The sequence below is a fragment of the Anaerosphaera multitolerans genome, from assembly GCF_004006535.1.
In the GTDB taxonomy this organism is placed as follows: domain Bacteria; phylum Bacillota; class Clostridia; order Tissierellales; family Peptoniphilaceae; genus Anaerosphaera; species Anaerosphaera multitolerans.
Window position 1 is genome coordinate 173,014 of sequence record NZ_RLIH01000003.1, and the last position, 57,671, is coordinate 230,684.

At 32.0% G+C, this 57,671-nt stretch carries 55 protein-coding genes and 3 tRNA genes (2 of these 58 only partly in view); 14 read left to right on the top strand and 44 right to left on the bottom strand.

Annotated features, from left to right (window positions below; all coding sequences use genetic code 11):
- The 11 genes from EF514_RS03375 to hrcA all read right to left on the bottom strand — a co-directional run.
- A protein-coding gene (locus tag EF514_RS03375; RefSeq protein ID WP_127723837.1) for an NfeD family protein crosses the window boundary here: on the bottom strand, positions 1–710 show its 5' portion. Its footprint begins 580 nt before the window's first position; only the first 710 of its 1,290 coding nucleotides appear in the window; its start codon is at positions 708–710; its stop codon lies off the left edge, out of view.
- Positions 711–741: 31 nt separating this feature from the next.
- Positions 742–1,197: a GatB/YqeY domain-containing protein gene (locus EF514_RS03380; RefSeq protein ID WP_127723839.1), complete on the bottom strand. Its 456-nt coding sequence runs from the start codon at positions 1,195–1,197 to the stop codon at positions 742–744.
- Between the two features lie 14 nt (positions 1,198–1,211).
- Complete coding sequence (gene rpsU, locus EF514_RS03385; RefSeq protein ID WP_127723841.1) at positions 1,212–1,394, bottom strand: 30S ribosomal protein S21; 183 nt, start codon at positions 1,392–1,394, stop codon at positions 1,212–1,214.
- Between the two features lie 91 nt (positions 1,395–1,485).
- Positions 1,486–1,824: a histidine triad nucleotide-binding protein gene (locus EF514_RS03390; RefSeq protein WP_127723843.1), complete on the bottom strand. Its 339-nt coding sequence runs from the start codon at positions 1,822–1,824 to the stop codon at positions 1,486–1,488.
- A gap of 1 nt (position 1,825) precedes the next feature.
- Positions 1,826–3,133, bottom strand: a complete 1,308-nt coding sequence (gene mtaB / locus EF514_RS03395) for a tRNA (N(6)-L-threonylcarbamoyladenosine(37)-C(2))-methylthiotransferase MtaB (protein WP_127723845.1) — start codon at positions 3,131–3,133, stop codon at positions 1,826–1,828.
- Positions 3,134–3,136: 3 nt separating this feature from the next.
- On the bottom strand, positions 3,137–3,850 hold the full coding sequence (locus EF514_RS03400) for an RsmE family RNA methyltransferase (protein WP_127723847.1): 714 nt from the start codon (positions 3,848–3,850) through the stop codon (positions 3,137–3,139).
- Positions 3,850–4,755, bottom strand: a complete 906-nt coding sequence (prmA, locus tag EF514_RS03405; RefSeq protein ID WP_127723849.1) for a 50S ribosomal protein L11 methyltransferase — start codon at positions 4,753–4,755, stop codon at positions 3,850–3,852. The genes EF514_RS03400 and prmA overlap by 1 nt, the downstream gene beginning before the upstream one ends.
- A gap of 40 nt (positions 4,756–4,795) precedes the next feature.
- Complete coding sequence (gene dnaJ, locus EF514_RS03410) at positions 4,796–5,920, bottom strand: molecular chaperone DnaJ (RefSeq protein ID WP_127723851.1); 1,125 nt, start codon at positions 5,918–5,920, stop codon at positions 4,796–4,798.
- 95 nt (positions 5,921–6,015) lie between these two features.
- Positions 6,016–7,827, bottom strand: coding sequence for a molecular chaperone DnaK (dnaK, locus tag EF514_RS03415; protein ID WP_127723853.1), 1,812 nt, complete (start codon positions 7,825–7,827; stop codon positions 6,016–6,018).
- A 41-nt stretch (positions 7,828–7,868) separates the two neighbouring features.
- On the bottom strand, positions 7,869–8,414 hold the full coding sequence (grpE, locus tag EF514_RS03420) for a nucleotide exchange factor GrpE (protein ID WP_127723855.1): 546 nt from the start codon (positions 8,412–8,414) through the stop codon (positions 7,869–7,871).
- Between the two features lie 4 nt (positions 8,415–8,418).
- Entirely contained in the window at positions 8,419–9,450 is a 1,032-nt protein-coding gene (gene hrcA, locus EF514_RS03425; protein WP_127723857.1) for a heat-inducible transcriptional repressor HrcA, read from the bottom strand.
- 202 nt (positions 9,451–9,652) lie between these two features.
- Here hrcA and lepB (EF514_RS03430) point away from each other — a divergent pair, with 202 nt between their 5' ends.
- The 5 genes from lepB (EF514_RS03430) (at position 9,653) to rpsT (ending at position 14,034) form a co-directional block, all read left to right on the top strand.
- Positions 9,653–10,153 carry a signal peptidase I gene (gene lepB, locus EF514_RS03430; protein WP_127723859.1) on the top strand — a complete coding sequence of 167 codons (501 nt, stop codon included), beginning with the start codon at positions 9,653–9,655 and terminating at the stop codon, positions 10,151–10,153.
- 16 nt (positions 10,154–10,169) lie between these two features.
- Positions 10,170–10,730: a signal peptidase I gene (lepB, locus tag EF514_RS03435; RefSeq protein ID WP_240648995.1), complete on the top strand. Its 561-nt coding sequence runs from the start codon at positions 10,170–10,172 to the stop codon at positions 10,728–10,730.
- On the top strand, positions 10,723–12,531 hold the full coding sequence (lepA, locus tag EF514_RS03440) for a translation elongation factor 4 (RefSeq protein ID WP_127723861.1): 1,809 nt from the start codon (positions 10,723–10,725) through the stop codon (positions 12,529–12,531). Before lepB (EF514_RS03435) ends, lepA begins: the two co-directional genes overlap by 8 nt.
- Complete coding sequence (gene hemW, locus EF514_RS03445) at positions 12,518–13,693, top strand: radical SAM family heme chaperone HemW (protein ID WP_240648996.1); 1,176 nt, start codon at positions 12,518–12,520, stop codon at positions 13,691–13,693. Before lepA ends, hemW begins: the two co-directional genes overlap by 14 nt.
- Positions 13,694–13,770: 77 nt before the next feature.
- Positions 13,771–14,034, top strand: coding sequence for a 30S ribosomal protein S20 (gene rpsT / locus EF514_RS03450; protein WP_127723863.1), 264 nt, complete (start codon positions 13,771–13,773; stop codon positions 14,032–14,034).
- Positions 14,035–14,063: 29 nt separating this feature from the next.
- Here the strand turns inward: rpsT and holA are convergent, their stop codons facing one another.
- From holA to EF514_RS03510, 12 genes are all read right to left on the bottom strand, one after another.
- Positions 14,064–15,068, bottom strand: coding sequence for a DNA polymerase III subunit delta (gene holA / locus EF514_RS03455; RefSeq protein ID WP_127723865.1), 1,005 nt, complete (start codon positions 15,066–15,068; stop codon positions 14,064–14,066).
- Positions 15,046–17,334 (bottom strand): DNA internalization-related competence protein ComEC/Rec2, encoded by a 2,289-nt coding sequence (locus tag EF514_RS03460; protein ID WP_127723867.1) that lies wholly within the window; start codon positions 17,332–17,334, stop codon positions 15,046–15,048. Before EF514_RS03460 ends, holA begins: the two co-directional genes overlap by 23 nt.
- A 254-nt stretch (positions 17,335–17,588) precedes the next feature.
- Positions 17,589–18,437, bottom strand: coding sequence for a homoserine kinase (gene thrB, locus EF514_RS03465; protein ID WP_127723869.1), 849 nt, complete (start codon positions 18,435–18,437; stop codon positions 17,589–17,591).
- A complete protein-coding gene (gene thrC, locus EF514_RS03470) occupies positions 18,437–19,885 on the bottom strand; it encodes a threonine synthase (protein ID WP_127723871.1) in 1,449 nt (482 codons plus the stop codon). The genes thrB and thrC overlap by 1 nt, the downstream gene beginning before the upstream one ends.
- 2 nt (positions 19,886–19,887) lie before the next feature.
- On the bottom strand, positions 19,888–21,150 hold the full coding sequence (locus tag EF514_RS03475) for a glutamate-5-semialdehyde dehydrogenase (protein ID WP_127723873.1): 1,263 nt from the start codon (positions 21,148–21,150) through the stop codon (positions 19,888–19,890).
- Positions 21,122–21,913, bottom strand: coding sequence for a glutamate 5-kinase (gene proB / locus EF514_RS03480; RefSeq protein WP_127723875.1), 792 nt, complete (start codon positions 21,911–21,913; stop codon positions 21,122–21,124). Before proB ends, EF514_RS03475 begins: the two co-directional genes overlap by 29 nt.
- A 66-nt stretch (positions 21,914–21,979) precedes the next feature.
- Positions 21,980–23,482, bottom strand: coding sequence for an HAL/PAL/TAL family ammonia-lyase (locus EF514_RS03485; RefSeq protein ID WP_127723877.1), 1,503 nt, complete (start codon positions 23,480–23,482; stop codon positions 21,980–21,982).
- A 109-nt stretch (positions 23,483–23,591) separates the two neighbouring features.
- Positions 23,592–25,151 (bottom strand): BCCT family transporter, encoded by a 1,560-nt coding sequence (locus EF514_RS03490; RefSeq protein ID WP_127723880.1) that lies wholly within the window; start codon positions 25,149–25,151, stop codon positions 23,592–23,594.
- A 12-nt stretch (positions 25,152–25,163) separates the two neighbouring features.
- Positions 25,164–26,660 (bottom strand): HAL/PAL/TAL family ammonia-lyase, encoded by a 1,497-nt coding sequence (locus EF514_RS03495; RefSeq protein ID WP_127723882.1) that lies wholly within the window; start codon positions 26,658–26,660, stop codon positions 25,164–25,166.
- 1 nt (position 26,661) lies between these two features.
- Complete coding sequence (locus tag EF514_RS03500; RefSeq protein WP_127723884.1) at positions 26,662–28,926, bottom strand: xanthine dehydrogenase family protein molybdopterin-binding subunit; 2,265 nt, start codon at positions 28,924–28,926, stop codon at positions 26,662–26,664.
- The gene (locus tag EF514_RS03505; RefSeq protein ID WP_127723886.1) at positions 28,923–29,762 is read right to left on the bottom strand and encodes an FAD binding domain-containing protein; all 840 of its coding nucleotides are present in this window, start codon (positions 29,760–29,762) and stop codon (positions 28,923–28,925) included. The genes EF514_RS03500 and EF514_RS03505 overlap by 4 nt, the downstream gene beginning before the upstream one ends.
- The gene (locus EF514_RS03510; RefSeq protein ID WP_127723888.1) at positions 29,762–30,223 is read right to left on the bottom strand and encodes a (2Fe-2S)-binding protein; all 462 of its coding nucleotides are present in this window, start codon (positions 30,221–30,223) and stop codon (positions 29,762–29,764) included. Before EF514_RS03510 ends, EF514_RS03505 begins: the two co-directional genes overlap by 1 nt.
- Positions 30,224–30,560: 337 nt before the next feature.
- On the opposite strand from EF514_RS03510, the gene EF514_RS03515 reads away from it, so the two are divergent.
- A complete protein-coding gene (locus tag EF514_RS03515; RefSeq protein ID WP_127723890.1) occupies positions 30,561–32,903 on the top strand; it encodes a bifunctional dihydroorotate dehydrogenase B NAD binding subunit/NADPH-dependent glutamate synthase in 2,343 nt (780 codons plus the stop codon).
- 62 nt (positions 32,904–32,965) lie between these two features.
- On the opposite strand, the gene EF514_RS03520 is transcribed toward EF514_RS03515, so the two are convergent.
- The gene (locus tag EF514_RS03520) at positions 32,966–33,802 is read right to left on the bottom strand and encodes a DsbA family protein (RefSeq protein WP_164845532.1); all 837 of its coding nucleotides are present in this window, start codon (positions 33,800–33,802) and stop codon (positions 32,966–32,968) included.
- Positions 33,803–34,028: 226 nt separating this feature from the next.
- Between EF514_RS03520 and nrdD the strand changes: the two genes are divergently transcribed.
- The gene (gene nrdD, locus EF514_RS03525) at positions 34,029–36,152 is read left to right on the top strand and encodes an anaerobic ribonucleoside-triphosphate reductase (RefSeq protein ID WP_127723894.1); all 2,124 of its coding nucleotides are present in this window, start codon (positions 34,029–34,031) and stop codon (positions 36,150–36,152) included.
- On the top strand, positions 36,152–36,643 hold the full coding sequence (nrdG, locus tag EF514_RS03530; protein WP_127723896.1) for an anaerobic ribonucleoside-triphosphate reductase activating protein: 492 nt from the start codon (positions 36,152–36,154) through the stop codon (positions 36,641–36,643). Before nrdD ends, nrdG begins: the two co-directional genes overlap by 1 nt.
- A gap of 34 nt (positions 36,644–36,677) precedes the next feature.
- Here the strand turns inward: nrdG and EF514_RS03535 are convergent, their stop codons facing one another.
- Together EF514_RS03535 and EF514_RS03540 are read right to left on the bottom strand one after the other, a co-directional pair.
- Positions 36,678–37,211: a pyridoxamine 5'-phosphate oxidase family protein gene (locus tag EF514_RS03535; RefSeq protein ID WP_127723898.1), complete on the bottom strand. Its 534-nt coding sequence runs from the start codon at positions 37,209–37,211 to the stop codon at positions 36,678–36,680.
- 11 nt (positions 37,212–37,222) lie between these two features.
- Complete coding sequence (locus tag EF514_RS03540; RefSeq protein WP_127723900.1) at positions 37,223–38,614, bottom strand: aminopeptidase; 1,392 nt, start codon at positions 38,612–38,614, stop codon at positions 37,223–37,225.
- 276 nt (positions 38,615–38,890) lie between these two features.
- On the opposite strand from EF514_RS03540, the gene EF514_RS03545 reads away from it, so the two are divergent.
- Entirely contained in the window at positions 38,891–40,252 is a 1,362-nt protein-coding gene (locus EF514_RS03545) for an MATE family efflux transporter (RefSeq protein ID WP_127723902.1), read from the top strand.
- Between the two features lie 59 nt (positions 40,253–40,311).
- Here EF514_RS03545 and EF514_RS03550 read toward each other — a convergent pair whose 3' ends face one another.
- The 6 genes from EF514_RS03550 to EF514_RS03575 form a co-directional block, all read right to left on the bottom strand.
- On the bottom strand, positions 40,312–40,974 hold the full coding sequence (locus EF514_RS03550) for a DNA alkylation repair protein (protein ID WP_127723904.1): 663 nt from the start codon (positions 40,972–40,974) through the stop codon (positions 40,312–40,314).
- Complete coding sequence (locus tag EF514_RS03555) at positions 40,964–41,224, bottom strand: PF20097 family protein (protein WP_127723906.1); 261 nt, start codon at positions 41,222–41,224, stop codon at positions 40,964–40,966. The genes EF514_RS03550 and EF514_RS03555 overlap by 11 nt, the downstream gene beginning before the upstream one ends.
- 129 nt (positions 41,225–41,353) lie before the next feature.
- On the bottom strand, positions 41,354–41,593 hold the full coding sequence (locus tag EF514_RS03560) for a PF20097 family protein (protein WP_127723908.1): 240 nt from the start codon (positions 41,591–41,593) through the stop codon (positions 41,354–41,356).
- A gap of 4 nt (positions 41,594–41,597) precedes the next feature.
- Positions 41,598–42,845, bottom strand: a complete 1,248-nt coding sequence (locus EF514_RS03565) for a dihydroorotase (RefSeq protein ID WP_127723910.1) — start codon at positions 42,843–42,845, stop codon at positions 41,598–41,600.
- A gap of 61 nt (positions 42,846–42,906) precedes the next feature.
- Positions 42,907–43,506, bottom strand: coding sequence for a peptidylprolyl isomerase (locus tag EF514_RS03570; protein ID WP_127723912.1), 600 nt, complete (start codon positions 43,504–43,506; stop codon positions 42,907–42,909).
- 22 nt (positions 43,507–43,528) lie between these two features.
- The gene (locus EF514_RS03575; RefSeq protein ID WP_127723914.1) at positions 43,529–44,239 is read right to left on the bottom strand and encodes a DUF1361 domain-containing protein; all 711 of its coding nucleotides are present in this window, start codon (positions 44,237–44,239) and stop codon (positions 43,529–43,531) included.
- A 466-nt stretch (positions 44,240–44,705) separates the two neighbouring features.
- Between EF514_RS03575 and EF514_RS03580 the strand changes: the two genes are divergently transcribed.
- The gene (locus EF514_RS03580) at positions 44,706–45,185 is read left to right on the top strand and encodes a hypothetical protein (RefSeq protein ID WP_127723916.1); all 480 of its coding nucleotides are present in this window, start codon (positions 44,706–44,708) and stop codon (positions 45,183–45,185) included.
- A gap of 201 nt (positions 45,186–45,386) precedes the next feature.
- Positions 45,387–45,584, top strand: coding sequence for a tyrosine-type recombinase/integrase (locus tag EF514_RS11025; RefSeq protein ID WP_127723968.1), 198 nt, complete (start codon positions 45,387–45,389; stop codon positions 45,582–45,584).
- A 65-nt stretch (positions 45,585–45,649) separates the two neighbouring features.
- Here EF514_RS11025 and map read toward each other — a convergent pair whose 3' ends face one another.
- Both map and EF514_RS03595 read right to left on the bottom strand, forming a co-directional pair.
- Positions 45,650–46,405, bottom strand: a complete 756-nt coding sequence (map, locus tag EF514_RS03590) for a type I methionyl aminopeptidase (protein WP_127723918.1) — start codon at positions 46,403–46,405, stop codon at positions 45,650–45,652.
- On the bottom strand, positions 46,392–47,306 hold the full coding sequence (locus tag EF514_RS03595) for a tetratricopeptide repeat protein (protein ID WP_127723920.1): 915 nt from the start codon (positions 47,304–47,306) through the stop codon (positions 46,392–46,394). Before EF514_RS03595 ends, map begins: the two co-directional genes overlap by 14 nt.
- Before the next feature lie 128 nt (positions 47,307–47,434).
- Between EF514_RS03595 and mnmL the strand changes: the two genes are divergently transcribed.
- Positions 47,435–48,340: a tRNA modification radical SAM protein MnmL/YtqA gene (gene mnmL, locus EF514_RS03600; protein WP_127723922.1), complete on the top strand. Its 906-nt coding sequence runs from the start codon at positions 47,435–47,437 to the stop codon at positions 48,338–48,340.
- Here mnmL and EF514_RS03605 read toward each other — a convergent pair.
- The 3 genes from EF514_RS03605 to EF514_RS03615 form a co-directional block, all read right to left on the bottom strand.
- A complete protein-coding gene (locus EF514_RS03605) occupies positions 48,337–50,643 on the bottom strand; it encodes a heavy metal translocating P-type ATPase (RefSeq protein WP_127723924.1) in 2,307 nt (768 codons plus the stop codon). The two genes, mnmL and EF514_RS03605, sit on opposite strands and share 4 nt — an antisense overlap.
- Before the next feature lie 122 nt (positions 50,644–50,765).
- Positions 50,766–51,560, bottom strand: a complete 795-nt coding sequence (locus EF514_RS03610; protein WP_127723926.1) for a nitroreductase family protein — start codon at positions 51,558–51,560, stop codon at positions 50,766–50,768.
- Positions 51,554–52,009 carry a phosphatase PAP2 family protein gene (locus EF514_RS03615; RefSeq protein ID WP_240648997.1) on the bottom strand — a complete coding sequence of 152 codons (456 nt, stop codon included), beginning with the start codon at positions 52,007–52,009 and terminating at the stop codon, positions 51,554–51,556. Before EF514_RS03615 ends, EF514_RS03610 begins: the two co-directional genes overlap by 7 nt.
- A 256-nt stretch (positions 52,010–52,265) precedes the next feature.
- Between EF514_RS03615 and EF514_RS03620 the strand changes: the two genes are divergently transcribed.
- A complete protein-coding gene (locus tag EF514_RS03620) occupies positions 52,266–54,086 on the top strand; it encodes an ATP-dependent helicase (protein WP_127723930.1) in 1,821 nt (606 codons plus the stop codon).
- Positions 54,087–54,101: 15 nt separating this feature from the next.
- Here the strand turns inward: EF514_RS03620 and EF514_RS03625 are convergent, their stop codons facing one another.
- Entirely contained in the window at positions 54,102–54,599 is a 498-nt protein-coding gene (locus EF514_RS03625; protein ID WP_127723932.1) for a GNAT family N-acetyltransferase, read from the bottom strand.
- Between the two features lie 74 nt (positions 54,600–54,673).
- Here EF514_RS03625 and sfsA point away from each other — a divergent pair, with 74 nt between their 5' ends.
- Entirely contained in the window at positions 54,674–55,384 is a 711-nt protein-coding gene (gene sfsA, locus EF514_RS03630) for a DNA/RNA nuclease SfsA (protein ID WP_127723934.1), read from the top strand.
- Here the strand turns inward: sfsA and EF514_RS03635 are convergent.
- The 6 genes from EF514_RS03635 to cysK form a co-directional block, all read right to left on the bottom strand.
- Positions 55,370–55,831 carry a macro domain-containing protein gene (locus EF514_RS03635; RefSeq protein WP_127723936.1) on the bottom strand — a complete coding sequence of 154 codons (462 nt, stop codon included), beginning with the start codon at positions 55,829–55,831 and terminating at the stop codon, positions 55,370–55,372. The two genes, sfsA and EF514_RS03635, sit on opposite strands and share 15 nt — an antisense overlap.
- Positions 55,832–55,929: 98 nt before the next feature.
- Positions 55,930–56,005 (bottom strand) — tRNA-Phe (locus EF514_RS03640).
- Between the two features lie 5 nt (positions 56,006–56,010).
- Positions 56,011–56,087 (bottom strand) — tRNA-Ile (locus EF514_RS03645).
- Positions 56,088–56,094: 7 nt separating this feature from the next.
- A tRNA-Ser gene (locus tag EF514_RS03650) sits at positions 56,095–56,185 on the bottom strand.
- A 95-nt stretch (positions 56,186–56,280) separates the two neighbouring features.
- The gene (gene epsC / locus EF514_RS03655; RefSeq protein ID WP_127723938.1) at positions 56,281–56,811 is read right to left on the bottom strand and encodes a serine O-acetyltransferase EpsC; all 531 of its coding nucleotides are present in this window, start codon (positions 56,809–56,811) and stop codon (positions 56,281–56,283) included.
- Positions 56,812–56,823: 12 nt separating this feature from the next.
- Positions 56,824–57,671 carry the 3' portion of a cysteine synthase A gene (cysK, locus tag EF514_RS03660; RefSeq protein ID WP_127723940.1) on the bottom strand. It continues 67 nt past the right edge of the window, so the window shows 848 of its 915 coding nt (coding positions 68–915); the start codon falls outside the window, past its right edge; the stop codon is at positions 56,824–56,826.

Genomic DNA, 57,671 nt, shown 5'->3' on the forward strand with positions numbered 1-57,671 from the left:
AAACCTACCATTCCTACAATAAGTAGAATTGTTGAAACAGTTGGATTTGAGATTAAATTTACAAATTTTAAAGTTGCGTCCATTTTACTAACTTCATAATCTAAAGTTCCCAAATCTAATTCCTTTAATATGGAAATATAATCCTCATATACTCCGTCGGAAATACCGAATTCCAAACTCTCTTTAGAAGTTAAATTTACCAATTTACCCTTTGGCGAAACATCTGGTATTTCAATATCTTTATCTGCCATTGCCTCAATAATTTTACTATCTCTATCTCTAGCCTGAGCTGTATCTCTTAACATACCTCTCCAAAAGGAAAGATTTTTCTCAGTATTCGGTATGGGTTCTGCTGATCCAATAGTCGCAGTCTTTGACATATATACCTTTTCACAGGCAATGGTAATTAACACCCCCGCAGACTCTGCCTTATTATTTACAAAAGCAACTGTGGGAATTTCTGTTTCCATTATGCTACTTTTTATTTTTTCTGCAGCTAAAATCGCACCCCCATAGGTATCTATTTCAAAAATTATAACAGGAGCATCTCTCTTTTCCGCTTCCCTTATACTCTGTTGTACAAATATTACCGTTGAGTTGTTAATTTCACCTTTAATAGGTACTATTTCTGCCTTAGGAGAACTTGCATATACCTGAAAATTTGAGAAAATCATTAAAAATAAAATCAACAACGAAAGTTTCTTTTTCATAATTTTTCTCCTATAATAAATAAAACCTGGGTTAATCCCCAGGTTTAGTTAACAAATTTTGAGCAATTTTACTGACCATTTTCCCATCTGCCCTACCTTTAATTTTTGGCATTATATTTTTCATTAATAATCCCATTTCTTTTGGGGAACTAATATTGCATTCTTCCATGGTTACTTTTACAATTTCAGTAAGTTCTTCCTCTGTTAATTGTTCAGGTAAATAGTCAAGTAGTATTTCTATCTCAGAATTGGCTTGATCAATTAAGTCTTGGCGGTTTCCTTTTTGAAATTCCTCAATAGATGACTTTTTTTCTTTAACTTGTTTTGTTAGAATTTCAAGTACCTGCTCATCAGTAAGCTCTACACGCTCATCGACTTCTTTCTGCTTAATTGCAGCACGTACCATTGTTATAGTATCTTTTCGAAGCTTATCCTTGTTTTTCATTGAAGTCTTTAAATCTTCCATAAGTTTATCCTTTAAAGACATACTTCACACCTCTTTTAATATCTTGAATGTTTTTTTCTACGTGCTTCCTCAGATTTTTTCTTTCTCTTTACACTTGGTTTTTCGTAATGTTCTCTCTTTCTTGCCTCTTTTAATACTCCACTATTGGCACACTGTCTCTTAAATCTTTTAAGAGCATTATCAAGAGATTCATTTTCTCCAACTCTAATTTCTGACAATTACTTCCCCTCCCCTCGTAGAAAAGAGTAACCCAAAGGCTAATTCTTAATAATTATACCTTAAAAAGAGTAATTGTTCAATAGATTTTTATCAACCCGGTGGCCAGGTAAGTGGTCTTTTGCCAAGAACGTGGAAATGAAGGTGATTTACTGTCTGTCCTCCATCTTCCTTACAATTGTTTACAATTCTATATCCCTTTTCCAAACCCAGTTCCTTGGCTAAATTCTTAGCTACTAAAAAGATATGACCAACTAATTCCTTATCCTCTTCTACTAAATCATCAGTTGATTCAATATGCTTCTTTGGAACAATTAAAAAATGTACAGGTGCCTGTTTATCAATATCATTAAAAACGTAGACCAAATCATCTTCATAAACTTTATCTGAAGGTATTTCTCCTTTTATAATATTACAAAATAGACAATCCATATTAACCTCCCTCTAAATTAACCTTAATGGGCTCAACACTTGTATCTACTATTTTAACACGTTTTATCCGATTTTTTAAATCCTTTTCAGAATTTGTAACACACCTAATATAATTTGTAGTATAACCTAGATAACTGTCGCCTTTCATTTTTTCTTCAAATAGTACCGATTGTACTTTATCCTTGTTCTTTTCTGCAAAATTTCTCATTAAATCTTCATTTAATGTTATTAACTTTTCACTTCGCTTATTTTTTATATTTCCATCTATTTGATTTTTCATAACAGCCGCAACGGTTCCGCTTCTCTTGGAATATTTAAATACATGTATTCTGGAAAACTCAACTTTTTTTATTAAATCATAGCTTTCCATAAACTCCTCTTCAGTCTCCCCCGGAAAACCCACTATTACATCTGTAGTAAGTCCCGCAAAAGGCATATAGCTTTTTATTAACTGTGTAGTATTAAAATACTCTTCCCTAGTGTACTTTCTATTCATATCTTTTAATACTTTATTGGAACCGCTTTGAAGAGATAGATGGAAATGATCGCACAGTTTTCCCGTTGCAACAGCTCTCTTCATAAAATCCTCAGTAATGGTTTTCGGTTCTATGGAAGATAATCTAATTCTTTCAATGCCCCTAACGTCAGAAATAGCTTCAATTAAATCTATAAGTCTAATATTTCCCAAATCATACCCATAAGAACCCACATGTATTCCCGTTATTACGATTTCTCTATATCCTGAATTTGAAAGTACCTTAGCTTCCTCAACACAATCTTCAAGTTCCCTTGATCTGATATTCCCGCGTGCATAGGGAATAATGCAATAGGTACAATATCTATTGCAACCGTCTTGTACTTTCATATAGGATCTAGTCATATCCTTTTCAGAGGTTATATTAATATTTTGAAACTCTTTGTCATTTTTTAATGATCTTACTATATTTATCTGTTTTTTCTCTTTTTCAAACTCCTCACAAAGCTCAACTATTTTACTCCGTTCAGTAGTTCCTATTACTATATCCACACCATCTATAGAACTTACTTCTTCCGGTGCAGTTTGTGAATAACATCCCACTACTACTACTGTAGAGTCGGGATTTTCTCTTTTAGCCCTTCTAATAAATTGTCGGGATTTTCTATCTGATAAATTTGTAACTGTACAAGTATTTACTATATAAATATCTGAAACTTCTCTTTCAAAGTCTACATTTAAGTACCCTTTTTCTTCAAAAAGTTCAGCCATCGCATCTGATTCGTACTTATTTACTTTACAGCCCAAAGTCAGTATTGAAAAGGTCTTTTGCATCTTCTACCTACTTTCTAAATAGTAAATTATAGAAAAGCTTGAACATACTGCCGCTGTCTCAGCTCTTAAAATTCTATTACCCAAAGTAATAATATTTGCACCTATCTCTCTGAGAAAATTTATTTCACTTTCTTCAAAACCGCCCTCCGGTCCAATTACTAAGGCAATATTATTGGAAAGAGACTTTAAATCAAAAAGAGTAGTCCCTAATTGATTTTCATAGGGGACAATTATATCCATATCTCCTGATAGATCTTTTAACTCTTCTAGTTTTAAAGGATGTGTAACTTCAGGAATATAATCTCTCTTAGATTGCTTAGCAGCAGACTCCACTACTTTTTGCCAACGCTGGACCTTTTTTTCCTCTTTGCCGCTAATGTTGGAAATAGTTCTTTTTAATTTCAAAGGATGAATTTTACTAACTCCCGCCTCTGTCGCTTGTTTTAAAGCTTGATCCATTTTATCTCCCTTTAAAATCCCCTGAAATAAAGTTAAATTTACTTTGCTTTCATTTTTTAAGCCCACAGCTCTAATTTTTTTTAAAATAATATTGTTACCTTCTATTCTCTCAAAGGCACTTTCAAATATTCCGTTATCAGCGCAAACTTCTACAATTTCACTTTCTTTTATTCTAAGCACCTTTGAAAAGTGATGCGAATTTTCCTCTGAAAGTTCAATTTCATTTTCAAATACTTTATTTTCAAAAAATCTATACATTATTTAACTCTACCTACTATTGATGCCCATCCATTTTCTTCCTTAACTTCTAAAACTTCAAATCCCGAACTTAGAAGAGCATCTTTAACTAAATTAATTTTTTCAATTATTATACCTGAAGAAATAAATATTCCTCTATTATTTAAACTGCTTTTTAAGTCCAGAATCATATCCGATATTATTTCAGCTATAATATTTGACACTATTACATCAGCTTTACCTTCTACTACATCAAGTAAATTACCCTTGTATATAGTCATTTTATCCAACACATTGTTTAAATAAGCGTTATTCTTAGTAGCCTCTATTGCCTTTGGGTCTATATCAACTGCTGTAACTTTTTCAGCCCCTAATTTCAATGCTGCAATACCTAAAATACCGCTTCCACATCCAATGTCAAATACTATATCTAAAGGTTTTAAATATTTCTCTAAAGCTTCAATACAAAGTGAAGTTGTTTCATGGGTTCCGGTTCCAAAGGCCATCCCGGGATCAATTTCAACTACAATTCTATTTTTGTTTTCATAGTTTTCCCATGTGGGCTTTATAGTTATTTTACTTCCTATTTCAACAGGATGGTAGTATTGCTTCCAGTTATTTGCCCAATCACTATCATCAGTTTCACTTATAGTTACATCAATGTTTTTCTCTTCTAATTTGGTCTTAATCTTTTTAACTATTTCTACTTCATCTTTAGAAAAATAACATTTTATTATAAGTATGCCTTTTTTTAAGGAAAAAACTTCTTCACCAACAAAGTCCCAGTTTTTTTCATCTTGACTTAGTTCTTCAAAAGTTTTTGCTGTACTCTCCTCAAAGGTATATACTTCACACTCATATAGGACATCTACAACTTCTTCCCTCATACTGTCGAAAGTATTTACTACAAGTTCTATATATTTCATAGTTCCCCCATTTTAAAATAGACAAAATAAAACATTTTGTCTATTCAAATAACTCTTTAAATTTATTAAAAAATCCTTTTTTCTCTTCTTTCCCATTTTCACTTTTTTCTCTAAGAGTTTCAAGTAACTCCCTTTGTTCATCATTGATTTTCTTAGGAACTATTATATCAACGGTAAAGTATAAGTCTCCTTTACCTTCTTTGTTTATACGGCTAACACCTTCATTTTTTAATTTAAAGGTAGTTCCACCTTGAGTACCTTTCGGAATTTCATAGTCAACTAAGTTAGTTAAAGTTGGAACTTTTATAGTTCCTCCAAGTACGGCATCCATATAAGTTATAGGAATTTCCAAATGTAAGTCGCTTCCCGATCTTTTAAATACGGAGTCTTCTTTCACTGAAACGTATATGAATAAATCTCCACTCGGTCCTCCATTTTCTCCAGAATGTCCTTCGCCCTTCATGGAGATAATAGTATTGTTATCTACACCTGCCGGGATTTTAACATTTATCTTTTTATTTACTACCTCTTTTCCTATTCCATGGCATTTATGGCAAGGTTCATCTAATATTTCCCCTGTGCCGTCACATTTATCACAGCTTACCACTCTTATAAAACTTCCAAAGGGAGAATTAGACTGTACTTTAACTTGACCTGAACCTCTACACTTATCACAAGTGTGTTTATCGGTTCCCGGTTCCGCACCTGTGCCGTCACATCTACTACATACTTCCTGTCTCCTTACATTTACTACCCTTTCAACACCGAAGACAGCTTCTCTAAAATCTAAAGTAATATCATATCTGATATCCTGTCCTTTAGTTGGAGATACGTTCTTACTACCGGAATAGGAATCTCTAAATCCTCCTCCGAACATATCAAATATGTCACCAAATATATCCCCGAAACCTCCGAAGCCTCCAAAATCTCCTTCACTAAAGTTTCCGTTTATACCGTCTTCTCCGTAAAGATCATAGGTCTTTCGCTTTTGCTCATCAGATAAAATCTCATAAGCTACATTTATTTCCTTAAGCCTTTTCTCAGCTTCTTCATCACCATTGTTTAAATCAGGATGGTACTTTTTAGCAAGTTTTTTATAAGATTTTCTTATTTCTTCATAACTTGCATCTCTACTTACCTCTAAAACATCATAAAAATCTTTCAATATATCACCTGCCAATTTCTAATATATTTTACCTGCTTTTCTAAAAAAAATAAAGCTAAATCGCAAAAAGATTTAGCTTTATTAAAATGTTATGATTATTCGTCTTCATCAACAACTTCGTAATCAGCATCTACTACGTCTTCTTCAGTAGCTCCTTGTCCCTGTTCGCCTTGAGCTTGTTTGTAAACTTCTTCAGAAACTGCATAGAAAGCCTGAGTTAACTCTTCTGTCTTAGCCTTAATTTCATCTACATCCTCAGAATCCTTAACTGATTTTAAACCTTCCAATGCTTTTTCAATTTTTTCTTTATCTTCGGCTTTTATCTTATCCTTTGCTTCATCTAAAGTAGACTCTGCTTGATAGATTATAGAATCGGCATTATTTCTAGCTTCAATTAAGTCTTTTTTCTTTGCATCTTCTTGAGCATACATTTCTGCTTCTTTTACTTTCTTTTCAATTTCTTCATCTGTCAAATTGGAAGAAGAAGTAATTGTAATATTTTGTTCTTTTCCTGTTCCTAAATCCTTTGCAGATACGTTTACTATACCGTTGGCATCTATATCAAAAGTAACTTCAATTTGAGGCGTACCTCTTCTCGCCGGTAAAATACCATCAAGTTGGAACCTTCCAAGAGTTACGTTGTCTGCTGCCATTTGTCTTTCACCTTGAAGCACGTGAATATCCACTGAAGTTTGATTATCTGTAGCTGTAGTAAAAGTTTGTGATTTCTTAGTTGGAATAGTTGTATTTCTCTCTATTAATCTTGTAGTAACTCCTCCCATAGTCTCAATACCTAAGGACAATGGAGTAACGTCAAGTAATAGTAAATCTTTTACATCGCCAGATAGAACTCCACCCTGAATAGCTGCTCCAAGAGCAACACTTTCATCAGGATTTATATCTTTTTGCGGTTCTTTACCAACTAGTTTTTTAATACTTGCTTGAACTGCAGGTATTCTTGTAGAACCACCTACTAGCAATACTTTATCTATATCCTTAGCTGATAAACCGGCGTCTTTTAAAGCATCTAAAACAGGTTGTTCAGTCTTTTTAACTAAATCCTTAGTCAACTCATCAAACTTAGCTCTTGTTAGGTCCATATTTAAGTGAAGTGGTCCTTCAGCAGTAGCAATAATGAAAGGAAGGTTTATATTTGTTGACATTGTAGAAGAAAGTTCTTTCTTTGCTTTTTCCGCAGCTTCCTTTAATCTTTGAAGACTCATTTTATCAGCCTTTAAATCCACTCCATGTTCTTTTTTAAACTGCTCGGAAATAAAATCTATTATTTTGTTATCAAAGTCATCTCCACCAAGTCTATTGTTACCTCTAGTTGAATGTACTTCAAAAACTCCATCGGAAAGTTCCAATATTGATACGTCAAAAGTACCTCCACCAAGGTCAAATACCATTACAGTTTGATCTTCCGTCTGTTTATCTTCTCCATAAGCTAAAGCTGCAGCTGTAGGCTCATTTACTATTCTCTTTACATCTAAGCCCGCTATTAAACCTGCATCCTTAGTAGCTTGTCTTTGAGAGTCTGTAAAATATGCTGGCACTGTTATAACAGCTTCCGTAATTTTCTCTCCAAGATAACTTTCCGCATCTGACTTTAATTTTTGTAAAATCATTGCAGAAATTTCTTGAGGTGTATAAGTCTTTCCATCTATTGTAACTTTATAATCAGAACCCATCTCTCTTTTAATTGATTGAATGGTTCTGTCCGGATTAGTAATTGCTTGACGTTTTGCAGTTTCACCAACTAATCTTTCTCCGTCCTTTGTAAATGCAACTATTGAAGGTGTCGTTCTATTTCCCTCTATATTAGGGATTATTATAGAATCCCCGCCTTCCATAACTGCAACAGCAGAGTTTGTAGTTCCTAAATCAATTCCTATTATTTTTCCCATATTATAATTTCCTCCTTAAGAGATTTTTAATCAATAATTAATTATTGAGATACCTTAACCATTGAAGGTCTAAGCACTCTTTCACCTAATTTATAACCTTTTTGTAACACTTCTATTACCATGCCTTCCTTTACACCTTCTTTAGGCTCCACTAGTACTGCATGGTGTATATTTGGATTGAATTCAGCATTAAGGGCTTCAATTTCCTCTACGTCATTTTTTTCAAGTAATTCTAAAAGTTGAACATAAATCATCTCCACTCCTTCTGAAAAACTATTCTTTTCAGTATTTGCATCTAATGCTCTTTCAAAGTTATCTATTATTGGAAGTAAACCTAAAATTATTTTTTCTATTCCCAATTCTACATAATCTTTTTTTTCACTTTCCGTTCTTCTTTTAAAATTAATAAAATCCGCTTGAAGTCTAACAAATTTATCTTTAATTAAATCTAACTCACTGTCTTTCTCATTATTTTCTGCTTCTTTTGCTTCCGCTTCCTGAGATAGACTTTCTTTTTCTTCAACTGTTTTTTCTTCTATTACTTCTTCCGTCTTCTCTTCAATTAGATCTCTTTCTTCATTATTCACACAATCACCTCACAATTTCATCTAATGCAAAGGACAAATTATCTCTAAATTCTCTAACCGTATTAATAAATTTCCCATAGTCCATTCTCGTCGGACCTATTATCCCAATTTGCCCTATCTGTTTGTTCTTCGGATTAAAAGAAGCTTTAATAAGAGAATTGGCTTTCATAAGCTCCATATTGTTTTCACTCCCTATTATTACTTCAACATCTGTTGAATTAGAAGAATCATTTATAAATTTTAAAAAAGAGTTTTTATCCTCCATAAAAGAAATAAATTCCCTCGCCTTATCTATATTAAAAAATTCTTCAAAATTTAAAAGATTAGTAATCCCATCAAAGTAATAATCTACTGAGCTGACCTTTTCATTAAAAGTACTGGCCCTTTTTATTACGTCAGAAATAAAATCACTATACTTTATAATGGAACCCTTTAAAACCACTTTCAACCCATAGATTTCCTGAAAATCAATTCCGCTTAAAGACTCATTTAACATATCACAAATGGCTTTAAGTTCATGATCAGGTATTGGATTTTCAACATTTATTATTTGTTTCTCAACAACTCCTCTGTTTCCAATAATTAAAAGTAAAATAGTATAATTGTCAATGTTTAATAGATGAATAAACTTAATCATCGTGTCCGGCTTCTCTAGGGATAAAATAAAGGCCGCACACTTAGTTTCCTCAGCTAAAAGCGAAACAGTGTTTTCATATAAATCATCAAAACCCGTAACACTTTCAAACATCTTATTTATTAAATCTACATTTATTTCTATTCCACTTTCATTTAAAAAATCCTCTTGTAGTCTATCTACAAAATATCTATAAGCTTTATCAGATGGAACTCTACCTGCTGATGTGTGAGGTTTACTTAAATAACCTAATTCTTCTAAATCAGCCATTTCATTCCTTATAGTCGCAGAGCTAATTCCCATTTTCAAATCCTTAGACAAAGTCCTAGATCCAACGGGATTAGGAATGTTTATATAGGAATTTATAACGGCATTTAGAATTTCCATTTTTCTTTCATCCATAGCAATCACCTTTTGTTAGCACTCTTTTATCTTGAGTGCTAAAGCTTATGTATACATAATACTACCTTAGTCAAAGATTGTCAATAGATTTTGGTTTTTTTATTTATCTCCCTAAAAATAGAGATTTCACCATATTCAAACAGGTTTAAAATAATATCAAACTGTGTTAAAATAAAGTTTAGCGAAATTTAGGAGGTATGTTTTGAAATATGATAAAATTACCAGCTTAAAGATTATACTTATTGTATTAATCTTAACTCTTTTTATTAGAAATTTTTTATTTAATGTAACTATAGTTAACGGTTCTTCAATGGAACCCACTTTATCCAACAAAAGTTTAGTGTTCTCCATAGTTCCGAAGAAACACTTTATCAAACGCGGAGACATTGTTATTTTAAAGGCACCCGATAAAAAATATAAGAAATATATAAAAAGAGTCATTGGACTTCCTAATGATGAAGTCCAAATAAAAAACGGCAAGGTTTATATTAATGGTGATCTTTATGAAGAAAACTATATCTCAACTGACTATACAGAGGCTATTAACGGAACATATACCATTCTTAAAGAAAATGAATACTTTGTATTGGGAGATAATAGAGAGCCCGGTAAATCTGAAGATTCAAGGTATTTCGGTCCTATAGATAAAAGAAACATAAAGTCAGTGATTATTTTTAGGATATATCCTTTTAGAAAGTTTTAAATATGAGGTGATTAATTTGGAAGATAAAACCAATGAAGTTAAGGAAAAGGATTCAATTTTTAGTTGGATTATTACCATAATTGCAGCAATTGCACTAACTTTTTTCATAACTACTTTTATACTTATTCCAACTATAGTTGTCGGTGAATCTATGAGTCCCACCCTTAGTGAAAATGACAGACTAATATCTTTAAAATTTCCACTATACTATAGCAACCCTTCAAAGGGAGACATTGTAATACTGGACTCTCCGGAGGAAGATAATAAGGAATATATTAAAAGAGTTATAGGAGTTCCCGGCGACGTCATTGAGATTGATAATGGCAACGTATATATAAACGGACAATTATACGATGAAGATTATATTAAAGAAGGTGTTCTTACTGAAATATACAGCGAAAATTCATGGACACTTTCTTCAGATGAGTACTTTGTAATGGGTGACAACAGATTGCCCGGCAAATCTTTGGACTCAAGATTTTTTGGTCCTATTAAAAGAGATACCATTAGAGGTATTGCCAATTTTAGATATTGGCCTATTTCAAAATTAGGAGTTGTAGGAGGTATAAATGAATAAAAGGCAAAAAAATATTAGGAATTTTTCAATTATAGCTCACATAGATCATGGAAAATCTACTTTAGCTGATAGATTAATTGAACATACAGGAATGCTTACTGAGCGTGAAATGGATTCTCAGGTTTTAGATTCAATGGATCTTGAAAAAGAAAGAGGCATTACTATTAAGCTCAAAGCCGTTAGATTAATCTACACCGATAAAAAAGGTGAAGAGTATATCTTTAACTTAATAGATACTCCCGGTCATGTGGACTTTAACTATGAAGTTTCCAGATCTCTGGCAGCCTGTGAAGGAGCCTTAGTAGTAGTTGATGCCACTCAGGGTGTTGAAGCACAGACTTTGGGAAATGTATATCTAGCTATAGATCAGGACTTAGAATTAGTTCCTATAATTAATAAGATAGACCTTCCAAGTGCAAGACCAGATGAAATAAAGCAGGAAATTGAAGATATAATAGGCATAGATGCTGAAAATGCTCCTTTAATTTCCGCTAAAAAAGGAATAGGTATAGAGGATGTATTTACTAGAATTATAGAAGATATACCTGCCCCGTCGGGAGATGAAAATGCTCCTTTAAAGGCCTTGATATTTGACTCCTACTATGATTCCTATAAAGGAGTAATATGTTATGTCAGTATTAAGGATGGAGTAGTTAAACCCGGCGATGAAATTATTATGATGGCAACTAAAAAAGTTTTTGAAGTAGTGGAAGTTGGAATTACCACCTCCTCTCATATCAGTCTTGATAAACTCTCCGCTGGAGATGTGGGATATATTACGGCAAGCATTAAAAATGTAAAAGAAGCAACTGTTGGTGACACTATTACATTGGCGAAGAATCCCACGGCTGAACCTCTTCCAGGTTATAAAAAAGTTGTACCAATGGTCTATTGCGGTATCTATCCGGCAGAAGGTGAAGAGTATACCAACATAAGGGAAGCTTTGGAAAAACTACAAGTTAACGATGCAGCTTTAGTTTTTGAAGCGGAAACTTCCGCAGCTCTCGGTTTTGGTTTTAGATGTGGCTTTTTAGGCCTTTTGCATATGGAAATTATTCAAGAAAGACTTGAAAGAGAATTTAATTTAGATATTATTACCACTTCCCCATCTGTTATATATAAAATAAACAAAGTAGATGGAAGTACTGTGGAAATTCAAAACCCTACAAACTTGCCTGATCAAACAGAAATATTGTATATGGAAGAACCTATTGTAAGCGCTGATATTATGACTCCTACTGACTATGTAGGAGCCGTTATGGAGCTATGTCAAAACAGACGTGGAACTTTTATTAATATGGAATACTTAGAAGAGACAAGGGCTTTAATAAAGTATGACCTGCCCCTTAATGAAGTTATTTATGATTTCTTTGATGCTTTAAAGTCAAAGACCAGAGGCTATGCTTCCTATGACTACGAGTTAAAGGGATACAATGAATCAAAGTTGGTAAAGCTGGACATATTAATAAACGGAAATATTGTGGATGCTTTATCTATTATAGTTCATGAGTCCACTGCCTATAATAAGGGACGCAGAATTTGTGAAAAACTTTCTCAGGTAATACCAAGACATCAATTTGCAATACCTATTCAAGCAGCCATAGGAAATAAAATAATAGCAAGGGAAACTATAAGGGCACTTAGAAAAGACGTACTTGCAAAATGTTATGGTGGAGATATTTCCAGAAAGAGAAAACTTTTAGAAAAGCAAAAAGAAGGTAAGAAACGAATGAGAATGGTGGGAGAGGTGGAAGTTCCTCAAGAGGCATTCCTATCTGTTTTAAAATATGAAGAAGAATAGTATGAAAGCTTTAGAAACTAATAATCCTAACTTATCAATTTATATACACATTCCCTTCTGCGAAAGTAGATGTTATTATTGTGACTTCTGTTCTTCTGTAATAAAAGATGACTTAGTTGAAAAATATTTTTATTATTTAAATTTAGAAATTGAACTTTATAGTGAGTTTTTAAAAGACAAGATTATCAACACTCTTTTTATAGGGGGAGGAACTCCAAGTTCTGTAGAAGCTAAATATATTAAGGCTGTTTTAGAAAAACTTAAAACAGTCTCAAGCTTTTCTAAAGATTGTGAAATTACTTTGGAGGTTAATCCCAATTCCATTGATAAATCGAAAGTCCATGGCTATTTAAATTCGGGTATCAATCGGTTTTCAATAGGAGCTCAAAGTTTTAATGATGATATTTTAAAAATCATAGGAAGAATTCATAATGAAGATGATATATTTAAAGCTGTAGATACTCTTAAAAGTTTTAATATTATAAATTACAGTTTGGATTTAATGTTGGCACTTCCAAATCAAAAAATGAAAGATATTGAATATTCCATTAAAACCATTGAAGAATTAAATCCAACTCATCTTTCCTATTACAGTTTAATTCTTGAAGATTCTACACTTTTAAAAAAACTAAGTGACGAGGGAAAACTAAATTTCCCGAACGAAGATTTAGATAGAGAGATGTACCACTACGTTATAAACTCTCTAAGAAACTTAGGCTATTTTCAATATGAAATTTCTAATTTTTCCAAAAAGGGATTTATATCAAGACACAATTTAAACTATTGGACACTGAAAAACTATCTAGGCTTGGGACTTTCCTCCCATTCCAACATTGATACTTTAAGGTTTAACAATTTTTATAATTTTAACAACTATTTTAAAGCAATTGAAAATAAAAAATATCCAATTGAATACTATGAAAATTTAACGGTTAAAGATAGAGTCAATGAGTTTTCCATTTTAGGTTTGCGTTTAAATTCCGGTATTGATATTTCAAGAGCTAATGAGATGTTTAATATAAATTTCTCTAGTTACTACAAAGATGAAATAGAAAAAAACCTCAATGGAGGTTTGATCTATATAAAAGATAATTTTATTAAATTAACGGACCGAGGTCGTGATTTGTCAAATATTGTAGAAACAGATTTTATTCGACTTTAGCAAATCTAATCTTGCAATGTTGCCAAATTAATGTTAAAATACTTAAAGCTTATAGATGAACTATGGAGGTGAATTACATGGCAAATATTAAATCCGCTATAAAGAGAATTGATGTTGCAAATAGAAATAATGAACGTAATAAGGCAATGAAAACTGAAGTTAAAACAAATATCAAAAAGTTTGAACAAGCGTTAAATTCAGGTAATATAGATGAAGCAAGAGAACTTTTAAAGATTATTGATAAAAAACTTAAAAAAGCTGCTCATAAAAACATAATACACAAAAATAATGTTGCAAGAAAAATGTCAAGATTGACTCTTAAGTTAAATAAAGTAAGTTAATAAAAGCTTCTTCAGAAGTTTTTATTAACTTATTTTTTTGTAAATTCAACTATTAAAGTTTCTAACAAAACATCTTCCATAACACTTGATGTTTTTAGAGATTCATCTACTATAAGTAGTCTTTTATAAAAATCATAGAGAAAATCAACTTTAAAATTATGGGCAACTTTTGCAATTTTCCCGTATTCATATTGTTTTATTCCTATTTCATTCATAATTTCAACATCTTTATACATTGACCCTTTTAATTCAATATAAGATATTAGTATTCTCACCTGTCTGATAAACATAAACAAAATTTTTTGTACCGGTTCATTTAAAAGATGTAAATTTCTATATTCTTTTAAAGCTCCTTCAGTGTCTTTATTTGTCAATGCATTTAAAAAATTAAAAATATTTGAATCCGTATTTTCAGTTAAAGACTCGTCTATTAATGCTTTATTTACCACTTCTCCAACTGATAATGACAACATTTTATCCAATTCATTTTTTAAATCGTAAAGAGTCATTTCTATATTTTTAGAATTATAAGAAGATTTACTAACTAGGTAACTTAAGTCAGTCTTAGTTATTGTATATCCCTTTCTAACAATATACCCTTCAACAAAGCGCAAAACTTCCCTACTGTCTAATTTCCCAAATTCTACATTTCTCTTTCTCTTCGAAAAATACTTGTAAAAACTCTTTGTCTTATTTAAACTATTCTCACTATCTAAAAAAACTAAAATACAAAAATCTCCAATCTTGTCTAAAAAACTTCCAAAGTCCTTTGTTACATTTTCAGAAAAAGCAGTAACATCCTTTACAAATATGACTCTTTTATCACTCATTATCGGAAGGGTTTCGCAAAAAGCTATTAACTTTTCCTCTGTTAAAGCCTTTCCTTCAAAAAACGCTAGATTAAAAGTTTCCATACCTTTTGGAATATACTTTTTTGAAATATACTCCACTGCATTATCTATTAGCAGCTTTTCGCTGCCGTAAAATAAATATGCTCCACTTAATTCCATTTTATATAGTTCTCTGTACTTCATACTTGCTCCACTTCTTTATATATAAATAAATTATTATAAACTCAAAAACACCACTTAGCATAAATACATTTTTTCCTTCTTCCTCTTTAAAACTTTTAAATTTTATCCTTCCCTTATTGTCAATTACTAGACTAATCTGTCCATCTATACTGGTAGTTTTAGTCTGTACTCCGTTTTTGTTTAGAATATTTAAGACTTCAGGAGTTGGATGAGCATATGGATTGTCTATTCCTGCACTTATTACTGCATACTTAGGTTTTAAATCCTTTATAAAACTTTCAGAGGTTGCAGTACTTGAACCATGGTGAGAAACTTTAAGCAAGTCAGCACCTACTTTTAAACTCTCCTCTATCCTAGAAGATATGTCTCCTGTGTATAGGATATTAAATCCTCTATGCTCTACCTTCATAACCATGGATTTATCATTTGAATCCATAAGTTTTTTAGGGTTGGATAAAATTTCTATTGTGGTATTCCCATCAATATCTAACACATCATTTTTCTCAACTTTATAGATGGGGATATTTCTCTTTGCTAACTCTCTTAGATAAATATTATCTTCAATATAGCTTACATATACCGCTTTAAATCTAATCCTATCTAATAGATCTAATAAACCGTCAATGTGGTCTTCATCAAAGTGAGAAATAAACAACTTCTCTATTTCAGCAACTCCCACTGCTTCTAAATAATTTAATGTATAATATTCCCCTGGCCTAAAATCTCCTCTATAACTTCCTCCGGTATCTACCATGTAGGACTTCCCTTTATAGGTCATAATTGAACAGTCACCCTGTCCAACATATAAATAATCCACTTTAAAATTTTGAAATGAAGAATAAATCAAAAATATTGAGAATAAGATTGCAAATACACCATAAACCATCACAACTTTTAAAAGTCTATAAAAATATAATAATTTATCTTTAAAATAGACTATTAAGATTATACCATAATAGATAATAATAGAAGCAATGGATACTTGAATAAAATCTCTGCTATATATACTTAATAGATTCAATATTTTAACTATGTAATCAGAAATATTTAATATTAAGTTTAAAGTAGGAAATATTAAAAAGCCCAAAAAATTAAATAGTAAAGCTATATAGGATAAAACAATTGCTAAGGAATAAAAAGGTATTAAAAGTAAGTTGGAGATAAAGGTCTCTAAGGGATATATTCTAAAAAAATATATGGAAATCGGAAAAATTACAATACCTATTGATAGGCTAAGTGAAAGAGAATTTGAAACATATCCATCTCCTAAGTAACCTCTTATTATTTTAAAAAATAAAATAATGCCAAGTACACAACCATAGCTTAAAAGAAATGACACAGAATATATACTATAGGGATTAAACAATAAAACTATTATTGAACTTAATATCAAGCCCTTTAAAGAGCTGTATTTAAATTTTAGTAGATATGATAAAGTTAAAAACAATGTCATTAAATAGGCTCTTAAAGCTCCCAAAGGAAAACCCACCAAACTTAAATATGTAAAAATTAAAAATAAGCTTATGATTTTTTGCTTTAATTTGGAAATATTAAATATTTTTAAAATAAACTCACAAAAATAAGTAATGATAGTAATATGTAAACCTGAGAGAGCAAGTATATGAGAAATCCCTATGTTTTTGAAGTTTTCCTTTGTACTGTCTTCAAGATATCCACTATTTACAAGAACTATGCTCTTAATAAATGAGCTATTTTTCTCTGTCATAGAATTATCAAAAGTATTCTCTACATATTCAATAAAAAGTTTTTGTAATTTAAAATATAAGTTTGGCTTTTTTATTCTCTCAATGTTTTTTGCATAAATTATAAAATTTATTCCCTTTGATTTTAAATAATTTTTATAATCAAATCCGCCAAAATTCATTCTAGGTTGTGGTAATTTAATATCTCCCTTAATAATTATTTCTTCACCTATATTTAAATCTTCTTTAGTATAAAACTGAACTTTTCCCTTTCCGCCCTTAACTTTTAAAGTATACTTTTGACTGTTTCCCATATCTCTCTTTAAAACAGTGCCTCTAACTAGATTAGAATTAAGTTCATACTTTTCTCTATAATTTACATTTAAAGAAGAAAGAAAAAATAAAATTATACATAAAAATAAAAGCCTGTCTTTACTGTCTTCACTTAAAAAGATAAGACCTAGAATAGAAAATAGTATTAAAAATATAACTATATATGAGTTTAAGCGAAAAGACAAAGCCGTCAAAATACCAAGTAAAACAGAAATTAACAACTTTACCATAATTTCCCCTTCCAGCAAATCTACTGAATTTAGGGTCAAATACTTAAAGTGATTCACCTTTAACTAAACTAATTTATTAAATTATATCTTATATTAATCCATTTATTCCAATTTATTTAAAAAAATTTTATAAACTATAAAAGGTCTTCCACTACAACTTTGATTAAAGCTTACTCCAAATTTTATCGCTTGTTTCTTTACTATTAATATAAAGTAATTACTAACATATCAAAAGGAGCCCTTTCTAGAGCTCCTTAATTATTTATTATAGTTGCACCTTCTATATCCACTTCAAGTTCATAAACTTTCCAATTGAATTCACTGTTATTTGATTCCTTTAACACTGTACTTATTGAACTATTATCTTTAGTAGTAATTACCAATAAACTTGGTCCTGCTCCGCTAATAAATAAGACTGCATTATTATTTTCACAAATTTTCTTAAAATAATCGTAGTCATTTATTAAATTCTTTCTATAGGGCTCATGTAATTTATCTTCAGCAGCGCCTTTTAACAATTCAAAATCTCCATTATAAAGAGCATCGGAAATTAATGTTGCTCTTGCTATATTTGAAACTGCATCTTCCAACTTAACTTCCTTTTTTACCACTTCTCTAGCCTCTACGGTCCTTAACTCAAAGTCCGGCACTAGTACATAAAGTTTGTAATTATTATTAACTTCTTTTCTAGAGTAATAAACCTGTTTATTTACTATTGAAGTTATATGTCCTCCAAAAAGTGCCGGGGCAACATTGTCAGGATGTCCCTCTATATCAGTTGCATATTTTAAAATTTCTTTTTTATCTAATTTAAGTCCCGACATTTCATTTGCAGCCATAAGCCCTGCAATTATACAGGAAGCACTGCTTCCCAATCCTCTGGACATAGGAATTTCAGTACTAACCTTTATCTCAACATAAGGAGCTTTTAAATTGTTTTTCTCATAAAGATATTTAAAAGATCTATAAATTAAATTCCTTTCATCTACTTCTACATCTTTTTTCTCAAAGGTAAAGGTATTATATAAGTTTAAAGCCATACCCTGTGAATCATAGCCCGGTCCTATATTAGCAGTAGTGGCCGGAACTCTTATAGTTACCATTATAGTACCTCCAAAATAGAATCTCTCATTTTGGATTTATCTATTACAAGATTCTGAGTTACTTCAGCATTTAAAATATCTTCAAATCTCTTTGGTAGTTTAATTCCTGTAATATTTTCAATTTCTTTTAAATTTTCCAACTCACCTTCCTGCTCTATTTCTAAAGCCTCTGCAATAGAATTGGCAAATTTATAAGGTGAAGCCGTTGAAGCTATTAGTACTTTAATATTTTCATCCTTTTGATATTCCTCAGCCGCCATATATCCTATTACTGTATGTGTATCCATTAAATATTTAAATTCATCGTAGACTTTCTTAATTCCTTTAATAGTTTCCTCATCGTTAAAACTATAACCATATATATCATTAAAGATAGAAAGATTATCTAATTTATAAAATCTCTTTTCTTTTAAATCTGTCATAAGTTTATTAATACTTTCAGAATCTTTTAACTTATAATATAAAAATCTTTCTAAATTACTTGAAATAAGTATGTCCATTGATGGGGAGTTGGTTTTATAAAATTCTCGATTAACATTATATTCCCCTGTATTAATGAAGTCACTTAAAATATTATTTCGATTTGATGCACATATTAAATCTCTAATTGGCAACCCCATTTCCTTTGCCAAGTATCCGGCTAAAATATTTCCAAAATTCCCAGTAGGAACACTTATAGATATTTCTTCGCCATTTTTAATTTCATCTTTTTCTACTAATTTATAGTAACTATAATAATAATATACTATTTGAGGAACTAGCCTACCTATGTTTATAGAATTTGCAGAAGATACTACATATTTTTTACTCTTAAGTTTTTCTTTAAAACCATCATCAGTAAAAATTTCCTTAAGGGCGCTTTGAGCATCGTCAAAATTTCCCTTAATGGCAATTGCAAAAGTGTTCTTTCCATCTATAGTAGTCATTTGTCTTCTTTGAACTTCACTTATTCCATCTGTTGGATAAAAAACAACTATCTTAGTATTTTCTACGTCTTTAAATCCATATAGAGCTGCACTTCCAGTATCGCCGGAAGTCGCTGTTAAAACAACTATTTTTTCCTCAAGATTTTTTTCTTTAATGGCAAGTTTAATCAGTCTAGGCAACAATGAAAGAGCAAAATCCTTAAATGCAAAGGTTGACCCATGATATAATTCCATAACATATTTGTTTGAAAGTTTTTTAATAGGTAAAATATCCTCTTCAAAAGTAGCATAGGCATTTTCAATTTCTCTTCTTAAATCATTTTTATCAATATCATCAAAAATTGAACCTATTATCTTATTTGCAAAATCCACATAATTGAATTTTTCAATTTCTTCCTTTTCAAACTTTACCTTTGGTAATTTTTCCGGAATATACAATCCCCCATCATCACTTAAACCTTTTAAAAGAGCATCAAATGTTGAATCAACAGTTGAGTTTCCCCTTGTACTTATATATTTCATATCTACTTCCTTATCTGACCATTTCCCAAAATTACATACTTCGTACTAGTTAATTCCTTTAAACCCACAGGACCTCTGGCATGGAGTTTTTGAGTAGAAATTCCCATTTCAGCACCCTTACCAAATTCACCGCCGTCAGTAAATCTTGAACTTGCATTCACATAAACACAAGCAGAATCAACTTCATTTAAAAATTTCATGGCATTTTCATAGTTTTCCGTAACTATTACGTCTGAGTGTCCACTTGAATACTTGTATATATGCTCTACAGCTTCCTGAAAATTATCAACTATCTTCATAGACATTGCATAATCTAAATATTCTCTTGCATATTCTTCTTCAGTAGCTTCTTTTATCCCATCTAATTTAGCCCTTGAAAGTTCACAACCGTAAACTGTAATATTATATTCATCTATTATCTTCTTTAAGCCCTTATAGAACTCATCCGATAGACTTTTATGGACTAAAAGTGATTCCATTGCATTACAAACTCCAACTCTGGTAGTCTTTGCATTTTCTATTATATTTAAAGCCATTTCAATTTTGGCACTTTCATCAACGTATACGTGACAGTTCCCAACTCCGGTTTCCAATGTAGGTACCTTAGCATTTTCTACAACGGAATTGATTAAATTTGCACTTCCCCTTGGAATTAAAAGATCAATATATCCTCTTAATTTCATAAGTTCTGTTGAAGACTCTCTAGTGGTATCTTCAACTAAAATAACCATATTTTCATTATGACCTGAATTTTTTATTCCTTCTCTAATTGCATCTGCAATGGCTTTATTAGAGTTAAAAGCTTCTTTTCCACCGCGTAAAATAATAGCATTTGAGGATTTCAAACCAAGAATAGCCGCATCTAAAGTTACATTTGGTCTGGCCTCATAAATAATCGCTATTACACCTATTGGAACACTTTTTTTACCTAGGACTAATCCATTTTCCAAAGTTTTCATATTTTCAATTTCACCAATTGGATCTTCTAATTCAATTACAGTATCTATAGATGAAGCCATTGATTCTATCCTTGAACTATCTAAAAACAACCTATCTAAAAGTCCTTCAGAAAGGTCCATTAACCTTCCGTTTTCCATATCTATTACATTAGCTTCCAAGATGTTATTCATATTATCTATTAAAGCTTTTTTAATATATTTTAAAATTTCATTTTTTCCCTTGGAGCCTAACTTTGAAAGTTCTCTACTTGCTACTTTGGCCTTCTCTCCTAAAATTTCAAGCTCTCGCCTTAAAGATCGTTCCAATTTCCTCCCCCTCTACAATTTTTCTAATATTTTTTAAATCGTCAGAATTAGCTATTACCATATCAATACCTTTTTCCAAACATAGCCTTGCTGCATTTATCTTAGTTGTCATTCCCCCTGTTCCCACAGTTGAGTTTGAATCCTTAGCCATATTTTCCAATTCTTCACTTATTTCCACAACTTCGGAAATAAGTTTTGCTTTGGGGTTTTGACGAGGATCATCATCATAAAGTCCATCAATATCCGAAAGTAATATTAATAAATCAGCATCTACCATTCTGGATACCACAGCAGATAAAGTATCATTATCACCAAATTCTATTTCAAAAGTGGAAATAGTGTCATTTTCATTTACTACGGGTATTACGTTCATATTCAATAATTTTTCAAAAGTATTCCTAGCGTTTTCTCTCATAACTAAATCAGTTTCAATTTGTTTCGTCAATAATATTTGAGCCGCTTCATATCCGAATTCATGGAAAGCTCTGTTATAAGTATTCATTAAAGCAACTTGACCTACTGCAGAAGCTGCCTGTTTACCTACAGTGTCTCTTGGCCTTGAAAGTAAATTTAATTTTTTTGCACCTGCAGCTATTGCCCCTGAAGACACTAAAATTACATTAATCTCATGGTTTTTTAAATTTGAAAGTTCCCAAGCCAATTCATCTATTCTTTGAAGATTTATCACTCCGTTTTCATGGGTTATAGATGAAGAACCAATTTTTACAACTACGGTTTTTAATTCATTACTAAATTTCCTCATATTATCTCCACTTTCTAATAGAATATAATTAAATATACTATACCAAATGCGGAAATTGAATGAAAGCTAATTTTTAACTAATTCTATTAATTTCTCTGTTTTTATAATTTCATATAGATTTTCTATTATAGGATATAATTCAATATCTTCATCTAACAATGGAATTATATCAGATAGATAATTGTATATTTTAGCTGTAACACTACTTTTCTTCAAATTTTTATCCATATATTCATTCCCTTGAAAAACCGCCAACAGTTCTATTGCCATTATATAAGTAAGATTTTCCACAAGTTTTGCATTTTTCTTTGATGAATTAAATCCCATTGCCACATAATCCTCTTGATTTGCACAAGTTGGTATATTATCTATAACAGAAGGTGTGGCTAACATTTTCATTTCATTAAGTAAACCCGCCTGTGTATATTGAGTAATCATAAGTCCGGAATTTGAACCTGAATCTCTAACTAAAAAAGCAGGTTTCCCCGATAATTTTTCATCTAGAAGCCTAAAGGTTCTTCTATCGCTCATTTTTGCAAGCATACATAGCGCTATCCCACAACAATCCATTTCCAAGCCCACATAGGAAGAATCTGGATTACATCCGGAAATAACCTCAACCCCTCCATCTTCTTGATAAATTATGGGATTATCCGTACAACTGTTCATTTCATTTAAAATAGTAGTTTTTGCCTCCATAATCTTTTTCTTAACCGGCCCAATTAATTGAGGAATACATCTTAAAGAAAGAGCATCTTGAAGGTTTTCATAGTAGTACTTTTCACATATTTCCGAATCTTCTAAATAACCAACTATTTTTTCAGCCACCTCTTGTTGTTCAGGTTGTTTTCGTACACTCATTAACCTCTTATCAAAAGCTCTCGTTGTAGCACCATTTACTTCAATCTCCATTGCAGAAATCAGCTCAAAATTTTTTAACAAGTTTTCCATATCATAAATGCCAATAATTGCAAAAGCTGTAACACTGGTAGTTCCTGAAATTAAAAATAAAGCCTCCTTATAAGATAAGTCCAGTAAGTCAATATTATGTCTATTTAATATCTCTTTTGAAGGTTCCCAAATATTATTCTCTAGTATTTTTCCCTTTCCAGATAAACTTAAGGCAATATGTGCCTCTAAAGAAAGATATCCCACTGAACCACTTCCCGGAACATAAATATATAAGTCTTCATTTAATGCTCTTCTATAACAATTTAAAGTTTCTAAACTAACTCCACTATATCCCTTTATTCCATTTAAAATCACCATTAACATAATTGCTCTAACTTCTTCTTTTTTAATAGGTGTACCAACTGATACTGCATGACTCTTTAAAATTTTCTCCTGATAAATTTTCGTCTCTTCTCTTGAAATATTCTTAGTACTATTAGAACCCAATCCTGTAGTTACTCCGTACATTGGAATATTTAAATCAACAGCTCTTTCAATACAATCTCTTGAAGCTGAAACTCTCTTTTTTGCCCCTTCGGAAAATTCCAATTTTTCATTAAATCTTATTATTTTCATTGCTTCTTCAATAGTTAAAGTTTTATCTAATATTATGGTCATAATATCCTCCTATAAATTATTTTAATATTATTTTAAAAAAATGGGAAATATGTGTTGTCACATATTTCCCATTTAAATTATCTTTATTATTAATTATACTCTGCATTTATTATTCTACTACATCATCTATGAAGAACATCTTTACTGCTGAAATTACTTGTAGTAAGAATACAAATATTACAAAGAATCCTCCGGCTGCAGACAGCGCCTTCATTCCTTCCACTCCCTGTTCAGTCCCGCCAAATGCTGCAAGTACAATAGCTATAATACCAATTGTAACTCCCCACATAGCTTTTAAAAGTCCTGGAGCTTCTGATCCTATAGGAACGTCTTTTATACAAAGTGAAGCAACGTTATTAGATGTAGCATCTGCCGCTGTTACAAAGGAGGCAACTACTACAAGCATATTTATAGGAATGACAATTGTACCTAATCCAAATGGAAGATTCTGTAGGAATTGCCAAAGTGCAGTTACAGCATTGTGATTTATAACCGTACTTACCAGATCCACTTGTCCTGTCATCTGCATAAATAGTGCACTGTTACCCCAAATTCCAAACCATACTATCCCAAAAATTGCAGGTAAGATTAAGTTTACTACTAAGAATTCCCTTATAGTTCTTCCATAGGAAATTTGACCTAGGAAAATTCCTGTAACCGGTGCATAGGCAATCCAACAAGCCCAGTCAAAAAGTGTCCATGAGTTAACTAACGGCTTACCTCCTATGGTGTTCGGGTCAAGCCCCCAGTGCCAGAAATTATGCAACCATTCCGCCATTCCAGCTGTAGTGTTTTTAAGTATAAACAACGTAGGCCCTATTATAAATAGAAAAGCTAAAAGTCCATAATAAAACCATGCGTTTAAAGAACCGATCTTTTGTAAACCCTTTTCCAATCCAACATATGTAGAAAAAGTGTATAGGAATATTATAATTGCACCAACTATTATAAATGACATTAGACCGTTGTTTATTCCATAAGTATAGTTTAAGCCTGTGGTTATAATTATAATACAAGCACTTAAACCAGAACTCAGCCCTAAAACATTACCAAGTAATGATAGCGTATCAACTCCATGAGATATTCCACCTCTGGTAATTCTATCTCCAAATAGAGGTTGTAGCGTTGAAGTAACTGCCAGTCTTTGTTTTTTATTAAAATATACATAGGCAGTAATAACTCCTGTTAGCGCATAGATGGCATAAGGCAGGAATGACCAGTTCATAAAACTTCTTCCCATGGCAAATCGTGCTGCTTCATCAGTAAAAGCTTGAATACCAAGTGCGTCTAACTCACCATAAATATTACCATAGTATATTAAAGGTTCATTAACACCCCAAGTAACTATTCCGGAAGCTACTCCCCCCGTTAAAGCCATTGCAAACCAAGTTCCGAAAGGAAGTTTAGCTTTGGCATCTTTTCCTCCAAGTCTTACCGATCCTTTTTTTGAAACCAGTAATGCAATTGTAAAAATTAAACTTGCCAGTACTACTATTTGGTACAACCAGCCAAATGTATCAAGGGACCAGTTGAAAAACTGATTTGATACGTCTGCCAAGCCTTGACTGTCTATAATTCCATATATTGCTGTAAGTAAAGTAATTGCATAAGCAGGTATAAATACGTGCCAGCGCATATTTTTCTTATCTAATCTCTTATTGTTATCCATTTAATACCTCCACTATAAATTTAAAAGCTCTTTTGATTTTATTAAGTCATACATTTTTTTAATATCCTTGCTTATATTTCTGTCTTTATCATAAAAAGGAACTACTTCTCTAACAGCTTGATGAGCTTTTTTAGTATAGCTACCAAGATTCATATTTCCTCTTAAATCAATTGCTTGAGCAGCATGCATTGCTTCAATTCCTATGATGTAACTTATGTTATCCAACATTTGGAATATTTTATATGCTGCCAAAGGTAAATTACTTGCATGGTCTTCAATAGTTCCAGCCAATGAGTAAAAATCCATTGAAGACGGATTGGCAAGTCCCCTATTTTGAGTATCCAGCATTGTAAAGGTTTTTTGAATTGTTCCATAAGCTATTGTTTCAACTTCCTTTGGAGTTAAAAATCTATTAAGCTTAGTAAATTCAGGATCCGCCAGTTTTATCATTCTGTAACATGATGATTTGGAAAGGTGACTTAAAGCTGTCGCCAGCATTTCAACTCCTATGGCAAGTGATGTAATTTCAAAATTAGCACTTACAAAAGATGATTTCTCCTCAATAATTATACATGGATTGTCATCAGTGGCATTCATTGAGGTGTTAAGTTGTTCTTTTACATAGTCCATAGCATCATATAAAGAGCCATTTACTGCATGAGCACATCTGAAGCTCAAAGGATCTTGAAGCGCTCTTTCAGGATCGGGATTATGTAAAAAGCTATTTTCTAAATACTCTCTGCACTTTTTAGCTACATATTTTTGCCCTTTAATTCCTCTTACTTCATTTACATCTTCTCTAAGTTGTTCTACTACACCGTTTAATCCCTCTAAACTCATACAAAATATTATATTGGACATCTCCACTATATCTTCTATTTCTTTTAAAAGTATAGCGGTCATTGCCTCTCCCTGCGCATTACAGGACACAATACTCAAACCGTCTTTTGGACCTAAAGTAGCAGGTTTCATTCCCACTAAGTCCATTGCCTCTTTAGAGTTCATAATCTCACCCTTGTAAGTTACGTCCTCTTCTCCAATAAAGGCCAAACCGATATGAGAAAGTGTGGTTATATCTCCCTCTCCTATAGAGGATCTCATCGGCACTCTAGGATGAATTCCATAGTTTAAAAAATCTCTATAGTGATTTAATAAGTCGCAAGATATTCCCGTATGCCCGGTTAATGCCTTATTTAATCTTATTAATAAAATCGCCCTTACTTGTTCTTCAGGATGGTATGGCTCAACGCCTAGAGAGTGACTGTTTAAAAGATTTCTATTGTAGGTTTCAAAAAAATCCTGATCAAATTCCTTATCCTTATTCCAACCTACTCCTCTATTTAAACCATATACCGGCTTTCCTTCGGCCGCCATATCAAAGAGAACCTGTCTGGAGGCTTTAACTTTCTCCTCCGCCTCCTTGGTTATGGAAACCTTTCTATTGTTGTACGCAACATCATAGACTTCATTTAAAGTAAGAGGTCTACCACATAATTGTAATGATTCCATATTATTTTCCTCCTTTCTTTAACTCTTCCAAACTCGCTATAATTCTCTCAGGATTTGCAGGATAGTCAGTAATATTAGTACCTAGGGCATGATTAATAGCATTTAAAACCGCCGGAGCTGGAGCTACTGCAGAAATTTCCCCTATACTCTTTACTCCATAAGGAGTTAACTCGTCGTCGCTTTCTATTAAAATAGTCTTTACATCAGGCATATCATGTACATTAATTGAATGGTATTTTGAAAGAGTAGGATTTTTTATATAACCTTTATCATCAATTACTATCTCTTCACAAAGTGCCATTCCAAGTACAAATTGGCAACCTCCATGTACTTGACCTTCCACAAGCATAGGATTTACTGCTCTACCTATGTCATTTACTGATAAAAAGTCGGTAACTTCTACAAAACCGGTCTTCTTATCCACTTTTACCTCAGCGAAACAAGCTGCAAGGGATGCGGGATTTCCTGTAGATTCATGGCTTACATATACTGATAGTTGTTCTTGGAAATTTTTTTCTCTCATAACTGCAATTTCACCGTAAGTAAATTCCTCGTCAGAATTTTTTACTTTTATTTTCCCATTATCTGTGTATAAATCTCCAACTTCGTATCCCTTAACTTTAGATAAGGTTTCCAATAGTTTTTCAACTACTTTTTCTCCCGCCTCTTTAAGCGCCCCTCCGCAAACAGAAGTTACACGACTCGCCTGTGTTCCCGCTGAATCATAAGGTGTTATAAATGTATCAGCTTCAGTTACTCTTATCTTACTTACATCTAAGTCTAAAGCCTCAGCAGCCATTTGAGTAAGAGTAGTTAAAGTTCCACAGCCCTGTTCATGAACGGCTATTTTTGCAAGAACTGAACTATCTTCAAATACTATCATCTCCACATTTGTAAAATCCGGAAATGTACCCCAGTATCCGGTACTGTGAGTAACTGATGCAACGCCCACTCCATAAGCATATCTGTCCGTATTCTTTTCTCTTATATGATTATACTTTTCCTTCCAATTAAATGCTTCCATTCCCTGTATAATACACTCTTTAATAGCTGCTTTTCCCAAATTCGGTCCACCTGTAGGATCTTCATCATAGGGATCTATTAAGTTTTTTAGTCTAAATTCACAAGGGTCCATGCCTATTGCCTTTGCCACATTAGTTATATTTATTTCAGTTATTGCATGCGCCTGTGGTCCTCCATAAGCTCTTGTCGCACCTCCGGGTATTGCATTGGAATAATAAGCTCTTCCGCTAAACTCCTGATTTTTAAACTTATACAGTCTAAACAATTTCTTTGCCAGTGCATTTGTAACACTTGAGTTATTAGTATCATAGGCTCCGCCGTCAACTTCCACTTCTACTTTTCTACCAAGTATAGTTCCGTCTTTTTTAACAGCTGTTTCTATTCTCTGTCTAGTAGGATTTCTTGTAACAGTTCCCATAATGCTCTGTTCCCTGTCCATATAAACCAATACAGGTCGTTTTAATTCCCAAGCAGCAAAACCTGCAATTGTTTCCAAAATAGGTTGTTGCTTTCCTCCAAAGGAGCCTCCCATATTTGACTTTATAGCTCTCACTTTTGAATATGGAATTTCTAAAACTCTAGATAGGTGCATTTGAATAGCAAAAGCCATTTGACTTGGACTGGAAACTATTAAATTTCCCATTTCATCTACTTCACCTAAAGCAATGTGAGGTTCTATAGCAAGGTGGTGATTTCTAGGAGTACTTCCTTCATCAATTACTATGTAATCAGCTTCGGACTTTGCCTTCTCATAATCTCCCGTACCAAATTCTCTTTTAAAGCCTAAGTTGGTACTTCCCTTTACTATAACCTTATCTTCCTTTGCCATATCAAGGCCTACTACCACCGGCAATTCATGGTAGATTACTTTTACTTTTTTTACCGCTTCTTCCACTGCATCTTTACTACTTCCTAAAACCAGTGCAATTCTATCTCCCACATATCTAGCTCTATCATTTAGAATGTACTCATCTCTCTTACCTTCAATTCCGGTAAACCACTCCATAGTATTGTAAGTATTCTTAGGTACATCGGCATGAGTGAAAATTCTTTCAATACCTTCAACTTTTAATGCCTCTTCAAAATCAAATTCTACATCAGCATGAGGCTTTTCACTTAAAACTAACTTTCCGTAAAGCATATTATGTCTTTTTACATCAGCCAAGTACTTGGTTTTTCCCGTTACCCTTTCCAAACTGTCTTCTCGAATAATGCTTTTTCCCACATATTTATAGTTACTCATTCTATCAAATCTCCCAAAACTTCTTCCATTAATCCCTCTATTGCCACTCTTTTATAGTATTTAGATACTCTATTAGGAATAGCCTTTTCAATTTGATTAAAGGAAGCGTCAACAAGTAAATCAAAGTTAATTTCCTTTAAACTATTATTTAAAAACACTTTTTCAATTAAATCAGCTCTTACAGGTTTAACTCCCACTGCCCCAAGGAAAATTTTAATACCCTTAACCTTTCCTCTTTCGTCAATTTCAGTTTTTAAAGCACAACTTACTTTTGAAATAGTGACAGCCTTTCTCGAGCCTACTTTTCTAAAAGTACTTACCGCATCTTCTTTTTTTATAATTATTTCCTTAACAGCTTCATCTTTAGTTAAAATAGTCTTTTCTCTTCCTGTTATAAAATCTTCAATATTAACAAGTCTTTCTTTTCCGTCACCCTTTATTATTTTTACCTTTGCATCATAGGCATAAAGAGCTAGCAAAGTATCTGCTGATTGAGAAGCGTTGGAAATATTACCACCAATTGTAGCCTTATTTCTTATCTGTGTTGATCCCAACTCATAAGCCGCTCTATAAAGGGCAGGAAGTTTTGTTTTTATCAATTCACTATTACACAGTTCAGTCATTGTAATTAGAGAACCTATATAGATATTTTCCTCATCCTCAACTATATTTTTCCATAAATTGATTTTCGTAATATCGATAACACTAAAATCAACAATTTTTTTATTTTTAAGTTTTATTATTAAATCAGTTCCGCCTGCAATTATGTATGTATTGTCATCTGCCACTTTTAAAACATCAATTAATTCTTCTTCACTTTTAGGAGCGTAAAACATTAAACAACCTCCTTACAAGCTGCATCAATAGCCTCTACTATTTTAATAAATCCCGTACACCTACAAAGATTTCCTTCTATGGCTCTTTTTATATCTTCTAAACTTGGATTATCGTTTTTCATCATTAAAGCCTTAGCACTCATAATAAATCCGGGAGTACAAAATCCACATTGAACTGCGCCATGTTCTATAAACTTTTTCTGGAGTATGTCCAATTCTCCATTTTTTTCCAATCCTTCAATAGTTATAATTTCACTTCCATCTACCTGGCCTGTCAGTACGGTACATGAAGTAACTGCAACTCCATCTAAAATCACTGTACAAGCTCCACATTCACCTTCAGAACAACCTTCCTTCGTACCTGTTAAATCGAGGTCCTCTCTTAAAAAGTCTATTAATCTTCTACAAGGATCAATGTCTTTTTTTATTTTTTCACCATTTACTGTAACGTTTACTATCATTGCAATCACCTTAAATCTTTCTTCACTTTAATAAATGTCCATATTATTAATATTTGTTTATAAAACTTAACTTATGTTTATTATACTAACAATTGTTAAATTTTATAGTATTTTTTAACACTATAGCATATTAATATACAAACATAGAAAAGTATATGTTTCTTAATATATGTTTAGTCACACATTTAATTGTTTATATTTTATTAAAAATTACTATTGTAATATTTAATTTACTCACTGTATTTAAAGTGATTTGACAAATTTAAACTATAACTTTATGATATAATAGTTATAAAATTAACATATTTAATTAATAAACTAAAGTGGAGATGAGTGTATGTATAAAATTTTAAAAAAGGAAATTCTTGCTCCTAATATCTATCTATTTGATGTTGAGGCTCCAAGAATAGCTGCTTCTGCTAAGCCCGGACAGTTTGTAATTGTAATAGCAGACAAGTATGCCGAAAGAATTCCTTTAACTATTTGTGGATTTGATTTAAGAAAAGGCTCTGTTCAAATAGTTGTACAGGCATCAGGAAAATCAACTGAAAAGATATGCGCCTTTGAGGAAGGTGAATCCTTTAAAGACTTCGTAGGACCTCTTGGCAGACCATCTGAATTTATTTCTCACGACATTACACAACTTAGAAATTCAAAATTTTTATTTGTAGCCGGCGGTGTGGGAACTGCTCCAGTAACTCCTCAAGTTAGATGGTTGTACGATAGGGGTATTGATGTAGACGTTATTATAGGAGCTAAATCCAAAGACTATGTAATTTTAGAAGATAAAATTAGAAAGTATGCTAAAAATGTCTACATAGCTACTGATGATGGAAGCTATGGATTTAAAGGACTTGTTACTGATAAAATAGTTGACTTACTTACAAATGAAAAAAAACATTATGACCAATGCGTAGCAATTGGACCAATGATAATGATGAAATTTGTATGTCAAACTACTAAGAAATATAATCTGCCAACGACTGTGTCCCTTAACCCTATAATGGTTGATGGAACCGGAATGTGTGGTGCTTGTAGAGTTAATGTTGGAAATCAAGTTAAATTTGCCTGCGTTGATGGACCTGAATTTGACGGGCACTTAGTGGATTTTGACTCTGCAATTCAAAGACAAAAACAGTTTAGAGAAAATGCAAACAATAAAAGAGCTGTTATGGCCAGTCATAAGGAAGGACATATATGTAACTTAGATGAAGCTATAATTAAACAGCATAAAGACATTGAACTGGAGGAAAAATTGATAAGAGATGAATTGTTAGAAGATCTAACTTTCACTGAAAAACAAAATCGATTTATCCGTACACCAATGTCTGTTCAAGACCCGATTACCAGAAGTCAAAACTTTGAGGAGGTAAGCCTTGGATATACTGAGGAAGAAGCTATTAGAGAAGCTAAACGTTGTCTAAACTGTAAAATTCCTCACTGTATAGAAGGATGTCCGGTATCAATAGACATTCCAGGCTTTATTAAAGAAATTGCCAATGGTAACTTTGAGCAAGCTGCTAAAGTACTTGCCCTTTATACTGCTCTACCTGCAGTATGTGGTAGAGTATGTCCTCAAGAAACTCAGTGTGAAGAAAAATGTATACTGGGTAAAAAAGGCGATGCTATTGCCATAGGAAAATTAGAGAGATTTGTAGCGGATTATGCAAGAAGACACAATATTAAAACCTCTGAAGTTCCTGAACAAAACGGACATACAGTTGCCGTTGTAGGTGCAGGCCCGGCAGGACTTACCTGTGCCGGAGAACTTGCAAAAATGGGCTACAAAGTTAAAATATTTGAAGCTCTACAACAAGCAGGCGGTGTTTTAGTATATGGTATTCCGGAGTTTAGGTTACCTGACAGCGTAGTAAATGCTGAAGTGAAAAATTTATTAAACCTTGGTGTGGAAATTGAAACTGACGTTGTCGTTGGAAAGACCATTAATATTGATACACTTTTAAACTCAGGTTATGAAGCTGTATTTATAGGTTCAGGTGCAGGTTTGCCAACCTTTATGAATATTCCTGGTGAACATTTAAACGGAGTTATATCCGCCAATGAGTTCCTAACCAGAAACAATCTAATGAGGTCCTTTGAGCAACAATATGACACCCCTATTAATTTAGGTTCAAAAGTTGCTATAATAGGCGGAGGAAACGTTGCAATGGATGCTGCAAGAGTTGCCAAAAGATTAGGTGCTGACGTTTCAATCCTATATAGAAGAACTGAAAAAGAACTTCCTGCAAGACTTGAGGAAGTACACCATGCTAAAGAAGAAGGTATTAAATTTGAGATGCTCACTGCTCCAATAGAAATTAAGGGAGAAGACGGCTGGGTTAAATCTTTAGTTTGTGTTAGAAACGAACTCGGTGAACCTGATGAATCAGGTAGAAGACGTCCGGTTAAAATAGAAGGTTCAGAATTTGAAGAACCTTTTGAAACAGTGATTATGGCACTTGGAACAAATCCAAACCCATTAATTTCTCAAACTACCAGCAATTTAGAGACCAACAGTGACGGTTGTATACTAACAAATGAATTAGGACAGACTTCCAGAAAGGAAATTTTTGCCGGTGGAGATGCTGTTACAGGTTCTGCTACAGTTATACTTGCAATGGGAGCAGGAAAAACTGCTGCAGAAGAAATAGATAGATATATTAGAAAAAAATATAATTAAAATAGCTGGTTAATAAACTGAACCCCCAAATCCTTGCCCGGATTTGGGGGTTTTTTTTATTATCACTTTAAAGTAAGTTCAGTTCCCTTTTCCAATTCTTTAACTTTAATTTTATTTTCAATGCTAAGCTCATCAATAATTTCTTTAAGTTTAGTTTCCTCTTTGAATAATTCCACTAACTCAATAAAAAATACTCTCTCATAATTTTTTATAAAATTATAGACCTCATTTTTATTTAGGTTGATTTCTCTTCTTACTAAGTTTGGTTTTTGCTCCTCTAAAAAGCTTATTAACTCTTCTAAAGATTTGTATCCAGTTAATAATTTCTCTCTGCCCTTATCATCTGTATACATGAAGTTTGGATAATTTGTAAATCTCCTATCAAATGAACTTATTCTATCCTCTAAAAATTCCTCACTTGCCCCGTCTCTTAAGTTTTCTAAAAATATTTCTCCATCAATACCCACATCCTCTGCAATACTTAATTGAATAGAGTCATCCATTGTGTTTAATCCATCTAAGATAGTTGATTCTCTTAATTTTCTTAAGTATTTATTTGCCAAAGTTTCGTCGCTCATTCTAGCCGCTACAAAGGAAATGTTAAGTGGATATGTACTTACATTTTCTCTTGAAAGCAACTTAGGAGGTTTATCCATAATCGGCATTTTGTGAATACTATAGCCCGCTTTCCACAATTGAAATAATATTCCGTTTGCAATTTCATCAGAGTCCTTGTCCTTCATATTCATTGGAAGTATATCATGGTAGTCTGCAATTAGTCCTCCCATAATATTGTACTGCTCCACTTGTTCCCCATAAATATAGTCGATAGCTCTTAGTACCTTTTCCTCTCCATAAGACCAAGGACATACAACATCCGAAAATATATAAAGTTTCATTTCCATCCTCTTTCTTTTAGTTATCTACAACTATTTTAATATATGGAGTTTTAAAAATAAAGCTCAAGGTGAAATTATATAAAACCCTATTATAATAAGATAAAACAGCCATTTTATTAAAAAACTCGTTTTTCAATATATTGTGTTTTTTATTCAAACACTCTTGTTAAGTAACACAATATGTAGTATACTGTTTTAAGAAAATAAATTATAAGGAGTGAGTTAAGTGCTTGAAGTAATTAAAAGAAATGGTGATAAAGTACCCTTTAATGGCGAAAAAATTGAAATAGCCATTGAAAAAGCCATGAATTCAAGCAGTGGTATATTTGTTGAAGGTCTAGCTAAACAAATAGCAAATGAAATTAAAAACGATGCTGAAAACTTAAATACTACTATGTCTATATATGATATTGAAGAGAAAGTATACTATAAATTAATTGAAAATAACAATCCATCTACAGCTAGAGCTTATGAAAATTATAAAGCTGTACAAGCTTTTAAAAGAGAACAAAATACCACGGATGAGGAAATTTTAGGTTTATTAAATCAAACAAACCTTGATGTAATGGATGAAAACTCAAATAAAAATGCAGTTATAGCCTCCACTCAAAGAGATTTAATTGCAGGAGAGGTTTCCAAAGATATTGCCAAAAGAAAAATGATTCCTACGGACTTAGTTGAAGCACATGATTATGGAGCAATACATATTCACGATCTTGACTACATTATTCAACCTATATTTAACTGTTGTCTAGTCAATATTAAAGATATGCTTGAAAAAGGAACTGTAGTAAACGGAAAGATGATAGAGACACCTAAATCCTTCCAAGTTGCATGTAATGTAATGACTCAGATAATCGCACAAATTGCATCAAACCAATACGGCGGCCAATCTATTAACGTATCTTTTCTAGGCAAATACTTGCGTAAATCCTATGAAAAAAATTTAAACCTGGCTATTGAAACTCTTGGAGATGTAGAGCTGGCAGAAAAAATGGCTCAAAGAATGACTAAAAAAGATTTGGAAAGCGGAATTCAAACTATTCAATATCAAATAAATACTTTAATGACTTCAAACGGTCAAGCTCCGTTTGTAACTCTATTTATGTACATTGAAGACGATGATCCTTATGTAGATGAAGTGGCTCAGATTATTGAAGAAATATTAAAACAAAGAATACAGGGTATTAAAAATGAATCCGGCGTATATGTAACACCTGCCTTCCCTAAATTAATATATGTACTGGATGAAAACAATATTAAAAAAGATTCAAAATACTATTACCTAACCAGCCTTGCAATTAGATGTACAGCTAAGAGAATGTATCCTGATTATATAAGTGCTAAAAAGATGAGAGCCAACTATGAAGGAAATGTATTTAGCCCTATGGGTTGTAGAGCTTTCCTACCACCATGGAAGAATGAAAAGGGACAGTATAAATTTGAAGGTAGATTTAATATCGGAGCATGTTCAATTAACTTACCTCAAATCGGTATACTTGCAAATGGAGATGAAAATAAATTCTTTGACATCTTAGAAAAGAGATTGGACCTTGTTAGAAGAGTCGGATTAATTAGATATGAACATTTAAAGAAGGTTACCAGCGACTCATCACCTATTCACTGGCAGCACGGCGCCATTTCAAGACTTGGTAAACACGAATCCATAGCTCCTCTTTTAAAAGATGGTTATGCAACTGTTTCTTTGGGATATATCGGACTATATGAAGCTACTATTTTAACTAAAGGAGTTTCACATACGGATCCAAAGGGATATGAATTTGCAATGAAAATAATGGATCATTTAAATGCTGCTACTAAGCGTTGGACTGAAAAAGGTAGTATAAGATTTACTCTTTATGCTACACCTGCTGAAAGTTTAACTCATAGATTCTGTAAAATTGACAGAGATAGATTTGGAATTATTGAAAATGTAACAGATAAGGGATATTATACTAACTCATTCCACGTAGATGTACGTGAAAATATTTCAGCTTTTGAAAAATTTGCCTTTGAATCTAAGTTCCAGGACAGGTCAACTGGCGGATGTATCTCCTATGTTGAAATACCAAATATGGGCAACAATCTAGAGGCGCTTGAGACTATAGTTAAATTTATTTATGATAATATTCAATATGCTGAATTTAACACTAAAAGTGATTACTGTGGAGAATGTGGTTTTGACGGCGAAATCAAATTAAATGAAAATGGTGAATGGGAATGTCCTCAATGCGGCAATACCGATAAAGCTACACTTACAGTTGTAAGGCGTACTTGCGGATATCTTGGCGAAAACTTCTGGAATGAAGGAAGAACTCAAGAAATAAACGACAGGGTGCTTCATATATAATGCGATACGGTCAAATTAGAAGGTATGATGTTGCAAATGGCCCTGGCATTAGAACCAGTTTCTTTGTTACCGGATGCACCCACCATTGCCCCGATTGTTTTAATGAAGAATATCAAGATTTTAATGCAGGCAAAATTTGGACAGATACTGAAACTGAAGAAGTTATTAAATATTTAAGCGAAGATGTTGTGGAAGGACTTACCATTTTAGGTGGTGAGCCTTTCCAAAACACCTTGGAGCTTATTGATATTTTAAAACAAATAAAATCTAAAACTAATAAAAGTATTTGGGTTTATTCCGGTTATACCTACGAACAAATTTTAAAAGACAAATCCAGAAGCGAGCTTTTAAACCTTTGCGACGTACTAGTAGATGGTTTATTTGTAAATTCTTTAAAGGACTTGACTTTAAAGTTCAGAGGCTCTTCCAACCAAAGAATTATAGATGTTAAAACTAGCAAATTGAATAAAATAGTGTTATGGAACGAATAATAAAAGTTTGGTGAAACCCACCAAACTTTTTTATTTAATCTACACTTACCTTGTTTCTTTTTGAAGTTATGCTGTCTATATTCACCTTGTATACGTCCGTATTTCTAAGAGATGCTTCTACAGCTTTTTCAAAGAACTCCATCATATCCGGATTATATTTTTCGCAAAGTACCTTTAATGCTCTAATTTTTTCATCGTTCTCTGTAACCTTATAAATACTTCCCTCTACAATGGAAGAAGCGTATTCAGTTGTAAATATTTTTCTTACAACAGTCTGTCCTTTAATTTCACCTTTTTTTAAATGTTCTCTAATTTCTTCCACTGTAAATAATTCAGGAACCTCTGCATGTGATACGAATACCGCTCTTACTTTTTTTCCGTCTTCTATTAAATCATTTTTCTTTCCCTCTTTTGCACAGTGAAAATAAAGTACATCTTCAAATCTTACAATTGACAAAGGTATGGAATAAACTTCATCTTCATCTTTTAAACTTAAAACTCCATACTGTGAATTATCAATTACTTTTTTCCCAAAGCTCTCATCCATTTCCCTTTCTTTTCTTCTCATAAAACCTCCTACTAATTATTTAAAAAGACTTTGTAAGCCTTATAGGTCATATAAGCATCAGCTTTAGAGGCAAGTTCCACAGGCGCATGCATTGAAAGCATAGCTGTACCCATATCTACAACTTCAGCTCCATACTCTGCCAAAATATAAGCAATGGTCCCTCCACCGCCTTGATCTACTTTTCCAAGTTCTCCAGTCTGCCAAATTACTCCGTTTTTATTAAATAAATTTCTAATTTCAGCTAAAAATTCCGTATTTGCATCATTGGAGCCACTTTTGCCCCTTGCTCCAGTATATTTAGCCATAGATATTCCATAACCTACATAAGCCGAATTCTTATCATCTAGTACTTCTTTATAATTGGGATCCATTGCAACTGTAACGTCAGCTGACAGAACTTTTGAATTTGCCAAAGCTCTTCTAAGTTTTATATCGGAGTAATCCTCTTGGGTATTTAAAATTTCCGCTATAAAGTTTTCAAAAAATTTAGCAGACATTGAAGTATTTCCCACAGAACCTATCTCCTCTTTATCTACAAAAAGTCCCACAGCAGATATCTTAGGATTTTCAATAGAAAGCATTGCTTCTAAATTTGCATAGGAACAAATTCTATCATCATGTCCATGAGCTGCAATCATAGCTCTGTCAAACCCTACATCTCTTGCCTTTGTAGCCGGAACTACTTCAAGTTCAGCTATTAAGAAGTCCTCTTCTTTCATATCATAATTATCATTTAAATATTTTAATACAGCTTTTTTAATTGGATTTTTTTCATCGTCAATTCCATAGCTGCTATGTCCCACTACTACATTTAATGATTCACCTGTAACTCCATTTGCCAAACTTTTTTTATTTTGGTCTGCACTTAAATGAGGAAGTAAGTCATTAATATAAAACACAGGATCTTTCTCATCTTCACCAATTTTTATATTAATAGTTTCATTTTTTTCATTAATTACCACACCGTGAATTGCAAGAGGAATAGTCGGCCATTGATATTTTTTTATACCGCCATAGTAATGAGTTTTCAAAAGAGCAAGTTCTGAGTCCTCATAAAGGGGTTTCTGTTTTACATCAAGTCTTGGGACGTCTATATGAGAACCTACAATCCTCATCCCTTCTTCCAAGTCATCTCCCATTATAAATAAAATAACAGACTTATTTTTATTGTTAAGATAAATCTTATCGCCTTTTTTTACTTCTTTCTTTATTGCATCTTCAAAGGAAATAAAGCCTTTTTTTCTAGCTCTATCTATTATAAAAGCACAAGATTCCCTCTCAGTCTTACCCTCATCTAAAAATTCTTTATATCCCTCACAATAGTTAAATATCTTATTATGTTCATCTTCATCAATTAATTGCCAGATGGATTTCTGATTTAATTCCAACTCTTTATAATCCATATAAACTCTCCTTTATTTTATAGTACCTCTAAAGTAAATAATAACTTAACAACTATTATATTACATTTAATAAAATAGTTTAATTCTTTTTACAAGCTTTAAAGCACTTTAAACTACATAAATCAATTTTAAAACTTTTTAGTGGTATTCTTTACATTTGACAATGAAATTTTTAAGCTATATATTATTATACTAAATAGATTAAGATTTTTTAGTTTAAAAATCATTATCTTAGCTTTGAAATTTTTACATAATTTTTGGAAAGGAAGATTTAACTTGAATGACGAACGCAACTTTTTAGGTACAGAACCCCTTGGAAAGCTTTTGAGAAAACTTGCCATACCTGCTATTACAGCTCAACTAATAAATATGCTTTATAATTTAGTTGATAGGATTTACATAGGCCATATTCCAAATGAAGGAGCTTTAGCCCTTACCGGTTTAGGAGTATGTATGCCGATTATACTTATAATATCAGCCTTTGCCGCTCTAGTGGGAAATGGAGGCGCTCCAAGAGCTTCTATTTTTATGGGAAAGGGCGATATTGATACTGCGGAAAATATATTGGGAAATTGCTTCTCCCTTCAAATTGTTCTATCAGTAGTATTAACCGCCATTCTATTAATTTGGAATGAAACTTTTTTACTTGCCTTTGGAGCTAGTGAAAACACTATAAAGTACGCTACAGACTATATGAACATATATGCCATAGGAACGATTTTTGTCCAGCTTACACTTGGTATGAACGCATTTATAACCGCTCAAGGCTTTGCAAAAATAGGCATGATATCGGTAATAATAGGTGCTGTAAGTAATATTATACTTGATCCTATTTTTATATTTGCGCTGGATATGGGAGTTAAGGGAGCAGCCCTTGCCACAGTAATATCTCAAGCACTGTCCTGCTTCTTTGTACTCTTCTTTCTTTTTGGTAAGCAGACAATTTTAAAATTAAAACTTAAAAATTCGAATATAAAACTAAGTATTATACTTCCTTGTCTTGCCCTCGGTTTGGCAACTTTTATAATGCAGGCAAGCGAAAGTATTATCTCCATAGCTTTTAACTCTTCATTGTTAAAATATGGCGGAGATATTGCAGTAGGTGCAATGACCATACTTTCAAGTGTAATGCAATTTGCAATGCTACCTTTAGCGGGTATAGGCCAAGGAGCTCAACCTATAATAAGCTATAATTTTGGTGCTAAAAACAAAGAAAGAGTTATAGGAGCATTTAAACTGCTCTTAAAGTACAGTCTGATTTATTCTGTAACACTGTGGCTTATTATTATGATAGCTCCAAAACTTTTCGCAAGTATGTTTACTCAAGACCTAGCCCTTATACTCTTTACTAAGGATGCCTTGAGAATTTATTGTGCAGCGCTATTTATGTTCGGTATACAAATTTCCTGTCAGATGGCCTTTACATCTATTGGAAATGCCAAGGCTTCTATAATAGTGGCAGTTACAAGAAAATTTATACTGCTCTTACCACTTATATTTATAATGCCTAGAATTATAACTTCAAATCAAACTACGGCAGTATATTTGGCAGAACCCATAGCGGACTTTATTGCAGTTACCTTTACAATGATTTTATTTAAAAAACAATTTAAAGAATCTTTACTTTTACTGGAATAAATCCCAAATATATTAAAAAGGCTGTTACACTTTAATCAACAGCCTTTTTAAGATTATACTTAAATATATTTGCTTCCCTCAGTAATTGAAAGCTTACTTAACTTGTCTTTATACTTTTCAATAAATTCCCTTACCCACTGAGAATCCGTCTTGCTATACTCTCTTAAAGCCCAGCCGATACCCTTATTTATAAAAAATTCATCACTTCCCAAGTTGTTTAAAATTATCTCCTCTAGTAATTCAATATCTGTCTTGTCCTTATGTTTTAACTGATGGATTATTGCAGTTCTCCTAAGCCAAATATTATCAGCCACACTCCAACTTAAGATTTTCTCCCTTAAATCTTCATATTTTTGAGAAATACCTCCCACTGCCTTACTTAAGCGGTCCACACTATCCCACCAGGATTTATCCACTATCAGCTCTTCTATTTTATAAATACCATCTAGCTCATAGTATTTTTCCATATCTATAAGATGGTCCATTGCTATATATTGAAATTCTCTATACTTGTTTTTCCAACAAAGCTCTATAAAATTCCAATCTATTTCCCTGTTATTCTTTAATTCTTTTAAGAAATCTCCGCTTAATAATCTTCTTTCCTTTGCTTGAATTCCCAAAAAGTCAAATTGATTTAACATATAACTTTCCATTGACTCTCTTTTGTCTTCATTTCCATTTTCAATAATATAATTAAAAAAATCAATATACTTATCTTTCATTTTTTCTCCAATAGTCCTGTTCAATGTCAAATATTCCCATTGCCTTATTACATTTTTTACAAAAATATACATTATCTATTTTAGTTGTTGAACCAAGATAGTTGTTTTTTCCTATGGGAACTCCATTTCTTCTTCTCTTTAACTCCAAAAAGTTCTTCTTAAACTCTCTTTCTTCATACCAATACACATGCAATGATTCTGCAAATATTCCACCATTCTCCATTTCATTTTTACAAATTGGGCATTTCATTTTATCAACCCCTATATATTATTTCACCTCTACAAATTGTGAAATATATCCTTCTATATAACTTTTCACCTTACTTTTCTTAGAAGCTTTAGAAATTATCATCGTTTTATATCTCAGAAATTTATTATTTTAAAAATCAGCTACATCAAATATTCCCATTACTTTCTTACAATTTTTACAATAATATGCAGTTTCTATTTTTGTAGTATTTGTTAGAAAATTATTTTTACCAATAGGTTCCCCATTTACTCTTGCTTTTAAAAACAAAGACCTTTCTTTTAGCTCATCTTCATTGTACCAATATACATAAATACTATTTACAAATATACCGCCCTTTTCCATTTCATTTTTACAAATTGGGCATTTCATTTTATCAACCTCTATATACTATTTCACCTCTACAAATTGTGAAATATATTTTCCCGGGTAAGTTTTCTCCTTTAAATGGTGTGTTTTTTGATTTAGATTCAAAACTTTCCACTTTATATTCTTCTTCCGGATTAAATATAACCAAATCAGCAGGTCCTCCCTCAGAAATATATCCGGCATTTAAATTATATAGTTCAGCAGGATTTATAGTCATTTTTCTTAAAAGTTCCATTAAAGTCAAATAACCTTTATTAACCAACTCTCTAATTCCCAATCCCAATGAAGTCTCTAAACCAATAATACCACTTGGCGCCTTAGTTAGCTCAACATTTTTTTCCTCTTCACTATGTGGCGCATGGTCAGTTGCTATTATTTCTATAGTATTATCTTTTAATCCTTCAATAATCATCTCCCTATCTTTTTCAGTTCTTAAAGGAGGATTCATTTTCGCCAGCGCCCCATATTTTAAAACAGCTGTATCAGTAAGCGTAAAGTGGTGGGGTGTTACTTCGGCATATACTTTTGCCCCTTTTTTCTTTGCCCATCTTACTAGCTCCACACTATTTCCTGAGGAAATATGTTGAATATCCACTTTTGCTCCTGTAAACAACGCCAAATTTACATCTCTTGCTACAAACACATCTTCTGCAATATGGGGACTTCCATATATTTCAAGTTTTTCTGAAACTTCGCCGTGATTAATACCATTATTTATAATTAAATTTGGATCCTCTTCATGAAAACTTAAAGGTACATCTAATCTCACCGCTTCTTCCATAGCTTTTAAAATTACCTTTGAATTCCTATCAGGTATTCCATCATCGGAAAATCCCACTGCTCCAGCTATTAACATCTCTTCCATATCTACCAAGGTCTCGCCGTTAAAGTTTTCAGTTAAGGCGCTAACAGTATAAACATTTATCTTCGAATTCTCTGCTTTATTTAAAAATTCCTTTAAAACATTTACATTATCAATTTTAGGGCTAGTATTCGCCATGCAGATTACGCTGGTAAAACCCCCTGCAGCTGCGGAATTACTACCTGTTTCAATATCCTCCTTATGAGTAAAGCCGGGTTCTCTAAAATGAACATGTATATCTACAAGTCCCGGTGCCACAACCATTCCCCCAACATCTATTCCCTCTCCTGAAATTTTTCCGATCTTTTCTATCTTACCGTCCTTAATCTTTATATCATAGATACCTTCTAATCCGGACTTTGGATCTATAATGTAGCCGTTTTTAATTATCATAATACTTCCTCCTAATCTTTATATCATTATAATAAAAAAGAGAAGATAATGTAATCTTCTCTCAATATTTTTCTATTGTAGCTTTTTCTATTATTACCGGATTTGTAGGCTTATCTCTAAAATCTACAGCTACCGAAGCTATTTCATCTACTACTTCCATACCTTCAAATACCTGTCCGAAAACACTATGCTTTCCATCAAGCCAATATGTTCCGCCCAAATTTTCATAAGCATCTACAACATCATCAGGATATCCTTTTTCTTCACCAGCTGATCTCATCTGTTTGACAATATCATTTTCTACAGGCCCCATTTGAACTATAAAAAACTGAGATCCATTAGTATTAGGACCGGCATTTGCCATTGAAAGAGCTCCTCTTATATTCCTATAATTCACATGAAATTCATCTTCAAAAGGCTTACCCCAAATGCTTTCACCTCCGGATCCGGTTCCTGTAGGGTCCCCTCCTTGAATCATAAAATTATCAATTACCCTATGAAAGGAAATACCGTTATAGTAACCCTTTTCAATTAAACCCTTAAAATTTTCCACTGCCTTTGGAGCAGCTTCTTCAAAAAGTCTAATCTTAATATCTCCATAATTCGTCTTTAAAATTGCAATTTCTTCTCCTTCTTTAGGATCCATTAATTGTTCTAACATAATTCCTCCTATTATTAAAATATCAATTATATAAAAAATAATTTTTTACTCCAAAAGACATATACATCAACATAAAAAAAGTGGTATGAAATAAAACAAATAATAAAAAATCCTTTATATTTCCCCTTTTACTAAAATAATCCGCTAACTTTTTAAAGAAAGATGTTATATGTAAAATGTCCCAAGAGTTAAATCTAATTGCTCTGCCAAAATATATTCCCACTGAAACTAAAACATTTATAATTAAAGCGCTGAAAATTAACTTTAATTCTGAAACACTTGATGGATCTAAGTATATTAGGTAGACACCTTGAACTAAAACTATATTTACAAGTGTATTTACTATACCTGATAATGAAAAAGATAAAATTGAAACTATATCATACCAAATCGGAACTTCATTTTCATCCATTTCTCTATGAGTTAAATTCAGTTCAGTAATAAGGTATCCAGAATTTGGCAACAACAATAGCCATAAAACCAAACCTATAATAAATAAAACAAGCCCAACATAGTCAATTATCATAATACCTGAAATAGTTGAAATATATCTTAGAGATATAAACAAAATAATACTCACTACCAGTGTAAAAAAAGGTAGGAGAGAAAGTTTAAAATTCCATACCATTGGTTTAAATAGTTTCACTTTAAACAACTTAGGCCGTAAAACTATGGTAATAAAAGCAAAAATATTCAATAATAATGCCGCTAAAATAATTGGTGCCGTTCTCATAAATATCTCCAATTAAATAATAATTCTTACCGATATATTCTAACTATTTTCTAGTATAGAATTGTTTTCTTAAGCTTAAAGCTAAAACACTCTAATTCAAAACATTTATTATTTTTAAAAAATATATTAACATATTCAAAGCTTACCCACATAAGTAATTATATAATATAGTTCATTTATATAAGCTTAAATCTTTTATATTATATCATAAGAATATAAGAACTTATGTAATTATATATTTCGAGTACTAATTTTCTATTAAATAATCTCCTTGAATCCTACATAATATATTTTTTATTAAAATAATTTTAAGTATTGCATTTTAAATTGATTGTAATAAGTTTTTATGCTATCATCAAAATGTAAAAAGGATATCAAATAAGTACATCTTATTTAATATTCTTTTTGATATTTTTAAAAATTTTCAAAAAAACTTAAAAATACATATCATTGGAGGAATTAAGGTATGAGAAAAAAATCAATTTTAATATCAATAGGGTTAGTAGCCATTTTACTAGTTGGTTGTGGAACTAATAACAAACAAATCGAACATAATAACCAACTACCTATATATGAGGCTCCTAAAACGAATGAAGATGATGAAAATCTAGAAAAAATTAAAGAAGAATTATCTAATAGTGTAGATACTGAAGATGGTTCTATAAAAATTAAATCTGTTAGTGTAACAGGCAATAGTATTACAACAATACTAGAATTTAAACAAAAAGAAAACATAGATTCAACAATAACATCTGCTTTTGAATCTATTAATAACATATCCGATTATTTATTAAACTTGGAAAAATGGGAAAATTATGTAATTCTTTTTGATGATTATGGTGCTGTGAAATTTAATGATAGTGAAAAAAAGAAAAAAAACGGACGTTACTATATTGATACAAAAAATTTTGAATCTGATTTGAAATTAATATTTGGAGTTAATTAAAATCTTTGCTTCTACAGAATTTATTGCAAGCAAACATTTAAAACAAAGGTGTATATTTTTATACCGGAAAATAATTAAGTCTATTATTTATATAAAATAATAAATAACTAAATTAAAGAAACTCCTCTATTCTTCAATAGAATAGAGGAATTTATAGATTATTTTTATATAATCATATTTATAGTTTAAGCGAAAAAAGGCATAGATAAAAGAATAACACCTCACACGCTTAGACATACACACATTTCACTTCTGGCTCAAGCAGGAGTTTCTTTACAAGAAATAAAAGGTCATGTAGGCCACGGTGATGGAGATGTTACCGAAAAAATATATCTTCACATTACTAAAGAATTTAAATTTGACACTCTTAAAAAATATGAAGCCTTATTCAAAGCGTGAGAAAAACGTGAGAATAGTCAATCTCCAAAAATCAACTGTTGCAATTACACAGGTATAAGGATAGTTTAACAATCTCCTTGGTCGGTTATTATAATAGGGCCGTCCTTTGTAATTGCTATTTGATGTTCATATTGTGCTGACAGAGAACCGTCCTTAGTCCTTGCTGTCCATCCATTATCGTCAATAGTAAGTTCATAACCGCCCATATTAATCATAGGCTCTATAGTAAATACCATTCCCTCAACTATTCTAAGTCCTCTGCCCGGCTTTCCGAAGTGCATAACTTGTGGATCCTCATGCATCTGCCTACCAATACCATGTCCAACAAAATCTCTTACAACAGAATAGCCTTTTGATTCTGCAAAACTTTGAATAGCGTGTCCTATATCGCCAAGTCTATTTCCGATTTTCGCCTGTTCTATTCCCAAGTACATTGCTTTTCTCGTATCTTCTAACAGATTGTGTGCCTCCTCAGACACTTCTCCCACTTCATAACTCCAAGCGGAATCAGCAAGCCAACCATCAACATTAACGACCATGTCTATAGTAACTATATCTCCACTTTTAAGAACATATTCTCCGGGAAAACCATGGCAAATTTCATCATTTACTGAAGCACAAATTGAATAGGGATATCCTTCATAGCCCTTTTGCTCAGGATATGCTCCTCTTTCTTTTAAATAATTTTCCACAAACCTATCAAGTTCAATAGTCTTTACACCTGGTTTTATTCTATTTCTAAGCTCATGATGCACATCGGCTAAAACCTTACCTGCCACTACCATCTTTTGAATTTCATCTTCTGTTTTAATTACTACCATCTATATACTCCTCAATAATATCACATAAATCCGGGTCATCTTTCGCCCAAGCAACTACATCTTTATTAATTAAAATAGCTCTTTCCAAATCCATTAAAGCTTCATCCTTTAAACCTAAATTCATTTTAGAGCAGGCTCTATTATAATATAAATTTTCGCTATCTTCATTATAAGACAAACCTTCGCTTAATATTTCTATTGCACTTTCATAGTCTTTAAGCTCAATATATACTGCAGACATATTTAAATAAATATAAGGGTCCTGAGATTCTTCAAGTGCCTTTTTATAATAGTCCAAGGCTCTTTTAAAATTCCCCAGCCTCCCATAAACTACACCCATATTAAAAAGAGCTCTAAAGTAATTTGGATTTAGTTCTAAACTTTTTTCAAAATACTTTTTTGCCTTTTCATAATCTCCTTGTTCCTCATAAATAGAACCTATATCATTGTAAGCTATGTAATCACTATTATCAAGCTCTACACACCTATATAGATTTTCAAGCGCCTTTCCCTTTTCTCCCAAGGTATCATAGGCCAAGGCCAAATAATAATAAGCCCTATCATAATTTTTATCATATTTAATTGCAAGCTCATAATTCTTAATAGATTCCCTTAAATCTCCCTTTGACAAATCATTTACCAAAGCCAACCCATAATAAGCTCCACTTTTTTTCTTGTCAAGTTCTAAGATTTTCAAATAGTTTTTCCTAGCTAAGTCATATTCCTTTAATATTAAATAAATATCTGCAATTTCAAAATAAACATCAATCTTTTGCTTTTTATCTTTTGCAAATTTTAATGATTTATAAAAAGCATTAAGGGCTTTGTCATAATTTTCAGTTTCCAAAAAATCATTAGCAAGAATAATATAATTATAATATTTTTTAGTTTCCTTTAACATATATTTAATCCCCCAAGCCACTATAACAAAATTTACCTCTTTTAATTATACTTTAAACTCTTTTAATTTAAAAATTGTATAAAATATTTTTTAATGTTAGTATACTATTTACTAGATGGGAGAATACTATGAGACGTTTTTTATCTTTTAACGATTATTTTAAAGCACAATTTAATGAAAAAGTTGTTAAGCTTTCTCTAGATGGAGGAATGTCATGTCCCAATAGAGATGGCACTCTAAGCTTTAAAGGCTGTTTGTTCTGTTCTGAAAAGGGCAGCGGCGACTTTGCCGGCAATAGATTTAATACTATTGATGAGCAGATAAATGAGCAAAAGAAACTACTTTCTAAAAAATGGAAAAGCAACAAGTACATTGCCTATTTTCAAAATTTTACAAATACTTACGGCGACATTGATTACCTTAGCAATTTATACAATTATGTAATATCCAAAAAAGATATTGTAGGGCTCTCCATTGCAACTCGTGCCGACTGTTTAAATAATGAAGTTATGAAAATGCTTGTGGACTTAAATAAAAAAACCTTTCTCTGGGTGGAGTTGGGTTTACAAACTGTTAATGAAAATACAATTAAACTAATAAATAGGGGTTATAGTCACCAAATCTTTAATGAAAATATTAAAAGATTACAAGAAAATAACATTAGATTTTTAACCCATCTCATCTTCGGCCTTCCCTATGAAAATAGAGAAGATTTTCAAAATACTGTTGAATATGTAAAAGCCATACACCCCTTCGGCGTAAAAATTCATTCACTTTATATTCAAAAGGACAGTCCAATATACGATTTTTATTTAAAAAATAAGTTTAAACTTTTAGAGAAAGATGAATATGTGGAAATTGTATGTAATACTTTGGATTTTCTGCCTAAGGATATAGTTATTCACAGAATAACAGGAGATCCCGATAAAAGAAAGTTAGTTGCTCCAAAGTGGTGTGCCGATAAATTATCAGTAATATCATCTATAGATAAAGAACTTAAAAACAGATATGAAAAGAGCCTAGGAAATACCTAAGCTCTAATTTTTAAGGCTCTCATAGAGTTTATTACTGCAATTACAGTAACTCCCACATCTGCAAACACTGCCGCCCACATTGTTGCTATACCAAGTGCCCCTAAAATTAAAATTATAAATTTAACTCCAAGTGCAAATATAATATTTTGATATATTATCTTCTTTGTTCCCTTTGAAATTTTTATCCCCTGTGAAATTTTGGATATTTCATCTGTCATCAACACTACATCAGAAGCTTCTATTGCATAATCTGATCCTATTGAACCCATGGCAATACCAACATCTGCCATTGCAAGTACAGGTGCATCATTTACTCCATCTCCTACAAAAGCCACTTTTTCTTTTGAAGTCTTTAGCATCTCTTCTAATTTATTTACTTTGTCTGTTGGCAGAAGCCCTCCGTAATAATTTTTAATACCCACTTCTTTAGCTACTTCAGTTACGTTATCTTCAGTATCACCTGATAGCATAGTAAGTCTAATTCCTTCACTTTCTAAGTTCCTTAAGTCTTCCTTTATATTATCCTTTAACTTATCAGATACTACTATTTCACCTAAATATTCACTGTCTTTTGCTACATATACTTTTACTCCAATTACTTTACTCTCAGAGGTTACATCTATATTATTATCAATTAACAGTTTTTTATTTCCCACTAAAATAAGCTGGTTCTTTAACTTATAACTTACTCCCTTACCTGCTATTTCAGTAAACTCCACAGTCTCCTCATTAATATCCAGATTATGAGCATTGCTAACTATGGCTCTTGCTATAGGGTGAGTGGAGTTTTGTTCTCCTATTGCCGCAAGTCTTAACAATTCATTTTTACTAAGATTTCCTGTAGGATTAATTTCAGTTACTTCAAAAACTCCCTTTGTTATTGTTCCTGTCTTATCAAAGACAACGTCACTTAACTCAGAAAGCGCCTCGAGATAATTACCGCCTTTTACGAAAATTCCGTACTTGGAAGCTGAACCTATTCCCGCAAACATACTTAGAGGAACTGATATTACCAAAGCACATGGACAGGATATTACAAGGAAAGTACATGCTCTAAATAAAGCGTCTTTAAATTCCAAAATTCCAAAAATCGGAGGAATAGTTGTTAATAGCACTGCAAGTAATACTACTATTGGAGTATATACCTTTGCAAACTTGGTAATAAATTTTTCAATAGGAGCCTTTCTCGCATTGGCGTTCTCAACTAAGTCTATAATCTTGGCTATAGTTGTATTGTCATAGGTGCTTTCAACTTTTACCTTCAATAGAGAATCCTTATTTACTGAACCGGAAATTATCTTCTGTCCCTCTTCTAAATATACGGGTACAGACTCCCCGGTAATGGCTGAAGTGTCAACTAAGCCTGAGCCGCTTAAAACTATTCCGTCTAGGGGGACTTTCTCTCCGGGTCTAATAAAAATAATATCTCCAATCTCAACTTCTTTAGGATCTACTGAAACTACTTCCTCCCCTACTAAAAGATTTGCATAGTCGGGTTTTAAAGTTAATGCAGCTGAAATGGAATCTCTAGATCTTTCAAGAGCTATATCCTCAAACATTTCACCTATTTCATAAAACAACATAACTGCCACAGCTTCCGGATATTCTCCCACTACTATAGCACCTATAGAGGCTATACTCATTAAAAACTGTTCATCAAAAACTTCTCCATTTAAAATGTTTTTAAATGCACTTTTTAATACATCAAAACCTACAATTAAATATAAAATTATATACACGGAAAATTTTAAAGTATTATTTATATCTAATTTAGTATTTATTATTAGCCCGAGAAAAACTACTAGGAATTTAATCAATTGATCCTTGTATTGTAAAATTCCCAAGCTCTTTTTTTTCTTTACTTCATCTAAAGTTTCCAGAACTTCTACCCCAGGTTCAAGTCTTCGAACTACATCGTCAACTGAATTAAAAACATTGTTTCTACTAGTTCCTGCAACCATTGATATATTAAATTTTTCAGTGGAAAAGTCAAAATTTGCATCTTTAACTCCGAATAATTTCTTAGTTTCACTTTCAATTTTTTGTGCACAGTTTGCACAAGTAAGCCCTTTTAAATAAATGGTATATTCATCATAAATTTCTATATTGTGATTATGTCCAATATGTTTTAAATGATCAATTATCTCCTTTAATATTTCAGAGCTATTTAAACCATCACTGGTCTCTAAAACTAAATCATCACTGGAACTATAAATTTTCGACAAACCTTTAATTTGACTTTTATGTTTTATTAAATCATTTTTACATATTGAGCAATTAAGCCCTTTAATTAAATATTTCATAATTATCCCCTCTTATGTATAAAATATGATTATATGATTAACTATTCATATATTAATTTAATTATATCCCCTCTTACTAAAAAAGTCAATTAAAAACTCCGAATTAAATTCGGAGTTAAAGTCTACATTTTAAATTTTCCTATTTTAGTATATTCTTCGCCCTCTTCAAGCTCTACTTCCCATTTACCATACATGCCTATTGTTTTAACCATCTCTTCAAAATAGAACATTACAACACCTATATCGGTAAAGGCATGGTTCCTATCCTCTGTCTTTATCATATACAGGTATACGTACTCTCCTCTAACTACAAATCTCCAAGGTTGAAGATTCTTATAGCTTGGAGCAAATCTAATTGAAGAAAATACATTAAACAATCCTCTATTGTAAAGATCGTCAATACTGAACTTTTGACCTATTTCATCTGTAAAGACTATCTCTTTTACATCAAGTCTTGTACTCGTTGCCAAAGGAACTAAAGGCATTTTAGGTACAGGATAACCGAAAGCAACTAAGTACTTCACTTTTGTTCCATTTTCGCCAAAAAGTTTTTCCATAGTTTCACTGTCTACTTCATCAACTGTTATCCAACAGGTAGCCAAATTTAAATTTGTTATTTTTTCATTTAATTTTTCAAGGTAATACCCTATATCAATAAAAGTTTTAGGGTCATCATTTTCTGCAATAAAAGCCACATAGTGAGGAGCTTTTATCATTACTCCGGCATAACCGGCCTTACCTACAAGACCGTTATAAATAGATTGGCCATCTTCATATATTTCATAATTCACATCTTCTTTTTCATCATTGATTAAAGAAATATATGATTTAATTGTAGTCATAAATTGGTCTGGAAGCGGAACATCTTTAAAATCTCTAACTGAACGTCTTTTTTGTAAAAAAGTAGTCATTACCATAATACTCTTCCTCCTAAAAAATTATTTTGAATATAAGTGCTGATTAGCTCATACAACTTGTAGTGAACTATTAAACTTGAAATTACTCCAATTATTATTCCCGCCAATACATCTGTGGGATAATGCACAGCTAAATAAATCCTTGATATAGCTACTAAAAAACCTATAAAAATTACAAATAAAGCTATTTTCGGATAGTTAAGTGCAATAATCGTACAGGTTGAAAAACTTGCAGCAGAGTGACCTGACGGAAAGGAATAATCACTTAAGTCAATGCCATAAGTATTTAAGTTCTTTAAAATCCAATAGGGTCTATTCCTGGAAAATGTTCGCTTTAATACTTGAACTATTATTGAAGAAACTATTAATGCACAAGCTATTTCAAAACCCAAACTTCTCATATTGTCTTCCAATATAAATAATATTATAACAAGACCTATTAAAAACATAGGTCCCCCTAAATTTGTAATATTATAAAATAAGAAGCTAAAAAATTTATTATTCATTCTTTTATTTATTAAATTAATAAATAAATTGTCAAATGACTTAAAAGGATTTTTCATAGTCACCTCAAGTAAATTATATAACAATAATTGGCTTTTATAAAGGCACTTGCCTGCCACTTATACAATTATAACATCAATTAATGATTAATTTATTGTATTTTAGAAATTTAATATATAGAATATTTATGGAGGTATTTTAATGAATCTCACAGAAGAACAAAAACATACAATAGGTCACATTGACGGACCTGCTTTAGTATTAGCAGTACCGGGATCAGGAAAGACAACTGTACTTATGTATAGAACTGTAAATTTAATAAAACATGGAGTTAATCCCAATAAGATACTTACCATTACATTTTCAAAGGCATCAGCTCTGGATATGCAAAAGAGATTTAAAACTTTATTTCCTCAATTTAATATGCCTATAAAGTTTTCAACTATCCATGCTTTCTGCTACAGGATCATTTTAGAATATTCAAGGTTAAGAGGAAAACAATACACTTTAATTGAAGATACTGCAAAGGGAAAATATGATATTTTAAAAAAGATTTACTTTAATATCTATTACAAGAATATTACAGAAGAAAAATTGGAAATGATTATAAATCAGATTTCCTATTATAAAAATTTACTAATCAATCCCAGAGAAGTAAAAAGCGATATACCTAAATTTTCAGAGATATATAATCTATATGAAGACTTTAAAATAAGTAATGGTTTAATTGACTTTGACGATATGATATTAATCGCTCTTGACATACTTGAAAAAGACGAATACATCAGAAAAAAATATAAGACCAAGTATGATTACATTCAACTTGATGAAGGACAGGACACATCTCTTGCACAGTTTAAAATAATTCAAAAACTAAGCCATCCTAAAAATAATATATTTGTTGTAGCTGATGACGACCAGTCCATATACGGATTTAGAGGTTCCAACCCTCAATATCTGTTAAACTTAAAAAGCACTTATAAAAATTTAAAGTTATATTATTTACAAAATAATTTTAGGTCCACTAAAAATATAGTAAATACTTCAAATTTATTTATAAATAACAATCAATTTCGTTTTAATAAAAGTGTCACTACTTGGAATGATTATAAAGAACCTGTAAATGTAATCATAGTTGAAAATAATGATGAAGAATATAAATTTATATTTGAGACCATTAAAAAAGATGACTCAAAGGACTATGCAATAGTATATAGAAATAATTTATGTGCTTTGGGATTAGTTGAATATCTGGAAAGAAATAATATTAATTTTAATATTAAAGATAATAATATGAAGTTCTTTAATCATTTTGTTTTAAAAGATATTTTAAATATTCTTACATTTTCTGAAGATACTTCTAATATGGAGTTGTTTTCAAACTTCTACTATAAAATAAAAGGATATATATCTAAGAAACATATTAATTTTTTAAAAACCAAAGAAAGTGACAATCTTTTAAAAACTTTGCTTTCCTATCCAGGTCTACCCCATTACTATAAGGAAAATATTTATAATCTATTGTCCTTATTTAAAAAATTAAAATCCAAGTCACTTGTAGAAAAAATAGATTCCATACTCTACGACTTTGAATATGATACTTATTTGCAAGATAGTGCAAAAAAATTCGGTTTTAATTATAAATCCTTAAAAGAATATACCCACTATTTAAAATACATTGCCAAGGATGAGGTAACATTAGAGGGATTAATAGGCAGATTAAAACATTTGGAGTTTTTAATGAAGGCCCCCTTTAATTCAAATTCAAATCTTACTCTATCCACAATCCATTCAATTAAGGGTCTTGAATTTAACACTGTTTTTGTAATAGATTTAGTTGAGGGAATTTTACCTTCAAATAATTCCTTAGAGGGGGATTTAAATTCTTTAGAAGAAGAAAGACGTCTGTTTTATGTAGCAATGACTCGAGCAAAGGAAAATCTATACTTAATGTATCCTAAAAATCACAACGGAAATTCAGCAGAAATGAGTAGGTTCTTAATAGAAGTCTCTAAATATTAAATAGGTTAGTAGAAACTAACCTATTATTTTTTCATATGCAAATCTCTTACCCTCAATTTCCAAATAGACAATTCCGCAATACTTATATCCCAAACTCAATAAAAAATTTTGCATTGTCTTATTATCTTCATGAGTGTCAACTTTTAAGCTTGAAATCCCATTTTTCCTTCCAAATTCTTCTATTTCACCTAGCAGCTTTCCTGCATATCCTCTTCTCTTTTTGGAATTAAGTGTAGCCACTTTATGAATAGCATAGTATTTTCCATTACTTAACCAACTGCCTTCATATATTTTATCATAGGCCGGATCATAGTCCATAATCCTGGCCGTAGCCACTGCTCCCTTATCATCCAGTACATATATCTGATTAAGATTATCTTCCACTTCCCACAATTGAGGTTTTTCCACACCCTGCCATTGATTTACGCCTTCAGCCCTAAGGCTTTCGGAACCATCTAAGTACATCTGGTAAATAATTTTAATATCTTCTTTTTGTGCCTTTCTAATCTCCATAATTTCCTCCTAAAATCATTTTACAGTTATGGACTTAAGAATTCAATATGCTATAATTTTTTAGGGTGATTATAATGAAATATGAAAATATTAAAGAAGCGGTTTTTATAAAAAGAACAAATAGATTTATAGCTGCTTGTATAATAGATGGAATAGAAGAAAAAGTATATGTTCCTAATACGGGAAGGTGTAAAGAACTATTTATTACAGGTTCAAAGGTCTATGTAAGTAAGTCAAATAATCCAAAGAGAGTTACGAAGTATACTCTGACATCTGTTTATAAAGACAAGAGATTGATTAATATAGATTCTCAAGCTCCCAACTCCATAGTGGAAGAAGCTTTAAAAGCCGGAACAATATTTAAAGAATATAACTTTTCTAAAATTGTAAGGGAGAAAACTTTTAATAACAGTAGATTTGACATCTATTATGAAGCTATTAAAGATGATAAGGAAATTAAAGGGTTTATTGAGGTCAAAGGTGTTACTCTTGAAGAAGATAACATAGCTTATTTTCCCGATGCTCCAACTTTAAGAGGATTAAAGCACATACAGGAACTTGTAATCGCAAAAGAAAAGGGATATAGTTCCCATATTGTATTTCTTGTGCAAATGGAAAATATCAAGAGTTTTTTACCCAATGTGAAAATGCAACCTGAATTTGGAAGTGAACTTAACAAAGCACAACATCAGGGTGTTGAAATAAAATCCTTTGAATGTAGAGTCAAGGCTGATGAAATACTACTGAGCAAAGAAGTACCAGTAGGCGATTTAAGCTCCTTTTAAAATCAAGTATACATCCATATCGAATTCATCTAAAAACTCATTTATTGCTGCCTTGGCAACCTTTAGGGCATCATCATAGGGATAGCCATATATGCCTGATGATATTAATGGAAAAGCTATTGACTTTATGTTATTTTCCTTTGCCAGCTTTAGAGAATTTATATAAGCTTTTTTCAATAGCTCTTCTTCTCCCTTATCTCCACCCTGATACATAGGGCCTACGGTGTGAATTATATTTTTTACTTTTAACTTATATCCCTTAGTAATTACAGCTTCACCTGTATTACAATAACCTATCAAATCACATTCCCTTTGAAGTTCTTCTGCTCCTGCAGCTTTAAATATAGCTCCGCAGACACCGCTCCCCATTTTCAAGCCACTGTTTGCAGCATTTACAATAGCATCTCCTCTAAAATCCAAAATATCTCCATGTAGGATTTCTAACATAGTATCACTCCTTTAGTTAATTCTACCATATTATCTCTCTACTATAAAAAACTAAATTCCATTAAAAAAAGTCATCTACTTAAAGTAAATGACTTTTGTGGTGCCCAGAGCCGGAATCGAACCAGCGACACGAGGATTTTCAGTCCTCTGCTCTACCGACTGAGCTATCTGGGCAAAAATGGTGGGCCTTCAGGGACTTGAACCCCAGACCTACCGGTTATGAGCCGGGCGCTCTAACCAACTGAGCTAAAGGCCCTCACCATTGGCGGAGAAAGAGGGATTTGAACCCTCGCGACCCTTGCGAGCCCTACTCCCTTAGCAGGGGAGCCTCTTCAGCCTCTTGAGTATTTCTCCAGTTATTATCGGCTAAATGTAATTTGAACTCCAAATCACTTTTACTATTATAGGTTATTAAAATATTAATGTCAAGCATAAATCAAATTATTTTTTTAATTTGCAACCTTCATACGCCTTCGTACTATTTTAGCCGGAGCTCCTACAACTGTCACATTATCCGGTACATCTTCCAGCACTATTGAGCCTGCTCCTACTTTTACATTATTCCCAATAGTTATAGCACCCAGCACAATTGCATCTGCTCCTATAATAACATTATTACCAACGGTGGGATGTCTTTTTATATTTTTCTCATTACCTGTACCCCCGAGAGTAACGCCGTGAAATATTTGTACATTATCTCCAATTTCCGCCGTCTCTCCTATTACAACTCCCATTCCATGATCTATAAAAAAATTATTTCCTATTTGTGCACCTGGATGGATTTCAATTCCCGTCTTCTTTCTCGACCTTTGAGAAATAAATCTAGCTAAAAATTTATGACCTTTTCTATAAAAATAATTGGCAATCCTATGGGATATTCTAGCTCTTATTACCGGATACAATAAAAGTGCTTCCCACACAGAAGTACAAGCCGGATCCTTCTCATATATATTCTGCGCTTCAACCATTAACCAGTTCATAGTTACCCCTTTCTACTCCTCATATAGGAATAAATCCGTACTTAAATATCTTTCTCCCGTATCAGGCAGAACTGTTACTACAGTCTTTCCCTTACCTAAATTTTTTGCATATTCAATTGCTGCAAATACATTAGCCCCGGAAGATATTCCCGCTAAAATCCCCTCTTTTTTAGCAAGCTCTCTTGTCATTTCATAGGATTCTTCATCACTTACATCAAATATTTCATCAACATACTGACCATAATAGGTTTCCGGAATGAAATTAGCTCCAATACCCTGTATCTTATGAGGTCCCGGCTTACCCTTTAATATCTGTCCGGACTTTGGTTCTACGGCCACTATCTTTATATTTTTAAGTTTTTCTTTTAAAACTTTTCCGGTTCCTGAAATAGTCCCGCCTGTTCCCACTCCTGCAACAAAAACATCAATTGTGTCCAAATCCTCAAGTAACTCCTTAGCTGTAGTTCTCTCATGGGCCAAAGGATTTGATGGATTTACAAATTGATTTAAAAGAAAGTAACCTCTTTCTTCTGAAAGTCTTTTAGCCTCATCTACTGAACCCTGCATTCCCTTTGCTCCGGGAGTTAGTATTAATTTTGCCCCATAAGCTTGGAACAACTTTCTTCTCTCAATACTCATTGTATCAGGCATCACTATTACAATATTAAGCCCCAGTACAGCTCCAATCATTGAAAGACCTATTCCCATGTTGCCGCTTGTAGACTCAACTATAGTATCTCCTTTCTTTATAATACCTTTGCCTAAAGCATCCTTTACCATTTGATATGCAGGTCTGTCTTTAATAGATCCGCTGGGATTTTTTGACTCCACTTTCACATAAATATCTGCCATATTATCTT

Excerpts from the sequence above, each read along its gene's own strand:
- EF514_RS03380 (WP_127723839.1), bottom strand. The coding sequence starts at position 1,197 with ATGTCTTTAAAGGATAAACTTATGGAAGATTTAAAGACTTCAATGAAA.
- EF514_RS03390 (WP_127723843.1), bottom strand. The coding sequence starts at position 1,824 with ATGGATTGTCTATTTTGTAATATTATAAAAGGAGAAATACCTTCAGAT.
- mtaB (WP_127723845.1), bottom strand. The coding sequence starts at position 3,133 with ATGCAAAAGACCTTTTCAATACTGACTTTGGGCTGTAAAGTAAATAAG.
- EF514_RS03400 (WP_127723847.1), bottom strand. The coding sequence starts at position 3,850 with ATGTATAGATTTTTTGAAAATAAAGTATTTGAAAATGAAATTGAACTT.
- prmA (WP_127723849.1), bottom strand. The coding sequence starts at position 4,755 with ATGAAATATATAGAACTTGTAGTAAATACTTTCGACAGTATGAGGGAA.
- dnaK (WP_127723853.1), bottom strand. The coding sequence starts at position 7,827 with ATGGGAAAAATAATAGGAATTGATTTAGGAACTACAAACTCTGCTGTT.
- hrcA (WP_127723857.1), bottom strand. The coding sequence starts at position 9,450 with ATGGATGAAAGAAAAATGGAAATTCTAAATGCCGTTATAAATTCCTAT.
- lepA (WP_127723861.1), top strand. The coding sequence starts at position 10,723 with ATGAATAAAAGGCAAAAAAATATTAGGAATTTTTCAATTATAGCTCAC.
- hemW (WP_240648996.1), top strand. The coding sequence starts at position 12,518 with ATGAAGAAGAATAGTATGAAAGCTTTAGAAACTAATAATCCTAACTTA.
- rpsT (WP_127723863.1), top strand. The coding sequence starts at position 13,771 with ATGGCAAATATTAAATCCGCTATAAAGAGAATTGATGTTGCAAATAGA.
- holA (WP_127723865.1), bottom strand. The coding sequence starts at position 15,068 with ATGAAGTACAGAGAACTATATAAAATGGAATTAAGTGGAGCATATTTA.
- EF514_RS03460 (WP_127723867.1), bottom strand. The coding sequence starts at position 17,334 with ATGGTAAAGTTGTTAATTTCTGTTTTACTTGGTATTTTGACGGCTTTG.
- thrB (WP_127723869.1), bottom strand. The coding sequence starts at position 18,437 with ATGGTAACTATAAGAGTTCCGGCCACTACTGCTAATATAGGACCGGGC.
- thrC (WP_127723871.1), bottom strand. The coding sequence starts at position 19,885 with ATGAAATATATAAGTACAAGGGGAAACTCAACTGTTGATTCAACATTT.
- proB (WP_127723875.1), bottom strand. The coding sequence starts at position 21,913 with ATGAGGAAATTTAGTAATGAATTAAAAACCGTAGTTGTAAAAATTGGT.
- EF514_RS03485 (WP_127723877.1), bottom strand. The coding sequence starts at position 23,482 with ATGACCATAATATTAGATAAAACTTTAACTATTGAAGAAGCAATGAAA.
- EF514_RS03490 (WP_127723880.1), bottom strand. The coding sequence starts at position 25,151 with ATGGATAACAATAAGAGATTAGATAAGAAAAATATGCGCTGGCACGTA.
- EF514_RS03495 (WP_127723882.1), bottom strand. The coding sequence starts at position 26,660 with ATGGAATCATTACAATTATGTGGTAGACCTCTTACTTTAAATGAAGTC.
- EF514_RS03500 (WP_127723884.1), bottom strand. The coding sequence starts at position 28,926 with ATGAGTAACTATAAATATGTGGGAAAAAGCATTATTCGAGAAGACAGT.
- EF514_RS03505 (WP_127723886.1), bottom strand. The coding sequence starts at position 29,762 with ATGTTTTACGCTCCTAAAAGTGAAGAAGAATTAATTGATGTTTTAAAA.
- EF514_RS03510 (WP_127723888.1), bottom strand. The coding sequence starts at position 30,223 with ATGATAGTAAACGTTACAGTAAATGGTGAAAAAATAAAAAAAGACATT.
- EF514_RS03515 (WP_127723890.1), top strand. The coding sequence starts at position 30,561 with ATGTATAAAATTTTAAAAAAGGAAATTCTTGCTCCTAATATCTATCTA.
- EF514_RS03520 (WP_164845532.1), bottom strand. The coding sequence starts at position 33,802 with ATGAAACTTTATATATTTTCGGATGTTGTATGTCCTTGGTCTTATGGA.
- nrdG (WP_127723896.1), top strand. The coding sequence starts at position 36,152 with ATGCGATACGGTCAAATTAGAAGGTATGATGTTGCAAATGGCCCTGGC.
- EF514_RS03535 (WP_127723898.1), bottom strand. The coding sequence starts at position 37,211 with ATGAGAAGAAAAGAAAGGGAAATGGATGAGAGCTTTGGGAAAAAAGTA.
- EF514_RS03540 (WP_127723900.1), bottom strand. The coding sequence starts at position 38,614 with ATGGATTATAAAGAGTTGGAATTAAATCAGAAATCCATCTGGCAATTA.
- EF514_RS03550 (WP_127723904.1), bottom strand. The coding sequence starts at position 40,974 with ATGAAAGATAAGTATATTGATTTTTTTAATTATATTATTGAAAATGGA.
- EF514_RS03555 (WP_127723906.1), bottom strand. The coding sequence starts at position 41,224 with ATGAAATGCCCAATTTGTAAAAATGAAATGGAGAATGGTGGAATATTT.
- EF514_RS03560 (WP_127723908.1), bottom strand. The coding sequence starts at position 41,593 with ATGAAATGCCCAATTTGTAAAAATGAAATGGAAAAGGGCGGTATATTT.
- EF514_RS03565 (WP_127723910.1), bottom strand. The coding sequence starts at position 42,845 with ATGATAATTAAAAACGGCTACATTATAGATCCAAAGTCCGGATTAGAA.
- EF514_RS03570 (WP_127723912.1), bottom strand. The coding sequence starts at position 43,506 with ATGTTAGAACAATTAATGGATCCTAAAGAAGGAGAAGAAATTGCAATT.
- EF514_RS03575 (WP_127723914.1), bottom strand. The coding sequence starts at position 44,239 with ATGAGAACGGCACCAATTATTTTAGCGGCATTATTATTGAATATTTTT.
- EF514_RS03580 (WP_127723916.1), top strand. The coding sequence starts at position 44,706 with ATGAGAAAAAAATCAATTTTAATATCAATAGGGTTAGTAGCCATTTTA.
- map (WP_127723918.1), bottom strand. The coding sequence starts at position 46,405 with ATGGTAGTAATTAAAACAGAAGATGAAATTCAAAAGATGGTAGTGGCA.
- EF514_RS03595 (WP_127723920.1), bottom strand. The coding sequence starts at position 47,306 with ATGTTAAAGGAAACTAAAAAATATTATAATTATATTATTCTTGCTAAT.
- mnmL (WP_127723922.1), top strand. The coding sequence starts at position 47,435 with ATGAGACGTTTTTTATCTTTTAACGATTATTTTAAAGCACAATTTAAT.
- EF514_RS03605 (WP_127723924.1), bottom strand. The coding sequence starts at position 50,643 with ATGAAATATTTAATTAAAGGGCTTAATTGCTCAATATGTAAAAATGAT.
- EF514_RS03610 (WP_127723926.1), bottom strand. The coding sequence starts at position 51,560 with ATGGTAATGACTACTTTTTTACAAAAAAGACGTTCAGTTAGAGATTTT.
- EF514_RS03615 (WP_240648997.1), bottom strand. The coding sequence starts at position 52,009 with ATGTTTTTAATAGGTCTTGTTATAATATTATTTATATTGGAAGACAAT.
- EF514_RS03620 (WP_127723930.1), top strand. The coding sequence starts at position 52,266 with ATGAATCTCACAGAAGAACAAAAACATACAATAGGTCACATTGACGGA.
- EF514_RS03625 (WP_127723932.1), bottom strand. The coding sequence starts at position 54,599 with ATGGAGATTAGAAAGGCACAAAAAGAAGATATTAAAATTATTTACCAG.
- sfsA (WP_127723934.1), top strand. The coding sequence starts at position 54,674 with ATGAAATATGAAAATATTAAAGAAGCGGTTTTTATAAAAAGAACAAAT.
- EF514_RS03635 (WP_127723936.1), bottom strand. The coding sequence starts at position 55,831 with ATGTTAGAAATCCTACATGGAGATATTTTGGATTTTAGAGGAGATGCT.
- epsC (WP_127723938.1), bottom strand. The coding sequence starts at position 56,811 with ATGAACTGGTTAATGGTTGAAGCGCAGAATATATATGAGAAGGATCCG.